The following is a 55,219-nucleotide window of genomic DNA, read 5'->3' as shown; positions in this document are numbered from 1 at the left end:
CGACGTGTCGTGCTCCTCGTCGACGAGGATGAGCGCGAGGTTGGGCAGCGACGCCAGCATTGCCAGCCGCGTGCCGAGCACGATGCGCGCTTCACCGCGATGCGCGGCCAGCCAGTTCAGCGCGCGCGGTTGTTCGGCCAGACCGCTGTGCAGCGCGGCCATCGGCACGCCAGGAAAACGCGCCGCAATGCGCGCCTCCAGCTGCGGCGTCAGGTTGATCTCGGGCACCAACATCAGGACCTGCGCGGCGGGGTCGCGCGCCAAGGCGTCGGCGATGGCGTGCAGGTAGACCTCGGTCTTGCCGCTGCCGGTCACGCCATACAGCAGGAACGGACTGAAGGTACCCGCCGCCCCGGCCTGGGCAATGGCCGCCACGGCGGCGGCCTGTTCGTCATTCAGGGCGGGCGCGACGGAAGGCGCCGGCAGTTCGAGCGGTTGCGGCAGCAGCGCCTTCGGCCGCAGTTCTGCACGCAGCCAGCCGACGGTCGTCCAGTCCCGCAGCTTGGCAACGGCCTGCCCGTGCAGCTCAACGGCGGCGCTGGTGGACAGCTCGCCGTCGCCGGTCAGTGCTTCGGCCAGGCGCATGGCGCCGGACGCACGTTTCGGAATGCTGTCGAGCAACGCGGCCCGCGCCGGTTCAAACATCACGTAGACGGTTTCGTTGGCCTGCCGGGCGAGGTTGTCCCAGCTGCCCGGCGTGCGCCACAACGGCGGCAGCGCGGGCAACGTCACCTCACCGAGCGCGCGGTGGTAGTAACCGGCAGCAAATTCGGCGAGCGCCCGCCATTCGGCGTCGAGCGGCTGCACCCAGTCCAGCACCCGCTCCACATCGCGCAGCTTTTCCTGCGGGACATCGGTGGTTGCGGCAGTTTCGACCACCAACGCCACCACGCGCCGGTTGCCGAACGGCACCACCACGAGCTGCCCAGGCAGCACGGGTTGCCCGCACCGGTAATCGAACACGGCATCGAGCGGTGTATCGATCACCACACGCGCAATGGCAGCCGACACCTTGGCATCAGAGAACGCGGCGTCGACGAGGGCGGTGGTCATGCTTGGCGCAAACGGTTGAATTGCAAAGAGATTGTTGCGATGCAGCGGCGCATCGTGCACCTGGGAAATGCGTCTTGCCCATCTCACCTTGCCTTCACAGCCATTGCCATGGTCGGTTCAATGTTCAAGTACTACTTGAGGTTTATGCCTTGGCGCCCTGATCGGCGACCGTTTTCCGGCCTATCCACACGGCCTGTGGATAACTTTGTTGAAAAGTCGGCCGCTGCGCCCGCGAAGGCCGGTAGACGCGCCGTTTTTCTAGCTTGCACGATTTACGCGCACGCGGCTTTCTTTCAGAAAAATCAAACACTTATGCGTTGCGTGCACAGAGCCGTCCCTGTTGCGCCGCGGAAAGAACCAGCCGCGACAGCTTTGTGCATAAGTCAAGTCTTGACAGCCGGCTTACGCACCAGAAAGCGCGAAATAAATCGCTTGACACCCCGTTGGGGCCAGATGGGGCCACCGGCACGCGAGTAGTCACTCACCCCTACTGCACCAAAGCGGCGAAGATTCCACCCGTGCCCCCGACTTCACGCACTACTGCGGCACGATTCAAACGCTATCGCACTGCAGCATTGATCTTGATCGTGTTACTTCGCTTTCGACCGCTGCGCGCGGCTGAAGCTGTGCACCTCGTCCACCAGCACCGATACGGCGTCGGGTGGCGTGAACTGCGAGATGCCGTGGCCGAGGTTGAAGATGTGGCCATCGCTGCCGCCGCCGGCTGCATAGTCTTCCAGCACGCGGCGCGCTTGCGCGCGAATCGCCTCCGGCTCGGCAAACAGCACGGTGGGGTCCAGGTTGCCTTGCAGGGCAACGCGGCCCGCCGTTCGCTGGCGGGCGCGCTGCAGGTTGACGGTCCAGTCCACACCGAGCGCGTCGGCACCGGTCTCGGCCATGGCTTCGAGCCACAGGCCACCGCCCTTGGTGAAGAGGATGACCGGCACACGCTGGCCGTCGGCGCCGGCGCGAATGCCTTGCACCACGCGCGCCATGTAGGCCAGCGAGAACTCATGGTAGATGCCGTCGGCCAGCGCCCCGCCCCACGTATCGAAGATCTGCACAGCCTGGGCACCGGCATCGATCTGCGCGTTCAGGTAGTCGATCACGGCCTGCGCGTTGATCTCCAGGATGCGGTGCATCAGGTCCGGGCGCGCGTAGAGCATCGACTTCACGGTGCGGAAGTCGTCCGAACCGCCGCCTTCCACCATGTAGCAGGCGAGCGTCCACGGGCTGCCCGAGAAGCCGATGAGCGGCACGCGCTGGCGGCCGTCCTGGACGAGCGCACGGCGGATTTCCGCCACGGCGTCAAACACGTATTGCAGCGACGACATGTCCGGCACGGACAGCGCCGCCACATCGGCTTCCGTGCGCACCGGCTTGGCAAAGCGCGGCCCCTCGCCTTGCGCGAACGACAGCCCCAGGCCCATGGCGTCGGGCACGGTCAGGATGTCGGAAAACAGGATTGCCGCGTCCAACGGGTAGCGATCCAGCGGCTGCAACGTCACCTCGGTGGCATACGCCGGCGACTTGGCCAGGCCGAGGAAGCTGCCGGCCCGCGCGCGCGTGGCGTTGTACTCGGGCAGATAGCGGCCCGCCTGGCGCATCAGCCACAGCGGCGTGTAATCGGTCGGCTGGCGGCGCAGGGCGCGCAGGAAGGTGTCGTTGGCGAGCGGGGCGGACATGGCGATGGACTCTTTGGGAGGGCGCCATTGTAAGGGATGGTGTTTTTATCCTGCCCTGACCCAGCCCAACATGCCGAAGATCACGGCGCGGAGATCACGGCACCTTGTGCGTATCGCCCGCACGCTGCGGCGGCAGCTTGATCGCCATCGACTTGAAGTCGGGGCTGGTGGTCAGCGTTCCGTGCACCACGCCGCGCGGAATCACGATCAGATCGCCCGCCCGGACCTCGCGCGGCGCGTTGTCGAGCCAGACGGTGGCCGTGCCCGACATCACGTACTGGATCTCGTCGGCGTACGTATGCGTGTGCTTGGCCACGGTGCCGACCTGGACGCCCACGGTGCCGTTGGCCGCCGTGACCAGCGTCTTGGTGCGCAACGTACCCATCTCAGCGATGACGGGGCCGATCTCGTCCGGCGTCATGCCGCCCATGTTGACGATCTGTGCCGCAAGCGGCGGTGCCGAGGCCGGAGCCGATGCCGCCGCCGGTTCCGGCACTTGCGCAAATGCGCCGACACCGCCGGCAAAGAGGGCGGCAGCGGAAACCGCTCGAATCACAGCAACAGGACGCTGGCGATGCATGATGGCTCCTCCTCATGACGCGGTCGCCGTCAATGCGCGGCGGTCCGTGGCGCGTTGGTTGGCGCGTTCGTCTGGCGCGCTCGCGGCGATTGTCGCATCGGCATGCGGCCGCGTAGACCTAGGGCGATTCCCGAGAAACCGGGCGCCGCTCCCAAACCGGCTCGCCTATAGTGGACGGCGCCAAGCCCACCACAAAACGACATCAGAGGAGACCGGCATGACGCATAAAGGAAGCTGCCACTGCGGCAACGTCGCATTCGAAGTTGATGGGCACCCCGAAAACGCGATGGCGTGCAACTGCTCGATCTGCCAGCGCAAGGGCTCGCTGCTGTGGTTCGTGGCGCGCGACAAGGTTCGGCTGCTGACGCCGGAAGACAACGCAAGCACCTACCTCTTCCGCAAGCACGTCATCAAGCACCGCTTCTGCCCGACCTGCGGCATCCATCCGTATGCCGAAGGCGTCATGCCCGACGGCACGCCGATGATTGCCGTCAACGTGCGCTGCCTGGAAGACATCGATCTGGCGAGCGTGCCGGTCACCCACTTCGACGGGCGGTCGATGTAACGGCGTGGTGCGCTACAGCCACATCTGCATCACGCGCTCGCCGGCCTCCACCGGCTTGCCGTTCGGCATCCACACCGCGTCCAGCATCGGCCGCACGAGATCGAGTTCGGTCGACATGCTGTCCTGCCGGCCAAAGCGTGCGCTGTTGGCGGCCTGCGCTTCCACGATGCGGCGGTCCTGCTCCGCCACGCGATACAGGAACGGCCAGACGAACCAGCGCACGGCCCAGGCCGGCGCCCAGCGGTTTTCCACATGCAGCGTGGCGAACAGACGCGTGCGCATCTCGTCTTCGGGCGTGAAGTGCAGTGTGAAATACAGCGCACTGCCGTTGGCGTAGCGGTATTCGAGCTGGGCGGTGGAAGGCGCGGCGATACCGAAATGCGCGCGCTCCATCGTGCGCGGCGATTCAAATAGGCGGAACAGCAGACCGCTTTGCTGCGGCTGGCCGGCGTAGTCGACCTGCAGGCCATCTGCCGATTGGGTGACGGTCACCGTCATCGGCTGGCGCGCGCCATGGCTGCGCACGAGGCCCGGATGCACGAGATGCGTGTGCAGCGGGTCAAGAAAATTCTCCAGCGCGTCGGCCGGGCGTGCCTGCCACAGCGTGCTCCACAGAAAGCGGCGGCTGCCGGCCGGCAAGCGCTGCAGGAACGCCGGCAAGGCAGCCGGGGCAGCTTCGCCCGCTGGCCGTGCGCTCATCCAGATCAACCCGTCGTGTTCGAACACCTGCCACGCATTCACTTGCGCGGCGGGCACGGCGGCGCCTGGGCACATGCCCGGCATGGCTGTGCAGCGGCCGTTGGCGCCGAACGTCCAGCCGTGGTACTTGCACTGCAGCGTCTCGCCAACGAGCTGGCCGTCGGACAACGGCACATGCCGATGCGGGCAGCGATCGTCCAGCGCAAGCAGGCCGCCGGAGGGCAAGCGCGCGAGCACCACGGCGCGGCCAAACAAGGTCACGCGCATCGGCTTGTCGCGCAGGCGGTGCGCCTCGGCGACGGGGTACCAACCGCGCAGCAGCGTGGCGTTCCAGGTTGTCATAACTGAAAGCGTTGCATGATCGGCACGCCGATCCGGGTGGTGAGGCTGCGCAGCACGGCGATGGCGCGGCGCATGGCGGGTGGCAGGTGCCGGCAGTAGACGGCGCTCATCTCGATGGCCGGCACGCCGCCGCGCAGGCGCTTGAAGTGCGCGGCGCCGGCGCTCAGGTTCAGCTCAGCATCGCGCGTGATGGTCAGGCGCAGCACGTGCGCCATCAGCAGACGATACAGCGCAGCCTGCTGCGGCCACGTCGTGTCGTAGCCGACGATGGGCGCGGTCAGCAACGGCCCCTGCCCAAACACGCCGACCACCGCCCGCAGCACGCCCTGCGCATCCTGAAAACCCGCGCATTCGAGCAGCCCCGCCGCATGCCACGCGCGAAGAAACGCTGCCGTGTAACGCGGGTTCAGCGCGGAATACTTGTCGAGATAGAGCTGCGCATAGAGCCGCTCGGCCTGGGCGAAGTCGGTGTCGGTGAAGGCGTCGTGCGGCACGAACGTCAGCGGCGTCGCGTCGAGCAGCTTGAGGTCGCGCCGCAGATCGCGACGCAGTTCCGATGCGCGCGACGCACGCTGCAACTGCTGGAACAGATAGACCTGCCGCGTGGGGATCAAATCGAAGCCGGCAGCCGTGGCGGCGCGCAGCCAGTCGGCGTGCTGGATCGTGTTGAGCGAACGCAGCCAGATCGCGCGGTCCGGCCAGCGCTCGCGGCATATTCGCGCCAGCGCTTCCAGATCGAAGGCCGCCGCCGATGGATAGAGGTTCGTACTGACCAGCCAGTTGTTGACGGCCACCGCGCGATCGAGCTGCGCATGCCGCATCCACATATCGGCAAGGCCGATTGCGCCGCGCAGCATCGGCCGCAGCACGCGCGGCATCAACCGTTCGGATTCTTCCGCCGCATAGCGGCCGTATGTGATGATGGGCGAGCAGACCCAGGCGTTCTCGGCATGGCCGGCAGGCTCCTCGCTGCCATTGACGGTCACAGGCAGCGGCAGACCGCCCGCCTCCACCACGTCGACCTGCGTCACCAAGTTGGCGACGAACGGCTGCGGCGCCTGCCCGCGATGCACGTGCAGGAACGCGCCGGCCTTGTCGGCAAAGCACGCATGCGGCACCGCACCGGGCGCGTTCATACCTCGGGCAGCGCCTGGCCGTCCCACTCGATGTCTTGCGTGGCGGCTTCGCGCATATTGCAACGTTGGGCGATGGCCATGCGCGCATAGGCGGCGAGATCGCGCACACCGCCCCACAGCGGGCCGCGATCGCCCGGCGTGGCGATGACGTCGGTGGCGGCGCGCCAGTCGTGGCGCCATTGGCGCAGCGTGCCGTGGCGCAACGCATCGAACAGCCCTGCCGATGCCATCACCGCCGCCGCCATGCGCGGCACACCGGGCGACGGTTCGATGCAGCCGTCGAGCGTGCCGGCCAGCGCGGCGGGCAACGCATCGTCAAGGCCGAACAGGTGGCAACCGCTGGTCGCGCGCGGGTTGCATTCGAGCGGGCTCACGCGGCCGTCGGCCTGCTGGATCCAGTCGAACGAGAGCTGCCCCGTGAAGTCGAGTTTGCGTGCGAAGTTGGCAACGAAGTGGCGCACCGCGCCGATGCGCGCAGGCGTGAAGTAGAAGCTCGCGCTGGTCGACATGCGCCAGTCCGGCCGATACAGCGCGTGCGCCACAAGCCGGCCGCGATCCGCGACGCTGTACGAGCAGAACTCCTGGCCTGCTACCAACGTCTGCACCACCCAGGCGCCGAGGTCGGCCAGCGGCGGCGCGTCGTCGGGGATGCCGTTGCGATACAGGCGCACATGCACGCCAAAGCGCGAGAACTCCGGCTTGAGCACGACCGCGCGCCCGGCCGCCCAGGCGCGCGCTTCGTCCAACGTACGCACCCGCGCCGAGACCGGCACATCGGCCCCGCAATCCTGCGCGAGTTCAAGGAACGTCCATTTGCTGTGCACCGCACGCAGCTTGTCGAAGTCTTCGGCCAGCACGCGCACGTGGTGCGGCAGGTGATGCCGATAGCGCGATACGAAAAAGACTTCCTCGCACGTCGGCACCAGCAGATCGATGGAACGTTCGCGCACGATGCGCGCGAGGTCGGCCGCAAACTGCGCCGGTGCATGGCGCGGCGATGCAATGCGAAAGGTTGCCGAAACCGCCCTGGAAGCGCCGCTGATCTGGCACGGAATGCTGTCGGCAATGCAGACCGTCCACCCCTGGTGGGCAAAGCGGCGGGCGTGGTCGAGCGCCACGGGCGCGCGGCCACCGAGGATCAGCACATTGGGCATACGGGCGGAGCGTTGAGGTCAGGCAACGTCCGCCGAAGGCAAGAGGCGCGGGGATGTTGCCGGGGCTCCATTCTAGGCAAAGGAGCACCCGGCCCGGGCGCGTTGAAGAGGGGTGCGGCGCGTCAGGCGTTGCGCAGCTTGAACAGCCCAACCGTGCGTGCCAAACCGTGCGCCTGTTCGTTGAGCATCGACGATGCGGCGGTCGACTGCTCCACCAGCGCCGCGTTCTGCTGCGTAGCCTGGTCCATCTCGGCGACGCTGCGATCGATCTGGCTGATCCCGGTGCTCTGCTCGTGCATCGCGCCGTCGATCTCGCCGATGATGCGCGCGACACGCTCGATGCCCTGCACGATTTCCTGCATCGTGGCGCCCGCGGCCTGCACGCGTTGCGCGCCGGTCTTCACGCTGGCTTCCGATGCCTGGATGAGGTCCTTGATTTCGCGGGCGGCCGTAGCGCTGCGTTGCGCCAGCGTGCGCACCTCGCCGGCCACCACGGCAAAGCCGCGGCCGTTCTCGCCGGCGCGGGCTGCTTCCACCGCGGCGTTCAGCGCGAGGATGTTGGTCTGGAACGCAATGCTGTCGATCACGCCGATGATCTCGGTAATGCGTGCCGACGACTTGGCGATCTCGTCCATGGTGCTGACGGCGCTGGAGACCACTTCGCCGCCGCGCGTGGCGGCATCGCTTGCGTCGCTCGCCAGGCGCGTGGCCTGCACGGCCGCATCGGCGGAGTTCTTCACGCTGGTCGTCAGCTCCGTCAACGCGGCAGAGGTTTCCTGCAGGTTGCTGGCCGAGACCTCGGTGCGGTTGGAAAGATCACGGTTGCCCGCTTCGATCTCGCCGGTGGCGGATTTCATGCTGTCGACGCTGGCGCGCACTTCCAGCAGCACTTCGCCGATCTTGTCGATGAAGGTGTTGAACGACGCGCTGATCTGCGCGACTTCATCGTTGCCGACCACGGGCAGACGGTGCGTCAGGTCGCCGCCGCCGGAGCCGATGGTGTCCATCGCATCGCGCACCTGCGACAGGCGGCGGAACGACTGCGACGTGAAGAACGCGGCGATGCCCACGGCAGCCAGCGTCAGGAGCACCATGGCCACGGCCAGCGCCTTGACGACGTTGCGCAAACCAGCGGTGGCTTCAGCCTTGTCCAGCGCAATCACGAGGTACCAATCGGTGCCCTGCACGGCTTGCGCCTTGAGCAGTTTCGGCGCACCGGCCAGCTCAACCTCCAGCGGCGACGTCGCCTTGGCCAGGTTGCCGAGCGTGTCGGCGGTGAGCGAGGCCGCCACGTCGGTGGCCGGCTTGAGCATCAATTTTGCGTCCGGGTGGGCGATCACCTGGCCATCCTTGGCGACCACGAAGGCGAGGCTCGACGGTGTCGGGTGAACCGCCGCGACCACCTCGCGCACGCCGTCCAGCGGCACGGCGCCGGACAACGCGCCGGTGGTTTCGCCGTTCTTGACGAGCGGGGCCGCAAACGAAACGTACGGCACGCCGGTCGACACATCGCCGTAGGGCTTGGTGACGAGCAGTTGGCCTGCCGCAGTGGCTTGCTTGTACCAGGGGCGGCCGGTCGGATCGTAATCCTTGGGCGTGGTGGCGCTGGTGGAGATGAAGCTCTTGTCGGTCCAGCCGATCGTGATGATGGGGAAGCCGTTGGCGTCGCCCATGTGCTTGCCGAAGCCTTGCGGATCGCCATGCTCGATCACGCCGGCGGTCGCCTTGACGGCCTGCGCCTTCGCCGCGACCCATTTGTCGATGGCGAGCGTGTTGCCGCTGGCAATGGCGGCGAGGTTCTGGTCGATCGACTCCATCGTGTTCGAGCGCACGATGGAATAGGTAGCCGCGCCGGACAGCGCGAGGGCACCGACCACGGTGGCCGATGAGATGAGGAGAATTCGGGTGCGGAGAGAGGAGATCATGTTTCTTCTAGGCCAAACGTTTTCCATGAATCTGACTGCGTACGGTATTTGCCGCAGCGCCCTCCAGAACCGACTGCTGGCTGTCGGGGGCCACCCAAGCTGCTACGGCAGTGCGCAGACGAACTTGAGGCGCCAAAACCCCGTCCCCACGAAGGGATGGCTGCTATAAAGGAAAACGTTTCGCATCATTGCCCAGGCAATTCACCCCTTGAAAACCCAACCCCATGCACGACGCGTTCCACATCGACCCGGCCACCGGCGACATCCGGCTCGCTGACATCCGCATCACCCCGCAAACACGCCCTGAAGACCTGCCCGCGCGGTTTGCCGTCGGGCCGGTGCGGCCGGTCAGCGTCGAGGGCAAAGAGGTCCCCTGCCAGTTCGCAACGGTGGCCTCGCTGGACGACACCACGCCCGTCACCGTCAGCCTGCGGTTTGAAGCCGATGCTCTCGTCAGCGTATTCGTCGAGCTGGCGCAGCCGGTTTCGTACGACGACATCGGCGTGGTGGAACAACGCCACCGCCGCTGGATCGCCAGCAAACTGGGCAAGGACCCCGGTGGCCTGACGGACTATCCGTGGGGCAGCGCCGGCGTGGCGCAAGACAAAAGCGGTGGGGTGCACATCTTTCTGCACAACCGCAACAACACCTGGGCGCGTTGAACGCGTCGAACGGGTTGTAAGACACCCCGGCATCGGCCCGAATTGCCGCCCCGGCACCGTTTGCAGTACCGTCGCTGGCATTCCCACCGGAGCCGGGAGCCAGCGCCATGGCCGTGCTGTTCACCATCCTGAAGATTGCCGTCGTGCTGGTGCTGGTGTCGTCACTGGCCGAGGCGATCGTGTTGTCGCTGCGGAACGGCTGGGCCAACTACGATTGGAAGGCCGCCGGCGTGTCGGTGGTCGATTTCCTGGTACGCGAGTACCCACTACGCTGGCTGCTGCCGCTGGCGTTCTGGGCGCAGGCGCTGGAATGGGTCTACCAGCATCGCCTCTGGACGCTGCCGATGGACCACTGGACGGGCTGGGCCGCGTGCTTTCTTGGCCAGGAGTTCTGCTACTACTGGTACCACCGCGCCGCGCACCGGGTGCGCTGGTTCTGGTGTACGCACGCCATCCACCATTCGCCAAATGATCTGAACCTCTCGGCCGCCTACCGCTTCGGCTGGACGGGCCGGTTGTCCGGTACCCTCGCCTTCTTTGCGCTGGCGCCGCTGCTGGGCATGCCGCCGCGCATCGTCTTGATGCTGCTGTCGCTCAATCTGCTGTACCAGTTCTGGATCCACGCCACGTGGATTCCCCGCCTGGGGCCTCTGGAATGGGTGCTGAATACGCCCTCGGCGCACCGCGTGCATCACGCATCCAACCTCGAATACCTGGACGGCAACTATGGCGGCGTGCTGATCGTGTTCGACCGGCTGTTCGGCACCTACATCCCCGAACGCACAGACGTGCCCTGCCGCTACGGCCTCGTGCACCCGATGCGCACCTACAACCTGCTGGTGATCGAATTCGCGCACTGGCGCGCACTCTGGCAAGACCTCAAGACGGCGCGCTCGGCCGGTGAAGTGTTTGGCTACCTGTTCCGCCCGCCAGGCTGGCGGCCCGACGGCCATGGCGAAACGACGGAGGATCTGCGTCGCCGCGCCGCGCTCATTCCAGACGAGCCAGCCGTCGGCCCGGCCGTTGCAGCCAACTGAACTAAGGCAAGCGCAACGTCTGCGCCAAGTGGCCATACACCACGGCAATCCGCCGTAAGTGGCGCGATTCCGGATGCGTCAGCAGCCACAGCTCCGATTGATTGGCATCTTGCAGATCCCGCAGCGGCACCAGATCGCTGCGCTCCTGTGCTATCAGCAGGGGCAGGATGCCGACGCCCACGCCCATCCCCACCATCTCGGCCGCAATCTGCAGGCTGTTGACGAAGTACGTGGGTATGACCTTAGGGAAATGGCGTTTGCGCCAAGCCACCGAAGGGTGATCGGGAATCGCGTCGTCAACCGCCAGCCACGGCGTGCGGCCCGCTTCGACATCGGCGTAGGTGATGCCGCTCGCGCGCCCGGCGTATAGCCCGACGCGAATCGATCCGATGTGTTTGCCCACCAGATGCTGCGGCGGACGACGCGTGGCCCGCACGGCAATGTCGGCATCGCGCCGGGTCAGGCTGGCCAGCTCGTTGCCCACGCGCAGGTCATAGCTCAGGTGCGGATGCTGAATCTGCAGCGCCTTCAAGGCGGGCGCCACCAGGCCGACGAGGATCGTGTCCGTGGTGGTGATGCGCACGGTGCCTGACACCTGATCCGGCACGGCATGTACCGCCGATCGCGCGGCCTCCAGTGCCGACTCCACCTGCTCGGCCTGCTCCGCCAGCGCGTGCGCCAGGTCGCCCGCCAGATAGCCCGTGCGCGAGCGCGCAAACAGCGTGGCGCCCAGCCCGCGCTCGATGCGCTGCAAGGACCGGAATACCGTGGAGGCATCCAAGCCAAGCCGTTCGCCGGCCGCCGCCAGCGTGCCCGTGCGCACCATTGCCAGCACGATCTCGAGGTCTGCCGCGCTCAATCTGTATTGCGTTGTTGCAAGCATGATTTGCTATTCCGCCTATTTCATTGGCACTGGCGCAATCCTACAGTGTCGTCACCGCCGCCGTTGGCGGCTTCCCAACCTGTTCACGAGACGATGATCATGAAACTCTATTACTCCGCCGGCGCCTGCTCGCTGGCCGTCCATATCGCCCTGCGCGAAGTGGGTGCGCAGTTTGACCTGACCGCTGTCGACCTGACCAAGCACCTCACCGCTGACGGCACGGATTTCTATACGATCTCGCCGCGCGGTTACGTGCCGCTGCTGGAACTGGCCGACGGCTCGCGCCATACCGAAGCCGCCGCGCTGCTGCAATACGTGGCCGACCTCGACCCGACGCAGGCGTTGATCGGCAAGCCAGGCACTGCGCACCGCCTGGCCGTGATCGAATGGCTCACCTTTGTCAGTTCGGAGCTGCACAGAAGCTTCGGCCCGCTGTGGCACAAGGAAACGCCGGAGGCCACCCGCCAGGGCGCCAAGGACAAGCTGGCCAAGCGCTTTGCCGAACTCGACGCGCGCTTCGCCAAACAGCCATACCTGGCCGACACCTACAGCGTGGCCGACGCCTATGCCTTTGCGGTGCTGAACTGGACGAACTTCCTGTCGCTGCCGATGGGCGCGTATCCGAACGTGCAGGCGTATATGGCCCGGGTGGCTGCACGGCCGCACGTGGTCCAAGCGTTGACCGCCGAAGGCTTGATCAAGGCTGACGCAGCCAGCGCCGTCGCCTGACCGGCAACCGGGGTCGGCAGGTCCTAAACAAAACCGCCGATCCCACCCCCTACTCCGCCCAACGTTTGCGGAACGTCTTACAACACATCCCCATGTTGTAGATAGGCTCTATCTGCCGGGCACGGCGCGTTGTCACACGGGCGTCGCTACAATCCCACGCTTTGCGTCTTCTGCAGTCCGCAGGTCTCCCATGTTCAAGCACGTTGTTTTCGCCCTGGCCGTTGCGGCTGCGGGCATGCCGGTTCTCGCGCGCGCGGAAGTGCACGGCGCGGGTTCGACCGCCGCTGCGCCGGTCTATCGCGTCTGGGCGGCGGGATACGCCGCATCGTCGGGCGTGACGCTGAGCTACGACGCGGTGGGCTCGGGGGAAGGCCTGAAGCGCATTCGCGCAGGCGCCGTGGATTTCGGTGCGTCCGACGTGCCGCTCTCCAGCGCGGAGGCCGCCAAGGCCGGCCTCGTCTGCGTGCCGTCGGTGGTGACGGGTGCGGTGCCGTTCGTGAACGTGCCGGGGGTGCCGCGCGGTCAGCTCAAATTGACGGGCGAACTGCTGGCGCAGATCTTCCTCGGCAAGGTCGAGAGCTGGGATGCGCCGGAGCTGCGCGCGCTGAACCCAGGCGTGACGCTGCCCAAGCTGAAGATCCATCCCGTCGTGCGCGCCGACGGTTCGGGCACAACGTACCACTTCACCGATTACCTGAGCGCCGTCAGCGCCGACTGGAAAAGCGCGTACGGCACCAAGTCGACGATCAATTGGCCGGCAGGCTTCACCGCAGCAAAGGGCAGCGGCGACGTGGTCAAAGCGGTGCAGGCCACGCCGGGCGCCATCGGCTATGTCGACTACAACTACATCCTCGACAACGATCTGAGCGGCGTGCAGCTGCGCAATGTTGCGGGGCGCTTTGTCAGCGCGCAGGTGAGCGGCTTCCGCGAGGCCGTGATGCAAAGCGCGTGGAACCGCAAAGGCGATTTCACGGCGCCGCTGGTCAACCTGCCGGGCGCGGAGACGTGGCCGATCACCATGGGCACCTTCATCGTCGTGCCGGCAGTCAGCGCGTCGGGCCCGCGCACGCTCGCTGCGCTGAAGTTTCTGACGTGGGGTTACTTCCACGGCGACGAGCTGGCCGCGCGCGCGAAGTTCGTGCCGCTGCCCGAGCGCGTGCAGGCCATTGCGTATCGTGAACTGGCGCGCGTGACCGATACGTCGGGCGCCGCCATCGGCCTGCAGAGCATGCCTGCCAACTGGGGCAAATGATCTTTGCCGGTGCAGTGTCTGCACGGGCAACAGCACCGTTTTGATGCCGCGCAGGTGGTCTGCTGAAAGCTTTGCAACAAGGCTGGATTGTTCCGACGCGTTTCCTATAGTGGTCACTCGCCGCGCAAGTCAGCCCCGCGCGTCACTGCCAAAGCCACGACGGGAAGCAAACATGGGTACCGCCATCGCAGACCAGGACGAGCAGATCCGCCAGATTGCACAGGACACCGGCGCACCGGCCGATCTCGTCCGCGAGCAGTACATGCAGACAATGCGCACATTGGCGGCCGACGCCCGCGTGCAGGATTACCTCTCGCTGTTTGTCACACGCCGCGTGCTTGCCGCGTTCCGCCCGCGCCGCACGCCGACGCGTTAGCCCTGCCCTCCGCTTATTCCTCGCTGATCATCCCGACGAATGCATGCGCCGCGCGGCGCATCCATTCACGTGCGCGCTCGGCTTCGAACTGCATACGCGCAAAGCCGTGCGTCATGCCCGACGCCTCGATGGTGATGACCTGCGCGCCGTGCTGCACGAGGTAGTCGGCGTATTGCAGGCCGTCGTCGCGCAGCACGTCGTGCGCCGCCACGATGACGACCGTATCGGGCGGCGTATAGGCCGGCGCGCGCGCCATCAGGAAGATGCGGGGGTCCTGTTCGGCGAACGGTTTGGCGAGGGCTTCGGCACCGATGTATTTCTCCCAGTACCAGCGCATTTCATCGCGCGTGAGGCCAGGGCCTTGTGCAAACGCGTTGTAGCTCTCGCTGCCGAAAGCCGGCGTGGTCACGGGGTACAGCAGAAACTGCGCATTGACGAGGCCAGGACGCATGCCCTGCGCAGCCTGCACCGCGAGATGGCCGCCCGCGCTGTCGCCGCCAACCGCCAGGAAGCCTGGATCGAAGCCGAGGTGCACGCGCTGCTCGGCCAGGTACGCCAGCGCGTCGCGGGCATCGTCGGCCGGCACGGGAAATGGATGCTCAGGCGCGAGGCGGTAATCGACACTCACCGCGGCGCAGCCCGTATCTTGCGCCACCAATGCGGCGAGCATGCGATGCGTTGTGCGCGGCGCGCCGACGACCCATCCGCCGCCGTGAAACCACACCAGCAAACGCGGCGTTGCCACACCCTTCGGACGAAAGACGATGGCGTCGAGCGTGCGCCCGGCAAGCGGCAGGCTCAGGTCTGCAACTTCAACGCCGTCGGGATCGGGACGATCGGACACAGCCGCAATCGCTTCGAAGCGCGCACGTTGCGCAGCTGCATCTTCAGGAGGCGGCAAGGCGCCGAACTGTTCGGCAAGGCGTTGGTAGAACTGCAGGATTTGCGGATCGACGGCCATGATGTAAGCGGGATGCGTTGACCGCCGGAGTGTAGCGCGTCGCGCTGGCTTGAAGCCTTCGATACTTCGGGAAGCCGTGCGGCCGCGTTTGTCACAGGGCCTTGGGGGCCGGTCTTTATTTTTGCTCGGCGATGCCGAGTCGCCAGTGCTCAATCTTTGTGCAGCGGTCCTGCACGGCCGGAATGCCGGCGTTGCGCGCGACGGCCATCGCCTCGTCATTCACGATGCCGAGCTGCACCCAGATGCCACCCACGCCCAGCGTCACGGCTTCCTGCACAACAGGCAGCACCTGTTCCGAGCGGCGAAAGATATCGACGAGGTCGATGCGCTGGCCGGCGGCGGCCAGCGTCGTTGCGGCTTCGGTGAGCGTGGCATAGCAGGGCTCGCCGAGCACGTCTTCGCCGGCGTGCTGCGGGTTGACCGGCACGATGCGATAACCGGCCTGCTGCAGATAGCGCGCCACGTCATAGCTGGGCCGGGTCGGACGCGGCGACAGCCCGACCACGGCAATGGTCTTGGCCGACAACAGCCGGCGCATGGTGGCTTGCTCATCGACGTAGGAAGGATTGGCGGACATGGTTGGCAATGCAGTGGCGATCAGGTTGTGGGCCGCTTGCATGCGGCGCCGAGGTCATCGATGCGCACCGCAGCACGGAACGCGCCCGACGAATACGGCCCCACTTCATACGGCCCGTAGTGCACGACGATGCGGTCTCCTTGCAGCGTAAACGGAAACGCGGCGTTACGCAGGTCCTTCTCCTTGAGGGCGCCGCGCGGTGCATCGGGCGCGCCTTCGCGCTTGAGCGCATCGACAATCTGCGTATTGAAGCTCTGCAGGCAGGCGGATGTGGGGTTCAGCACATCGGCCAGGGCGATCGGCTGAAAGCCTTGCGCGCCGCGTCGCCAGTTGCCAGCGGTGAAGCTGTAGTTGCCATGCGCGCCGCCGCTGTAAGCCCACACCATGCGCAAGAGGCTGATGGTGTCGCCAAGGCCGACGGCGCTGATGCGGATGACGCATTCGGTGTCGAACTGGTCGCACTTGCGCACGCGCAGCGATTGGATGAGCGCGTCGGTGGCCGCGTCGCCCGTCACCGGATAGCGCTCGGTCAGCTTGGCCTGGCCGGAGGCGGCCGTGGCCTCCTGATAGCGCGCCAGCCGCTTGAGCGTGAAAGGCTGACTGCGGCCACCGTCGCTCCAGGTGCCGGTGGCGGTGGCACCGTCGCTTGAGAGCGCACCGGAGAGCGTCCCGCCTTCGCGCACGACGGGCTGGCCAGCCGCATCGAGCGCTTCTGCGCGCTCGCGCCACACGAAGCGACGTTCGGGCGCGTTGCGGCCTTCGACAGTCCAGAAGGCGCGGCCCTGGGGACGATCATCGTAGGCTTCGCCGGTGAGCGTGTCGGCCACCGGGTCTTTGTCTTTGTCCTGCTCTTTGGGAGGTGCGTCGTACACGTTCAGCCAGACGTTCCAGCCGGGGCCGTCTGGGCCCTTGCCTACCGTGCCCTGCCAGAAACTGCCGGCCAGTCGCTCGTGCTGCTCTTTCGTTTTTGCAAGAGGGGCAGTTGGTGCAGAAGCAACAGGTGCGGAGGCTGGCGGCGCACTCGCAGAGGGGACAGGCGCAGCAGCGGCCGCTTCAGTGCCGCCCTGTGCGGCTCCGACCCCGCCAAGTGCCCCCATCAAGGTAACAAAAACGCCCGCGCTCACCGACTTCTGCAACACATGGTGCATCGCATGCCTGTGCATGCCTCCCTCCTATCAACCCGACACCCCAGACTAGGACACACACCGCTGGTTCGCCGTTTTCCAAGCCCAGTCTGCCTGAGCGGCAAACCGGTGGGACTGTGCAGGTGCAGCAGGCGTTCCCTGAAAACGTCTGTGAAGCGATTTTGGGCTCACACAGAGCGACCTTTACAGCGCTTGCATTCGATTGCAATCCGACACACTTTGTTACGCCTCAGGGCCACCCCCTCACCCACAATGCCTTCGCACCTCAGCGTTTGTGTCCAAATGTTGTGCGCCAGATCCGGTCCTGGATGACCCATCCGCCCAGCGCGCTCGTGACGACACAGCTCCCGGTGCAAAGTTACCCCCTCCTTTCGAATTGACCCCTCGAAGGGATTTCCCGTCCGCGCGGTGCTCCCCGGCCCGCGCGCTTTTTTTTGCCTGCGCAATTCGCGCGCCTGCCAGATCCATCCTCGGCCGCCTCCTCGAGAAACACGCTCTTACAAAGGCAAGTCGACCCCTCGGCGCCTGACGCGTTAAATGGAGACATCCACGCGGCGCAGGCCGCCATAAAAACGAGGGCTCATCATGTCCAAGGCTTCCCGTCGTTCCGCTCTCTCCGGTGTGCGGCTGCCGCATGTGTTGCGCGCCGTAGGCGTTGCCGCCGTATTGCTCGTCTGCGGTGCGCAAGCCGCGATGGCCGCTGATCCGGCTTCGCGGGTGGCGCGGCTCTCGGACTTTTCGGGCACGGTGAGCTTCGCGCCCGCGGGGTCCGACGACTGGGCCGGCGCCTCGCTCAACCGCCCGCTCACCACGGGCGACCGCCTGTGGTCCGACCAAGGCAGCCACAGCGAACTCCATGTCGGCTCAACCGCGCTGCGCCTGGGCCAAAACACCGGCGCCACGCTCGTCGACCTGGACGACCGCAATACGCAAGTGAAGCTCACACAAGGCGCGCTGTCGGTTCGCGTACGCTCGCTGCCGCCCGACCAGACCATCGAGATCGATACGCCGAACCTGGCGTTCACGCCCCAGGCGCCGGGCGAATACCGTCTCGACGTCGCACCCGACGGCTCAAGCACGACCGTGACCGTCTGGCGTGGTCAGGGCACGGCCTACGGCGATGACCGCTCCACGCCGCTGGACGCCGGGCAGCAAATCCGTTTTGGCGGCACGGACCTCGCCGAAGTGGGCGGCACCGACAACCCGGGCCGCGACGCCTTCGACCGCTGGGCCGAATCGCGCGACGCCCGCGAAGACGCTTCCGTGTCCGCCCGCTACGTCGGCCGCGAAATGACCGGTTACGAAGCCCTCGACGACAACGGCACGTGGCGTGAAGAAGACGGCTACGGCGCGGTGTGGGTACCGCGCGCGGTGCCCGCCGGCTGGGCACCGTATCGCACGGGTCACTGGGCCTGGGTGGCGCCGTGGGGCTGGACGTGGGTCGATGACGCGCCGTGGGGGTTCGCCCCCTTCCACTACGGCCGCTGGGCGTACGTCGGCACGACGTGGTGCTGGGTGCCGGGGCCGGTGGTGCCGCGGCCGGTGTATGCGCCGGCGCTGGTCGGTTTCGTGGGCGGCGGAGGCGGCGGCGGAGTGAGCTGGGGGATCAACATCTCGATCGGCTCGCCGGGTGTGGCGTGGTTCCCGCTCGCTCCGGGCGAAGCGTATCGCCCTGTGTATGCGGCCAGCCCGACCTACGTAACGAACATCAACCGCACGGTGGTGGTGAACAACGTCACGGTCAACAAGACGATCATCAACAACACCAACGTGACCAACATCCGAAACGTGAATCGGGTGACGTACGTCAACGCCAACAACCCCGCCGCGCTGACGGCCGTGCCTGCCAAGACGTTCGTCAACGGCCAGCCAGTCGGCCCCGCGATGACGCATCTGCGACCCGAGCAATTGCGCGCGCAGATGGCGCATGCGCAGTTTGTTTCGACACCGGCGCTGGCCCCGGTGCGCGCCAGCCTCGTGGGCGCTGCAGCCAACGGCGGGCCGCATCAGTTGCCGCCGCAGCAGGTGTTTGCGCGTCAGGCGATCGCGGTACGCGCACCCGCCGCACCGGCGGGCGGGCACGATGCGTTGGCAGAGCGGTTCCGCTCCCAAGGCGGTGCGCTGCCGGGCGCTGGCCCGGCCTGGACGGGCGGCAACGTGAGCCCCCGCATCGCGCCCGTGCGAGGTCAAGCCAGTGCCGGAATGCCGCCCGCTCCCATAGCTGCGCAGGCAGCGGGGCTCCGTTTGAGTCGCGCCGCGCAGAATGGGCAGAGTGGGCCTGCACGCGCCGGCGGCGAGTCTGGCCGACCGCCGGAGCAGCACGGTGCGAACGGGCCACAAGGTTTGATCGGCTCCCCGAACCCGCAAGGTGGGCAGCCACAGCACGGCGGCCAGCCGGGACCGGCTCCGCAGGCGCTGATGGCACCGGGCTCGATCAATCGTCCGCGCCCGCAGCCGGGCGCCGCTGCACCGCAGGAGCGCCCTGCCCAACCGCAGACCGCGCAGGCACCGCAAGGCCCGGCCGGCATGACGACACGCCCACCGCAGCGTGAGGGCGCACCGGGTGCGCCGCGTGACGAACGTCATGCCTTTGAGCCGCGCCCCCAACTGCCGCAAGCGCCGCAACCTCAGCCTCAGCTTCAACCGCAGCGCGGTGGCCAGGAGCCGAATCGTTTCAACGGCAACCCGGCGGCGACCCTGCAGGAGCGCCCGCACAACGAGCCGCCGCAGATGCGCGTGCCCCGCGAGCCGGAGCAGCGCCGACCGGAACCCCGCATGGAAGCACCGCGTCCTGCACCGCAACCGCACGTTGAGATGCGCCCGCCGCAACCGCAGCCCCAACCGCGTCCGCCTGAAGCGCGCCCGCCTCAACCTCAGACGCAGCCGCCTCGCCAGGAGCACCACGAAAGCCAACCGCATCCGCAAGGCAATCGCGGTGAAGAGAAGCGCGAAGGCGAGCACCGCTGAGCAGGCGCCTCGCCCGTTCATAGGCAAAAAAAAAGCAGCCCTTCGGGGCTGCTTTTTTCGTCTGCGCCGGCCAATGACACCCGCCGGCACATACTTGCCTTAGCGCTTGCGACGCAGGCGCGCGATCGCCGCCAACTGCGCAGCGGCCACGGCCAGTTCACTTTGCGCACGGGCCAGATCCAGGTCGCTGCTTTGGTTCTGCAGCGCCTCTTCGGCCGCACGCTTGGCTTCGTTCGCCTTGGCTTCGTCCAGATCGTGACCGCGGATTGCGGTATCGGCCAGCACGGTCACCTTCTTCGGCTGCACTTCGAGAATGCCACCGGCAACGAAGACGAACTCTTCGCCGCCATCTTCCTTCTCGATGCGCACGGCGCCCGGCTTGATGCGCGTGATCAGCGGCGTGTGGCCGGGCAGAATGCCCAGCTCGCCGGCTTCACCAGGCAGCGCCACGAACTTGGCATTGCCGGAGAAGATCTCGTGCTCGGCGCTGACGACGTCTACATGAATGGTTGCCATCTCGATTCCTTTGCTCAGAAAAGCGGCTTCCTGAAGGGGCTTCAGGAAGCCAGTACTGGCGCCGGCTTACGCACGGTGCCAGACGTTGCTCTTACTGGAGCTTCTTGGCCTTCTCGAAGGCTTCGTCGATCGAGCCGACCATGTAGAACGCCTGTTCCGGCAGGTGATCGCACTCGCCGTCCACCAGCATCTTGAAGCCGCGGATGGTTTCCTTCAGCGGCACGTACTTGCCCGGCGAACCCGTGAACACTTCCGCAACGTGGAACGGCTGCGACAGGAAACGCTGGATCTTACGGGCGCGGCCCACAGCCAGCTTGTCTTCCGGCGACAGTTCGTCCATGCCCAGAATCGCGATGATGTCGCGCAGTTCCTTGTAGCGCTGCAGCGTCTTCTTCACGCGGTCGGCGACTTCGTAGTGCTCCTGGCCGACCACTTGCGGGTCGAGCTGGCGCGACGTCGAGTCGAGCGGATCCACTGCGGGGTAGATACCCAGTGCAGCGATGTCACGCGACAGCACAACGGTCGAGTCCAGGTGCAGGAAGGTCGTTGCCGGCGACGGGTCGGTCAAGTCATCGGCAGGCACGTACACGGCCTGGATCGACGTGATCGAGCCGGTCTTGGTCGACGTAATACGTTCCTGCAGCTTGCCCATTTCTTCAGCCAGCGTCGGCTGATAGCCCACGGCGGAAGGCATACGGCCCAGCAGTGCCGACACTTCGGTACCGGCCAGCGTGTAGCGGTAGATGTTGTCGACGAAGAACAGGATGTCACGGCCTTCGTCGCGGAAGCGCTCGGCCATCGTCAGGCCGGTCAGCGCCACGCGCAGACGGTTGCCTGGCGGCTCGTTCATCTGGCCGAACACCATGGCCACCTTGTCGAGCACGTTGGAGTCCTTCATTTCGTGGTAGAAGTCGTTGCCCTCACGGGTACGCTCGCCCACGCCAGCAAACACCGACAAGCCCGAGTGCTGCTTGGCGATGTTGTTGATCAGCTCCATCATGTTCACGGTCTTGCCGACGCCGGCACCACCGAACAGACCCACCTTACCGCCCTTGGCGAACGGGCAGACCAGGTCGATCACCTTGATGCCGGTTTCCAGCAGGTCCACCGACGGCGACAGCTCGTCGAACTTCGGGGCCTTCTGGTGAATCGCGCGCTTTTCGTCGCAGGCGATCGGGCCAGCTTCGTCAATCGGACGACCCAGCACATCCATGATGCGGCCCAGCGTGCCGTGACCGACCGGCACCGAGATCGGCGCACCGGTGGTCGCCACGCGCATGCCGCGACGCAGGCCGTCGGACGAACCCAGCGCAATGGTACGCACCACGCCGTCGCCCAGCTGTTGTTGCACTTCGAAGGTCAGGCCCTTCTCGGCGAACGAAGCGTCGTTGCTGTCGTCCAGCACCAGCGCTTCGTAGACCTTCGGCATCGCGTCGCGCGGGAACTGAATGTCCACCACGGCGCCGATGCACTGCACGATATTTCCGTTTGCGATACTCATTTGTATCTCCAATAACTTGATTCTTTGCCGTGGCTATCAGACTGCAGCTGCGCCGCTGACGATCTCGGACAGTTCCTTCGTGATCGCTGCCTGACGGGTCTTGTTGTAGACCAGTTGCAGTTCGCCGATCACGTTCTTCGCGTTGTCCGAAGCCGCCTTCATCGCCACCATCCGGGCCGATTGCTCGGACGCCATGTTCTCGGCCACCGCCTGGTACACCAGCGCCTCGACGTAGCGGATCAGCAGCTCGTCGACCACCGTTTGCGCGTCCGGCTCGTAGATGTAGTCCCACGAGTAGGCCTGCTTCTCGGCGTCGGTCTGCGCGAGCTTGTCGGCGGTCAGCGGCAGCAGCTGCTCGACCACCGGCTCCTGCTTCATCGTGTTGATGAAGCGGGTGTACGCCAGGTACACGGCATCGATCTGGCCTGCGTTGAACGCGTCCAGCTGCACCTTGATCGCACCGATCAGCTTTTCCAGATGCGGCGTGTCGCCCAGATGCACGACGTTCGAGACGACCTTGGCACCGACGCGGCCCAGGAACTGCATGCCCTTGGTACCGATGGCGGTGGTTTGCGTCTCAACGCCCTTGTTCTGCAGATCGCGCAGTTGGGTGGTGACGGCACGCAGCACGTTGGTGTTCAAGCCACCGCACAGGCCCTTGTCCGTCGTCACCACGATCAGGCCGGCACGCTTGATGTCGCGCGCCACCATGAACGGGTGCTTGTACTCCGGATTGGCCAGTGCCATGTGCGCAGCCACGTTGCGGATCTTCTCGGCGTACGGGCGGGCAGCACGCATCCGTTCCTGCGCCTTGCGCATCTTGGATGCGGCGACCATTTCCATCGCCTTGGTGATCTTGCGCGTGTTCTGCACGCTCTTGATCTTGGTGCGGATTTCTTTTGTTCCGGCCATTTCTTCCTCTCCGTTCAAACCTGGTCACGCAGGCTACGCGTGACCAGTTTCGGGAATGACGCGGTTAGAACGCGGCGGACTTCTTGAAATCCTCGATCGCGGCACGCAGGGCGGCCTCATCTTCCTTCGACAGATCCTTCGTATCTTCGATGCGGTTGATGAGATCGGCGTACTTCGTCTTCAGCGTGTCGTGCAGGCCCTTTTCGAAAGCCAGGATGTCCTTCACGTCCACGTTGTCGAGGAAGCCGTTGTTGGCTGCGTACAGCGACGCGGCCAGCTGCCACACTTGCAGCGGCTGGTATTGCGGCTGCTTGAGCAGTTCGGTCACGCGGCGGCCGCGCTCGAGCTGCTTGCGGGTCGCTTCGTCCAGGTCGGAAGCAAACTGCGCGAACGCAGCCAGTTCACGATACTGAGCCAAGTCGGTACGGATACCGCCCGACAGCTTCTTGATGACCTTGGTCTGAGCAGCACCACCCACACGCGACACCGAAATACCGGCGTTGATTGCGGGGCGCACACCGGCGTTGAACAGGTCGGTTTCCAGGAAGATCTGGCCGTCGGTAATCGAGATCACGTTGGTCGGAACGAAGGCGGACACGTCGCCGGCCTGCGTTTCGATCACGGGCAGTGCGGTCAGCGAACCGGTCTTGCCCTTGACTTCACCGTTGGTGATCTTCTCGATGTGATCGGCGTTCACACGTGCAGCGCGCTCCAGCAGACGCGAGTGCAGGTAGAACACGTCACCCGGATAAGCTTCACGGCCAGGCGGGCGGCGCAGCAGCAGCGAAACCTGACGGTACGCCCAAGCTTGCTTGGTCAGATCGTCATACACGATCAGGGCGTCTTCGCCGCGGTCGCGGAAGTATTCGCCCATCGTGCAGCCGGCGTAGGCCGACAGGTACTGCATGGCAGCGGAGTCCGAAGCGGCAGCAGCCACCACGATCGTGTATTCCAGCGCGCCGTGCTCTTCGAGCTTGCGCACCACGTTGGCGATCGTCGAAGCCTTCTGGCCGATTGCCACGTACACGCAGAAGATGCCCTTGCCCTTCTGGTTGATGATGGCGTCGACTGCAACAGCGGTCTTGCCGGTCTGGCGGTCGCCGATGATCAGCTCACGCTGGCCACGGCCGATCGGCACCATTGCGTCGATCGACTTCAGGCCGGTCTGCACCGGCTGGCTCACCGATTGACGTGCGATCACGCCCGGAGCGACCTTTTCGATCACGTCCGTCTTCTTGGCGTTGATCGGGCCCTTGCCGTCGATCGGCTGGCCCAGTGCGTTGACCACGCGGCCCAGCAGTTCCGGGCCAACCGGCACTTCCAGAATGCGGCCCGTGCACTTGACTTCGTCGCCTTCGGAAATGTGCTCGTACTCACCCAGCACCACAGCGCCGACGGAGTCGCGCTCGAGGTTCAGCGCGAGGCCGAACGTGTTGCCCGGGAATTCCAGCATTTCGCCTTGCATCACGCCCGACAGGCCATGAATGCGGCAGATACCGTCCGTCACGGAGATGACCGTGCCGGTGTTCTTTGCGTCAGCGCCAGCCTTCAAGCCCTCGATACGGGTCTTGATCAGGTCGCTGATCTCGGAGGGGTTCAGTTGCATCGAATGCTCCTAATTCTTCAATCTGTCTGCGGGCGCGATATCGTCGATTGCATCGGCGCCTCGCGAAACAGCATTACGCGGCGGTCAGCGCAGACTGCATCTGCGTCAGGCGCGCGCGCACCGAGGTGTCGAGCACTTCGTCGCCAATCTGCACACGCACGCCGCCGATCAACGAAGGATCGACGCTCACGTGAGCCTGCAGCTTCTTGCCGAACTTGCGTTCGAGCGTGGCGACCAGTTCGGTCAGGGGCGCGCCCTCAAGCGGGAACGCACTGGTGATCTCGACGTCGGCGGCGCCTTCGCTGGCATTCCGCAGCACATGGAATTGCGCGGCAATTTCCGGCAGCAGCGACAGGCGCTTGTTGGCCACCAGCAGGCCAACCAGTTCCTTCGCCTCATGCGAAACCGGAGATTTCAGCGCCGACAGGAAGATCCCCGCCACATCGGCTTTGGAGAGCTTCGGATCATCGGCGATTGCCTTCATGTCAGGCACGGCGGCAATTTGCCCCATTTCCGACACAAGCTCAGACCATGCACCCAGATTGCCGGCCTTCGCCACGCGGAACAGCGCCTCTGCGTACGGACGGGCAACGGTTGCGAGTTCTGCCATGATTACAGCTCAGCCTTGAGTTGATTGAGCAGATCGGCGTGGACCTGCGCATTGACTTCACGCTTGAGGATCTGCTCGGCACCCTTGACGGCCAGCGTGGCAACCTGGTCACGCAGCGATTCACGCGCGCGCACGGTTTGCTGCTCGGCTTCGGCCTTGGCTTGCGCGATGATGCGCGCGGCTTCGGCTTGGGCGTTTTGCTTGATCTCTTCGGCGCTCATCTGGGCACGCTTTTCAGCGTCCGCGATGCGTTGCGCGCCTTCATTGCGCGCTTCGGTCAGTGCCTGCTCGACCCGCTTGTTGGCCAGCTCCAGCTCAGCCTTGCCCTTATCGGCAGCGGCCAGGCCATCGGCGATTTTCTTCGCGCGTTCGTCGAGCGCCTTCACCAGGGGCGGCCAAATGAATTTGGCAACAACCCACCACAGGATGAAGAACACGACCATCTGCGCGACGAGTGTGGCGTTCAGGTTCATGGTGTGTTCCTTTCGGTATTGAGACTACGGATCAATGCACGAAGCGGCGAGGGTCACGCGGAGCGTTCACCCAGGCCGCCTCCGGCATCATGCAGACCGAAAAGAATTACTTGATGACCGACAGCAGCGGGTTGGCGAACGCGAACAGCATGGCCACACCAACACCGATCAGGAATGCCGCGTCGATCAGGCCAGCCAGCAGGAACATCTTCGTTTGCAGCGGGTTCATCAGTTCAGGCTGACGTGCGCAGGCTTCGATGTACTTGCCGCCCATCAGTGCGATGCCGAGGCAGGCGCCGATAGCACCCAGGCCGATGATGATGCCGATACCGATGGCGGTCAGACCTTGGATGTTGGCGAGAAATGCTTGCATGATGACTCCCTTTTACGTGAAAGACTAAGAACTTGAGAACTTGGAAAAATCAAACGGAACCGGAGAACCTGAACCGCAACTACTTAGTGGTGCTCATGTGCTTGGCCGATATACACCAGCGTCAGCATCATGAAGATGAAGGCTTGCAGCAGCACGATCAGGATGTGGAAGATCGCCCACACTGCGCCAGCCACCACGTGACCCACGAAACCCAGCGCCGACGTGTCAGCACCGAACGTCCAGACCGAGCCAAGCAGCGCGATCAGCAGGAACACCAGTTCGCCCGCGTACATGTTGCCGAACAACCGCATGCCCAGCGACACAGCCTTGGCGAGGAATTCAATGATGTTGAGGATCAGGTTGAACGGCGCGAGATACCACTTGGCGCCGAACGGGGCCGACAGCAGCTCGTGCGCGAAGCCGCCCGTGCCCTTGATCTTGAAGCTGTAGTAAATCATCAGGATCAGCACGGCGAACGACATGCCGAACGTACCGTTCAGATCGGCCGTGGCCACCGCGCGGTGGTGCGGCACGTGCACACCGAAGGTACCGAGGAGGTGGTTGACGCCCGTGACCCAGTCCACCGGGATCAAGTCGACGGCGTTCATCAGCGTGACCCACACGAAGACCATCAGCGCCAGCGGAGCGATCCAGGAACGATCGCCGTGGATGATGCCCTTGGCTTGATCATCGACCATCTCGACGACGAGTTCAACGAAAGCCTGGAAGCGCCCCGGAACGCCGGCGGTAACGCGACGTGCAGCGATGCCCAGGAAGATGATGCCGATCAGGCCCATCAACACGGACCAGAACATCGTGTCCCAGTTGATGACGGAGAAGTCGACGACGGAGGCCTGTTTGCCGCCGATGCTATTGAAATTCTGCAAATGCTCCGCGATATACGCGGAAGGCGTGAGAGCGTGCTCGGCGGCGTGGCCGGCGGCTTCTGCGACTTCAGTTGCCATGATGATTCAGTCCAATATTGCGAAACATTCTTCGTGATCCGTTCCGACCCGCGCCCGATTCAGCCAGGTGTCTCCTGGAGATCGCGGACTGCACGCGGCTGAAACGCGCCACCTTATTCTTGCGGGGTGTCAGCGCAATGAACCGGGCTTCTCCTGCCTCAGGTCCTTGCGGTATGCCAACACACCAGTGTGCCCGCCATGTCGCGGTGGGCTGGAGCCGCCTCAACGCGCTATCGCAGCGCGAGACCGACCCAATACATCTTGAGCGCCAGGATCAGGGTGATCAGCAAGGGCGGCCAATGCAGGCCCTTGAACACCACCACCACAATCACCAGCAGCGCGACCGTGCCAAGCACCTTGATCGCTTCGCCCACCACGAGGCGGGCGATGGATTCGAACCCCTTGGCCGTCGACAGCCGCATCGCGAACCATGCCGAAGGCACCACGCATACGCCGCCGCCCAGCAGCGCCGACAATCCGGCCTCGGCAGCTGACGCAGCGCCCGTGCCCGCGAACCAACTGCCGACATACCAACCGAGCGCACACAACAGTGTGATGGCCAGCTGGCCGAGCACGATGGAAAAGGGCGTGATACGCGAGGCCTGCACAGCCTGCTCGCCAAACAGGGCGACCGCTTCGTCATGCGAGAGCACATGCACCGGCGGCTCCGCCTGCTCCTCATCGTCCCAACTGTCGTGCTTCGGATCCTGCACCGACTGAGGCCGGGCGGCTTTCAACGAAGCGTAAGAATCGGGCCGTTGCCGGTCAGCTGGCTGCATGGAAGAATGTGCTTTCATCATGCCGCACCGCTTTGGGTCAGGCGGATTTAAAACCGCACGATTTTACGGGACATGGCGTTCGCCAGTCAACGCACAAGCGAACGCTCGTGCGGGCGCCTTCGACAGCACTTCGCGCGATCCTGTTCCGTTCGGCGCGCGCAATGCGGTGCTGCTACCGGGGCACCGAATCCGCCTGATGGAGCGGCGCCCGGTTGATTCCATGATGGTGTCGGTAGCGCCTAGCGTCGATGACGTTCGAGGTAATCGCACCAATTCCGTGCGAGTCGGCGCCCGCAAATGGCGCAGCGGCGGGGACTCCGGCGCCTGCGTCAAACTGTCGCAGATCGCCTCAGGCAGCTTCTTCGCCGGCGTCAGGACGCAGGCGCGCCAGCAGCCCATCAAACTCATCAAGGCTGCTGAACTGCACGGTCAGCTGACCGCGTCCCTTGGCCGCCAGCTTGATCTGCACACCCAAGCCGAGCTGGTCGGCCAGTTCTTCTTCGAGGCGCGCCACGTCGCGGCCACCTTGGTGCCCGCCCTTCTGCTTCAGCGATTTCAGCTCGAACGGCTTGAGCGTCGACGCCACCAGCTTTTCCGTCTCGCGCACCGACAGGCGCTTGTTGACGATCTGGTTCGCCAATGTGATCTGCGTCGCACCGTCGACGGCGAGCAGCGCGCGGGCGTGGCCCATATCGAGGTCGCCGGCCATCAGCATGGTCTGCACGGGCTGAGCGAGATTTAACAGGCGCAGCAGGTTCGAGACCGCGCTGCGTGAACGCCCGACCGATTCCGCCGCCTGCTCGTGTGTGAACTGGAATTCCCGCACCAGGCGCGCGATGCCCTGCGCTTCTTCCAGCGGGTTGAGGTCTTCGCGCTGGATGTTTTCGATCAGCGCCATGGCGGCGGCCGATTCATCCGGCACGTCCTTCACGAGGACGGGCACTTCGGTCAGGCCGGCGAGGCGCGAGGCGCGGAAGCGGCGCTCGCCCGCGATGATTTCGTACTTCGGTTTCGCGCCGTCGGACTCGACCTTGCGCACCAGAATCGGCTGCATCAGACCTTGGGCGCGGATGCTCGCCGCAAGCTCCTGCAGCGCGCCTTCGTCCATGCGCGTGCGCGGCTGATATTTGCCGGGCTGCATCTGCTCCAGCTTCAGGACCGTCGGCGCGCCCTCCTGCTTGGCGGCTTCGACAATCTCGGCCGGGCTGCCGAGCAGCGCTTCGAGGCCGCGGCCCAGTCCCTTTTTCTTCATCGTGCTCATGTTGTTCCTCTTGCTGCTCAGGCCGGCATGTCGGCCATCTGCCGCACGCGCGCGATCATCTCGGCGCCGAAATCCAGATAGGCCTTTGCCCCCTTCGATGCCACGTCAAACGCCACGCCAGGCATGCCGTACGACGGCGCCTCGGCCAGACGCACGTTGCGCGGGATGACCGTCTTGAACACCTTGTCGCCGAAGTGCGATTCGAGCTGCGCCGAGACCTGCTGCTGCAGCGTCACGCGCGGGTCGAACATCACGCGCAACAGCCCGATCACCTTGAGGTCGCGGTTCAGGTTGGCGTGCACCTGCTTGATGGTGTTGACGAGATCCGACAAGCCTTCGAGCGCGAAGTACTCGCACTGCATCGGCACGACCACGCCATGCGCGGCGCACAGGCCGTTGAGCGTCAGCAGCGACAGCGACGGCGGGCAGTCGATGAGGACGAAGTCGTAGTCGGCTTCCACCTCGGCGAGCGCAAGCTTGAGGCGGTTTTCGCGATGTTCCAGATCGACCAGTTCGACTTCGGCGCCGGCAAGGTCGCGGTTGGCGGGCAGGACGTCGTAGCGCCCCGCCTCCGAGCGCTGGCGTGCCTGCGGAATCGTCGCAAGCCCGACAAGGACCTGGTAGACACTGAATTCCAGCGTGTGCTTATCGATGCCCGAGCCCATCGAGGCATTGCCCTGCGGGTCGAGGTCGACCAGCAGCACGCGCTGCCCTTGCGCGGCCAGCCCGGCCGCGAGATTCACCGTGGTGGTGGTCTTGCCGACCCCACCCTTCTGGTTGGCGATCACGAAAATATTCGACATGACTCCTCTGCGGTGAATGGCTCGCTACAACATTCGCTCACGCCGACGGCGCGAGGATGACCAAGTGACGCTCGGCCGGCAGCCCTGGCACGGTCAGGCGCTCGATGGACTCGACGGCCCAGCCGGCGGGCAGACGATCGATTTCGGCATCCGGGCGCACGCCCTTCATGGCGACCATGCGGCCACCCGGGGCCAGCAGATGCCCGGCCAGATTCACAAAATCGACCAGTTCGGCAAAGGCGCGCGAGGTGATGACGCCATAGCCGGTGGCATCGGTCAGCTTTTCCACGTGGCCCCAATGCGACTGAGCGTTGGTCAGGCCAAGCTCGGCGCGGCACTGCGTCAGGAAGGCGGTCTTTTTCTGCACGATGTCGACCATCGTGACGCTGACATCCGGAAAGGCGATGGCGAGCGGAATGCCCGGCAGGCCGCCGCCCGCACCGACGTCCAGCACGCGCGGTGCGTCGGGTTGCGCACGGCGGGCCAGCTCGGCGATGCGCGATACGGCCGACAGCGAATCCAGCAGGTGATGCGTCAGCATGTCGCCGGCATCACGAATGGCGGTCAGGTTATAGACGCGGTTCCATTTGGCCAGCAGGCCCTGGTACGCCAGTAAACGGTCGACTTGCGCTTCATCCAGCGACAACCCAAGCGCACGCGCGCCGGCCTCCAGCTCTGCCCGGGCGTCTGTCAGTGCATTCGCCATCAAGCGGCCTCACCTTCTGCACTGGCGCGCGGGCCGACTTGGCCACGCAGCACGCCCTTCTTCAAATGCACAAGCAGCAGTGACACGGCGGCCGGCGTGATGCCGGAGATACGCGAAGCCTGCCCGATGGTTTCCGGCTTGTGCTTGGCAAGCTTTTGCTGGACCTCGATCGACAGGCCGCGCACCTGCGAATAATCGAAATCGGCCGGCAGACGTGTGTTTTCGTTTGCACCGAGGCGCTCGACTTCATCGGCTTGCCGGGCGATGTATCCGTGGTATTTGATGCCGATCTCGACCTGCTCGCGGATCTGCTCGGCCAGCAACGGGTCTTCAGCCAAGGGCGATTCGAGCGCGTACTTGCCGCCCTGCATACCCATGAGCGTTTCGTACGTCACGTTCGGGCGGCGCAGCAAGTCGGCCAAGGCGTACTCACGCTCAATGCCCTTGCCCAGCACCGGCTCAGCATCTTCCAACGGAAGCGTGGCCGAATTCACCCAGGTCGACTTGAGACGCTCTGTTTCACGTGAAACAGCGTCACGCTTCCGGTTGAACGCATCCCAGCGCGCATCGTCGACGACGCCCAATGCGCGGCCGACTTCGGTCAGGCGCATGTCGGCGTTGTCTTCACGCAGGCTGAGGCGGAACTCGGCCCGGCTGGTGAACATACGATACGGCTCGGTCACGCCCCGGGTGATGAGATCGTCGACGAGCACGCCCAGATAAGCCTGATCGCGCCGAGGCGTCCAAGCATCCTTGCCCTGCACTTGCAGGCCGGCGTTGATACCCGCCAGCAGGCCTTGCGCCGCAGCCTCTTCGTAACCGGTTGTCCCGTTGATCTGGCCGGCGAAGAACAGACCGGAAATCGCCTTCGATTCCAGCGAAGCCTTGAGCCCGCGCGGATCGAAGTAGTCGTACTCGATGGCGTAACCGGGCCGCAGGATGTGGGCGTTTTCCAGCCCGCGCATCGAGTGGATCAGGTCCAGCTGCACATCAAACGGCAGGCTGGTCGACACGCCATTCGGGTAAAACTCGTTCGTCGTCAGACCTTCCGGCTCCAGGAAAATCTGGTGGCTGTCCTTGCTGGCAAAGCGGTGGATCTTGTCTTCGATGCTGGGGCAGTAGCGCGGTCCCACCCCTTCGATCACGCCCGTGTACATCGGGGAGCGGTCCAGCCCGGCGCGGATGATGTCGTGCGTGCGCTCGTTGGTGTGCGTCACCCAGCATGGCACTTGGCGCGGATGCATGTCCGCGCGGCCCATGAACGAGAACACCGGCACCGGGTCGAGATCGCCCGGTTGCTCTTGGAGCACCGAAAAATCGATGGACCGGCCATCGATGCGCGGCGGCGTACCGGTCTTGAGGCGCCCTTGCGGCAGCTTCAATTCCTTCAAACGCGCCGACAGCGATACCGCGGCGGGGTCGCCCGCACGCCCGCCCGTGTAGTTATTCAGTCCGACGTGGATCTTGCCATCCAGGAACGTCCCGGCCGTCAGCACGACAGCACGTGCGCGAAACTGCACGCCGACCTGCGTCACCGCCCCGACGACACGATCTCCTTCAACAAGCAGGTCTTCCACGGCCTGCTGGAACAACATCAGGTTCGGCTGGTTTTCGAGGCGATGACGGATCGCCGCCTTGTACAGCACGCGGTCTGCCTGGGCGCGCGTCGCCCGCACCGCCGGGCCCTTGCTGGAATTGAGGATACGGAACTGGATGCCGCCCTCGTCCGTCGCGATGGCCATGGCCCCGCCCAAGGCGTCCACTTCCTTGACCAGATGGCCCTTGCCGATGCCTCCGATGGACGGATTGCAGCTCATCTGCCCCAGCGTCTCGATGTTGTGCGTCAGCAGCAGGGTCTGACACCCCATGCGCGCTGCCGCCAGCGCGGCCTCGGTGCCGGCGTGTCCGCCGCCCACCACGATCACATCGAATTCAATTGGATACAGCATGGCTTCCTCCTCGCATGGAGGCATCAAAAATTGGAGAAGCGGAATTATAAGTCGCGCGGCTACACCGCAGTTCGGCCATGCGGCAATCGGGACGAAATTCCCCTGCTTTTCGTGTTTCACGTGAAACATGCACCGCTTGGTCGCGACGTTTGTGTTTCACGTGAAACACATTCCGCCGACGGTTACTCACCTTTAGCCGAGCGTGCCTGCAGAAAATCGATGAACACGCGCAGCTTGCCCGGCATCTGCGGCATGCGGGGGGAAATAGAGATGGAAGCGATACATCGGCGGGCACCAATCTTCGAGCACCCGAACCAAGCGGCCAGCCGCCACATCGTCGGCGACGAGGTCTTCCAGCACGTGCGCCAAGCCCACGCCCTGCTTCGCCGCCTCGACCATCGCCAGCACGTCATTGGCGATGAAGCCGCCCACCACATCCGCCGACTGGTTGGCGCCGCCGCCGGGTGCGGCAAACTCCCAGTCGTACAAGGCGCCGCTGCTTGGAAAACGGTATCGGATACACCGATGGCCGCGCAGGGCGTCGGGGGAGCCGGGCGTGCCATGCGTTTGCAGATACTCGGCGCTGGCCACCACCGCAATGCGGCGCGCCGGCCCGATTGGCACGCCCACCATGTCGCGCTCGACACGCTCGCCGAAGCGGATGCCGACATCAAAGCGGTCGGCGACGATGGCGGATAGGCCGTCGTCCACCGAGACCTCCAGATCGATGCGCGGATAGCGCGCGAGAAAATCGCCCAGCACCGGCTGCAGCACCGCCTGATAGGCGACGCGGGAGGCCGTCACGCGCAACGCGCCGCGCGGCTCTGTGGCGCGCTCCCCCACTTCGGCCATGGCGCCGTACAGTGCATCGAGGCTCGGCCGCACGACCGCGAGCAAGGCTTCGCCGGCTTCGGTTGCACTCACCTGCCGCGTGGTACGCGCCAACAATTGCGCGCCGAGCGCGGACTCCAAACGCCGGATGGTCTGCGACAGCGCAGACGTCGAAACATCCAGCGCTGCGGCCGCCTGCGTGAAGCTCCCCGCCTCCGCAACGCGGCGCAGTCCATCCAGCGCGGGCAGCAGGTCCGGATCGATTGTGAATTCTGTCTTCATAGTGCATCCGATTCTATCCACTTAATCGGCGCGACCGCGCTGCCTAGACTGGCGACTCCTCTCCCTGACCTGACAAGGACATCGCCATGCAGACACGACAACTCGGTCAATCCGACCTGCACATCTCTCCACTCGGCTTCGGCACGTGGGCCACGGGCGGCGGCAACTGGGAATATGGCTGGGGCGCGCAGGACGATCGCGATTCCATTGCCGCCATCGCCGCCGCTGCGGACGCCGGCATCAACTGGATCGATACCGCTGCCGCCTATGGGCTGGGCCACGCGGAAACGGTGGTCGGCCGCGCGCTGCGCACGTTGCCCGCAGACCGCCGCCCGTACGTGTTCACCAAGGGTTCGCTGGTGTGGGACGCGCAGGGGCGGATTTCGCATTCGCTCGACCCCGCATCGCTTTCACGTGAAATCGACGAGAGCCTGCGCCGCCTGAACGTGGACGCGATCGACCTATACCAGATCCACTGGCCGGCCTTCCCGCCCGGGGCGCCGGAGCAATCGATCGAAGCCGCCATTGGCGCGCTGGCGGAGGCACGCCGCGCTGGCAAGATCCGCCATATCGGCGTGTCGAATTTCGATGCGGCGCAAATGGAACGCGCCCGCTCCGTCGCGCCGATTGCCTCGCTGCAACCGCCCTACTCGCTGCTGATGCGGGGCATCGAGGAATCCATCCTGCCGTACACGGCGGCGCATGGCATCGGCAACATCGTCTATTCGCCGCTGCAATCGGGACTGCTGTCGGGGCGCATGACGCGCGAGCGCATCGCCGCGCTGCCGGCCAATGACTGGCGCGCGCAGCGCAGCCCCGAATTTCAGGAGCCGAATCTGACGCGCAACCTGGCGCTGGTGGAGGTGCTGCGTGGCGTCGGCGCCCGGCATGGACGCACGCCCGCCGAAGTCGCCATCGCGTGGACGCTGCGCAACCCGGTGGTGACGGGCGCGATCGTCGGCGTGCGACGGCCGGATCAGCTTGACGGCCTGCTCGGCGCGGCCAGCCTGAAACTGACGGATGCGGATCTCGCGGAAATCGACGCTGCGCTGCCGGAAACCACGGCGTCGCCAGTGCCGCAAAGCGTCGTCAACGCTTGAGCCCTCCGCCAGACAAAGCAAAACGCACGGCGCGAACCGTGCGTTTTGCGTGGGCCGATGACGTTGGCTACATCGTCAATTCTGCAGCTTCCACTTGCCGTCCTTGATTTCGACCATGACGCGCGAGCGCTGGTCCAGACCAAGGTGGTCCTTCGCGTTCATATTCATCACGCCGTGCGAGATCGCCAGATTGGTCGTCGTCTCCATCGCGTCGCGCAATCCCTTGCGGAACGCCGGCGTGCCCGGTTGGCCCTTTTTCAGCGCTTCCGGCATCGCGTTGGTGAGCAACAAACCGGCATCCCACATGTGGCCGCCGAAGGTGGAGACTTGTCCGCCGTACGTCTTCTCATATGCCGTCTTGTACGCCAGCGCCGGCTTCTTCACCGGGTTGCTGTCCGGCAGCTGCTCGGCCACCAGGATCGGGCCCGCCGGCAGGAACGTGCCTTCGCAGTCCTTGCCGCACACACGCAGGAAGTCGGCGTTCGCCACGCCGTGCGTCTGATACAGCTTGCCCTTGTAGCCCCGCTCCTTGAGCGCGCGTTCGGGCAGCGCGGCCGGCGTACCTGAGCCTGCGATCAGCACTGCATCCGGATTGGCCGCCATGATCTTCAGCACCTGGCCCGTCACCGACGTATCGGTGCGCGCAAACCGCTCGTTGGCGACAACCTTCAGCTTGCGCAGCCCCGCCACCTTGTCGAACTCCTGCGCCCACGAATCGCCATAGGCATCGGCAAAGCCGATCAGCGCGACGGTCTTTACGCCATGGTTTGCCATGTGCTCGGCAATGGCCGTTGCCATGTGGGAATCGTTCTGCGGCGTCTTGAAGACCCACGCGCGCTTGGCGTCCATCGGCTCGACGATCCGCGCGGAGGCGGCCAGGGTGATCATCGGCGTTTCGTTCTCGGCCACCACGTCGACCATCGCCAGCGAGTTGGGCGTGACAGTCGAACCGATCACCAGGTCGACCTTGTCTTCGGTGATGAGCTTGCGCGTGTTCTTGACGGCGGTGGTCGTGTCAGACGCATCGTCGAGCACGATGTACTCGACCTTCTTGCCGGCGATTTCCTTGGGCAGCAGCGCCACGGTGTTCTTCTCGGGAATCCCCAGCGACGCCGCCGGCCCGGTGGCCGACACCGTGATGCCGACCTTCACCTGGGCGAATGCCGTACCGGCCAACAGCGCCGTCGCGGCGAATGCAATGCGGGATGCGCGCGATACCTTCATGCCGTCTCCTGAGATAGGTCGAGCGGGTCTGCGCCCGCCCTGAATCTGCGATTGACCGACCGATGGGTCGGGGATGAACGAGTCTAGAAGGAGTCACGCCACGCGGGCAAGGGGGAGATACCCCGAAACTTAACGTGTTCACGACCTGGGCGGACTCAGCCCACGCGATACACCCGGCCGCTCTGCACGCCCTCCACGCTGCGCCGATACGCCAACGCCGCGCGTGCTGCCGAGACCGGCTCGAAGCCCGGGAAGAACGGGCCATATGCCTCCATGGATTCGGTCAGCACCGTCGGGCTCACAGCGTTGATGCGGATGCCGCGCGGCAGCTCGCACGCGGCGGCGCGCACAAAGCCCTCCACCCCCGCGTTCACCGCAGTGGCGTTGGCGCCTTGTGCGATCGGCTCCTGCCCCACGATGCCGGTCGTCAGCGTGATCGAGCCGCCGTCGTTCAGATAATGCTGACCGACCAGCGCCAGGCGCACCTGGCCGAGCAGCTTGTCCTGCAGGCCCACGTTGAAATCCGCGGCCGTCATCTTGGTCAACGGCCCGAAGAACAGATTGCCCGCGGTGGAGACGATGGCGTCGACCCGACCGAGCCTGTCGAACAGCGCTGCCACGCTGTCTGCGTTGGTGATGTCGACTTGATGTTCGCCCTGCGTGCGGCCGACGCGGATGATTTCGTGCGTACCGCCCTGCTCCAGTTCTGCCACCACGGCGCGGCCCAGTGTGCCGCTGGCGCCAATCACGACGATTTTCATGCTGTGCTCCTTCGCAAATCCGGTTGGAATGGCGCCTATTCTTGGCCGAACCCCTCATGCGATAAAGCCGTGATACCTTCGGGCATTCCAAATCAATGGTTCGGAATATGGACAAGCTGCGCAGCATGGAGACCTTCGTTGCCGTGGTCGAAGGCGGCAACTTCACCGAGGCGGCGGCGCGGCTCGAGATGTCCGCGGTGATGGTCGGCAAATATGTGAGCGCTCTGGAGACGCAACTGGGCGCACGCCTGCTCCAGCGCAGCACGCGCCGCCAAAGCCTGACCGACGCCGGCCGCGTGTTCTACGAAGATGCCAAGCGTGTGCTGGAACAGGTGCGCTGGGCGGAAACGTCCGTCGAACGGCTGCGCGCGTCGCCTTCGGGCACGCTGCGCGTGAGCGCGCCGACCACGTTCGGCGCGTGCGTGATCGCACCACTGGCCGCGACCTTCCAGCAGGCGCATCCGCAGGTGCGCGTGGAGTTGAACCTCAGCAACAGCATGGTCGATCTCGTCGACGAAGGGTTCGATCTCGCCGTCCGCATCGGGCCCCTGGGCGATGCCGATCTGGTGGCCAAGCCGCTGTGCGTGTATCGCATGGTCATCTGCGCGTCGCCGGAGTATCTGGCGCGGTACGGCCGACCGGAAACGCCGGCCGACCTGCCGCAGCATCGCTGCCTGTCGCACATGGTGTGGAACAACCGCAATGCGTGGCAGCTTGCCGGCTGGAGCGGCGCCACGCCCTGGCGCGACGACCCGGCCTTCACCTGCAACGACGGCCATGGCTTGCGCGCGGCAGCGGTTGCCGGTGCGGGCCTGCTGCTGCAGCCCGAAGTGCTCGTCGCCGAAGACCTGGCCAGCGGCCGACTCGTGCGCGTGCTGCAAGCGTATGCGCCCGAGCCGCGGCCGATTCATGTCGTGTATCGGCAGGATCGGCGGCCGCTGCCGAAGCTCTCCGGTTTTGTGGGGCATTTGTTGGAGCAGGTGCCCACGTTCGTCCCCGCATCGGCGGCACAATAGCGCCCATGAACCCCGAAGACCTCCAACGCCTCGTCACCACGCAAATGCCCTTCGGCAAGTACAAGGGCCGCCTGATTGCCGACCTGCCGGGCCATTACCTCAACTGGTTCGCGCGCGAGGGCTTTCCGCCGGGGCAGATCGGCCGCTTGCTGGCGCTGATGCAGGAGCTGGATCACAACGGCCTGAAGGGTCTGCTCGACCCACTGCGCCAGGGCCGCTGACAACGCGATCGATCAATCGCCGTTGATGTAACGCAGCAGCCCCGTCGCCAACGCATCAAACACGACGCGGCAGCGCGGGCTGTCACGCAGGTCTTCGTGCATGGCGAGCCAGGTGTCGAGCGTGATGGAGACCTGACTGCCGAACAGCCGAACCAGATCTGCGTTGTGCCGCACCAGGCCCACCTGGCAGAAGCCGATGCCAAAGCCGGCGCGCAGCGCAGCAATTGCAGCCAGGTCACTGTCGGTGCGCAGTGCGAAGCGGTTGCGTTGGATCCACGGGAACTGTGCTCGCACGCTGCGCAGGAATGCGTTCTCCTTGTCGTAGCCGATCAACGTGTGGCCAGCGAGTTCTTCCACCGTGGTTGGCGTGCCGCGCTGTGCCAGATAGCGCTGGTGCGCAAACAGCCCCAATTCAATCTCCCCCAAGTGCCGCGCGACGAGCACGCCCTGGCTCGGTGGCTGCATGCGCACGGCGATGTCCGCCTCGCGGCGCAACAGGTCTTCCATCCGGTTCGAAGGCACCAGCTCGAGCGTCAGCTCCGGATAGGCGGCGTGCAGATCGGCGAGGATGGGCGGCAGCACCTCCACCGCCACCACCTCGCTGGCGGTGATGCGCACGGTGCCGCGCACGCCTTCGCCCTGGCTGGACGCGGCGCGCAGCAAGGCGGCGCTCGTGGCTTCGAGCGATTCCGCAAACGGCCGCAGCGATAGCGCAGTTTCTGTGGGGCTCAGTCCCTGCTGCGTTCGGATGAAGAGCGACATGCCCAGCGCACGTTCGAGCGCATCGACATGCCGCCCTGCCGTGGGCTGCGTCAGCCCCAGTGCGCGGGCGGCGCCCGACAGCGATCCTTCTCGCACAACAGCAAGAAACGTCCGATACAGCTCCCAGCCGGGCTCAGTTCCGTTCATACAAATTCGTATAGCTGCACGCTTATCATCAACAATTCCATTGAAGCACAGTCGCGCCCAGAATGCGTCCATCGCAACGCTCTCCCACACTTCAGGAGCACGGTCATGGAACAGGCAAACCAACAGGCAAAACGCATCGCATTGGTACTGGGCGCCACCGGCGGCATCGGCGGTGAAGTGGCCCGTCGGCTGGTGGCACGCGGCTGGCATGTCCGGGCGCTGCAGCGCAATCCGGAGGCGCTGACGAACCGCAACACCGCGTTCGAATGGATTCGCGGCGACGCGATGGTGCGCGAAGACGTGGTCGGCGCGGCGCAAGGCGCGGAACTGATCATCCACGCCGTCAACCCGCCGGGCTACCAGAACTGGGCCGGGCTGGTGCTGCCGATGATCGACAACACCATCGCCGCCGCCCGTGCTTCAGGAGCGCGCATCGTGCTGCCGGGCACGGTGTACAACTTTGCGCCGGACACGTTTCCCCTGCTGCGCGAAACGACTGCGCAGGCACCGCTCACGCGCAAGGGCAAGATCCGCGCAGAGCTGGAGCGCCGCATGCAGGCCGCCAGCGCAGACGGCGTGCGCAGCCTGATCGTGCGCGCCGGCGATTTCTTCGGGCCGCAAACCGGCAACACGTGGTTTGCCGGCGCGCTGGTCAAGCCGGGCAAGCCCGTCCGCACCGTCACGCAGCCCGGCGCCGCGGGCATCGGCCATCAATGGGCATACCTGCCGGACGTGGCCGAAACGATGCTGCGTCTTGTCGAGCAAGGCGACCGTCTGCCGAACTTTGCCGTCTACCACATGCGCGGTCACTGGGATGCCGACGGCACGCAGATGGCCGCCGCGATTGGCCGCGCGGTGGGCCGCCCGGTCAAGACGCGCGCCTTCCCGTGGTGGCTGATGCCTGCGCTGGCGCCGTTCTCGGAGATGCTGCGCGAGATGCGCGAGATGCGATACCTGTGGCAATACCCGGTGCGCATGGACAACGCCAAGCTCGTGCAGGCACTCGGCGCCGAACCGCACACGCCGTGGGACGAAGCCGTGGGCGCGACGCTGCGCAGCCTAGGCTGCCGCTGAAACCCGCGCGGCCGTCGCCAGGAAGTGCGCAAGATCAGGCGTGCGCTGCCCGGCCACCTTGGCGAGGTCGTCCCACTGGCGCAGCTGCAGCGCATCGGCGGCGTACGGACGCTGCATGAAGGCCTCGGCTTCCTGCGCCGAAAACACGCCGCCCTGCAGCGCCAAGCTCCGTACGGAATCGGCTGAGAGGCGCGCGTAGTAATGCGCATCCATCGCGCACAGGCAGCGCTTGGCATCCACATGCAGGCGGATCGGCTCGAGCACGGCATCGGAAAACGTCGCACGCAGAAACGGCAGCGCAAAGTACTGGTGCTGATCGTCAATGCCGTGGGCGGTCGGCGTCTCGCCCTGCAGGTTCAGCAAATGACCGAGGTCGTGCAGCAGCGCCGCCGTGATCAGCGCATCCGACGCGCCGGCCGCCTCCGCCAACGCCGCCGTCTGCAGGGCATGTTCGCGTTGCGTGACGGGCTCGCCGCTGTAGGCAATGTTGCCGTGGCGGTCGAACAGCGTGCGGATGTCGTCGAGACTCAGGGCCATGATGCTGCGCGGGCAAATGCAGAACCTTGCAGCGTAGCCCGCTCGTGCGGCAACACGGTGACAACGCACCGCGCATTAGCCCGCGTGATCGGCGCGATTAGAAAGTTTGGTTGGGAATGCACGGCGCCCGCCCTTATCTTCAGTGCCTTCCCACACATCGGAGCGCATCATGCTCGCAGGACACGCCGTACAGGTCACGCAGGCGCTGGAACAGGTCACGGACTATTGGTCGCCGCGCGTCGTCGGCCAGGTCAACGACCAATACATCAAGGTCGCCAAGCTCAAAGGCGAGTTCGTCTGGCATGACCACCCGAATGAAGACGAGCTGTTCTTCGTGGTCTACGGCCACCTGAAAATCGCTTTCGAAGACCGCGCCGATGTGCACCTCGGCCCCGGCGAATTCTGCGTCGTGCCGCGCGGCGTGCGTCACTTTCCGGTGGCCGACGAAGAATGCGGAATCATGCTGATCGAAACCGTAACCACGCAGCACACGGGCGATGTCGTTACCGAGCGCAGCGTCGCGCTCGAGAAGCAACTCAACGGATGAAGGCGTCGTAAGCCGTCTTCAAAATCAACGCCAGCACCACCACGATGAACACCTTGCGCACGAAGCGGCTGCCGTGCCGCAGCGCGAGGTGGCTGCCGACCTGATTGCCGGCGACGTTGGCAACCGCCATCACCAGGCCGAGCTGCCACCAGACGTGCCCCTTGGCGGCCAGCAGCAACAGCGCAGCCACGTTGGTCGCCAGATTGACGATCTTGGTAGACGCCGACGCATGCAGGAAGTCGTACCCAAACACGCGCACGAACACGATCATCAGAAAGCTGCCGGTGCCCGGGCCAAACACGCCGTCGTAGAAACCGATGGCCGCGCCGGCAAGCAACGCCGCCGCGCGCTCGCGCCAGCCCTTGAGGCTCGGGGCGTGATCGGCGCCCAGATTCTTCTTGGCCACCGTGTAGACGAGCAGCACCGCCAGCACGAACGGCAGCGCACGGCGCAGCGGCTCGGCCGGAATATGCGTGAGCGCCCACGCGCCGAGCAGCGAAAACACAAACGCCGTGACCACCGCCGGCGCCGTCGCGCCCCAGTAGATGCGCACCGTGCGGCCGTAGCGCACCGCCGCCGTCGCCGTGCCCGACATCGACGCGACTTTGTTGGTGCCGATGAGCGTGGCGGGCGCGATGTTCGGATACGCCGAGAACAGCGCGGGAATCTGCACCAGGCCGCCGCCACCGGCCACGGCATCGATCAGGCCGGCCAGAAAACCGGCCACGGCGAGCAAAGCGAATTCCATCAGAGAAACGAAACGGGAAGGATTAGCCCAGCGACTTGGGCGACGGACGTGCGCTGCGCCGCCAGCAGCCCAATGCGTCGGGCGCAAAGCCGAGCGCTGCGGCGTCTTCAGCCGAGAGCGCCACGGGCGGCAACAGGACGTGGAGTATGCCATGTGCCCTGGCGTACTCATTGACGGCCGCCAGGGCCGCATCGCGCGCGGCCGCGTCGCCGGAAAGCACCATCACGCCGACCGGCAACCACGCCACCAAACCGCCCAGCGCCAGATGCGGCACGAGCGTGATCGGCGCCACGCCGGCCAGCTCTTCACCCATTTCAACAAGGAAGCACGGATGCACGCTCGGATGGGCGAGCAGCGTATCGATGGCATGCGCCAACTGCAGCGGCGGCGCGGTCGACGCGACGGCGGCCAGCAATCGCGGCCGGTCTTCGGGCGTGGCAAGGCGAGTGGACAAGGTCATGGGCGGCTCAGGCGAAGGCGCCATTGTCATGCAGTGCGCGCATAGGCGTCGACACCGAATGCATTTCTCTTGTGAATGGGCGCGAACCAGAATGGATGCGTCATCCCTTGGAGCCCGCCATGGCCGATCCGACCCGCGCCCTCACCCTGCAATTGCTGCAGTCGCTGGCCGAGCGGCCGCGGCCCTACGCTGAAGTGCTGGAAACGTGGCGGACGTCGTGCCCGCGTTTGTCGATCTGGGAGGATGCCTGCATCGACGGGCTGGTGGACTGCGTGCCCGACTCCGCGCCGGGGCTGCAGTTGGTGACGGTCAGCGCCCGGGGCCGTGCACTGCTGGCCGGCGCCCTGGCGGAAAGCGAGCGCACAAACTAAAAGGCCCTGCCGGGGATCGCCTGGCAGGGCCTTCATCTATTTTGCATCTCCACCGTACGTGCGGTGTGTGCTGTCGTCTCCTCGCTCCCGCCTCATTTATCTCGTGCGAAAACCGTAACGCGACTGTAAAAGATGCACCGCAATGCAGCAACTAGAGCAAACCCTTACGGTGCATCAGGCACCAAGATCAGCCGTTCGGGTGAAATTTGCCGGCATCTTCGGGCATTGTGGCGTCAACGTCGCAACCAAGGCACGCGCGCCGCAATTTCGCCCATGATGCCGCGGCGGAACGTCAGCACGCAGATCACGAAGATCGCGCCCGTCACCGTGGTGACCGATTCGCCGAGGATATTGAAGCCCTCGATGCCGGTGGCACCGGCCAGGAAGCTGCCGATGTCGCCGAGCTTGTTTTCCAGTGCAATCACCAGCGCGGCGCCCAGCAGCGGGCCGGACAGGATACCGAGGCCGCCGACCAGCGTCATCAGGATGACCGAGCCGGACATCGACCAGTGCACATCGGTGAGCGTCTCGAAGCCGAGCACCAGCGTCTTCAGCGCACCGGCCAGGCCCGTGAGCGCCGCCGACAGCACGAACGCCAGCAGCTTGAAGCGATCGGTGTCGTAGCCGAGGGACGTGGCGCGCGGCTCGTTCTCCTTGATCGCCTTGAGAATCTGCCCGAACGGCGAGTGGATCGTGCGCACGATCAGCAGGAACGCCGCGACCACGATCACAAGCACCACGTAGTACAGCGTCATGTCCGACGACAGGTCCAGCACGCCGAACAGCTTGCCGCGCGGCACGCCCTGCAGGCCATCTTCACCGCCGGTGAACGGCACCTGCAAGCAGAAGAAGTACAGCATCTGCGCCAGCGCCAGCGTGATCATGGCGAAGTAGATGCCTTGGCGGCGGATGGCCAGCAGGCCGACGACCAGACCGATGAACGCGCCCGCTGCGGTGCCGGCCAGCAAGCCAAGCTCAGGCGTGACGTGCAGGTCGCGCATCATGTAACCGGCCACGTAGCCCGCGCCGCCAAAGAACGCCGCATGCCCGAACGACAGCAGGCCGGTGTAGCCCAGCAGCAGGTTGAAGGCAGAAGCAAACAGCGCAAAGCACAGCAGCTTGGCGACGAACACCGGATACGCGCCCACCAGCGGCGCGGCAATCAGCGCCACCAGAAGCAGGCCGTACAGGACGTATTTGAGGGAAGAGGAATTGGTCATGTTGGCCGCGCCGCTCATTTCTCTTTACCGAACAGGCCCGCCGGACGCACCAGCAGCACCAGCACCATGATCACGAACACCACGGTCGCCGACGCCTGTGGATAAAACACCTTGGTCAGCCCTTCGATCACGCCCAGGCCGAGGCCGGTGACGATCGAGCCGAGAATCGACCCCATGCCGCCGATCACCACCACCGCAAAGACGGTGATGATCATGCTCTGCCCCATCAACGGCGAGATCTGGATGACCGGTGCCGCCAGCACGCCCGCAAACGCCGCCAGCGCCACGCCAAAACCGTAGGTGAGCGTGACCATCAGCGGCACGTTCACGCCAAAGGCTTCGACCAGCTTCGGGTTCTCGGTGCCGGCGCGCAGGTACGCGCCCAGCTTGGTCTTCTCGATCATGAACCACGTGGCGAAGCACACCGCCAGCGACGCCACCACCACCCACGCGCGATAGTTGGGCAGCATCATGAAGCCGAGGTCGGTGGCGCCCTGCAGCAGCTGGGGCGTGTCGTACGGCAGGCCCGAGACGCCGTAGATGGCGCGGAACACGCCTTCGATGACGAGCGTCACGCCCAGCGTGAGCAGCAGGCCATAGAGGTGATCGAGCTTGTAGATGAACCGCAGCAGCGTGCGTTCGATCACCACGCCCAGCAGGCCGATCACCAGGGGCGACAGCACCAGCATCGCCCAGTACGGCACGCCCAGGTACGAGAAGCCCATCCACGTGAGCACCGCGCCCAGCATGAACAGCGCCCCGTGCGCAAAATTGATGACGTTGAGCAGCCCGAAGATGACCGCAAGGCCCAGGCTCAACATCGCATAGAAGGAACCGTTGACCAGACCCAGCAGCAGCTGGCTGAGCATGGCCGGTAGCGGAACGCCGAAAATTTCCATCGCGGTCAGGAGAAGAACGCCAACACAACGTTGATGGCGCCGCCCTCCACACGGACGGCGGCGCCGGATTGCCTACGCTTTTATTTCTTCATCAGCGAGCACTTCGACTCGGCCGGCGTGGTGAAAGCCTGCTCGCCCGGGATCGTCGCCACGACCTTCAGGTAATCCCACGGCTTCTTCGATTCGGCCGGCGACTTCACCTGCAGCAGGTACATGTCGTGGATGGCACGGCCGTCCTGGCGGATGGTGCCCTTCGTGTAGAAGTCGTCGATCTTGGTCTTCTTGAGCTGCGCGATGACCTTGTCCGGATCGTCCGTGCCGGCAGCCGCCACGGCCTTGATGTAGTTCGACACCGCCGAGTAATCCGCCGCCTGCAGGCTGCTCGGCATCTTCTTCATCTTCATGAAGTAGCGGTTGGCGAACTTGCGCGTGGCGTCGTTCATGTCCCAGTACCAGCTGTCGGTCATCAACAGGCCTTCGGCCGTCTGCAGGCCCAGGCTATGCACGTCGTTGATGAACATCAGCAGGCCGGCGATCTTCATCGACTTGGTGATGCCGAATTCCTTGGCCGCCTTGATCGAGTTGATCGTATCGCCGCCGGCATTGGCCAGGCCCAGGATCTGCGCCTTGGACGACTGCGCCTGCAGCAGGTACGACGAGAAGTCCGACGCCGACAGCGGGTGCTTGACCGAACCCACCACCGTGCCGCCGTTGGCCTTGACCACGGCCGTGGTGTCGTTCTCCAGCGAATGGCCGAAGGCGTAGTCGGCAGTCAGGAAAAACCACGACTTGCCGCCCTGCTTGACCACCGCACTGCCCGTGCCCTTGGCCAGCGCCACGGTGTCGTATGCATAGTGGATCGTGTACGGCGTGCACTCTTCGTTGGTCAGGCGCGCCGTGCCCGCACCGATGTCGATGAACACGCGCTTCTTCTCAGAGGCCACCTTGTTCATCGCCAGGCCCGTGGCGGAGTTCGTGCCGCCCAGCAGCATGTCCAGGCCTTGCTGGTCCATCCATTCACGCGCCTTCGATGCGGCAATGTCGGCCTTGTTCTGGTGATCGGCCGTCACGAGTTCGATCGGCTTGCCCAGCACCTTGCCGCCCGCATCCTCGATCGCCATCTTGACCGCCTCGACACCGCCCTGCCCGTCGATGTCGGCATACAGACCCGAGAGATCGGTGATGTAGCCGATCTTCACCTTGTCGCCGCTCACCTGCGCATGCGCGCCGAATGCAGCCGCGCCCAGCCCTACCGCCATCAATGCACCAGCCAGCTTCTTGAGTGTCATGGTCTTGTCTCCTGTGTCGTGCGCGCCGCGGATCACGCTGGCGCATGGGTCTTGCAAGTCGATCGGGAAAACGTCTTACACGCCGAGCAGTTCGTGCAGCACCGGCATCTTGTCCTGCAGTTGCGCCGCCTCGAAACGCTCGACGATGCGGCCGTGTTCCATCACATAAAAGCGATCTGCCAGCGGCGCGGCAAAGCGGAAGTTCTGCTCCACCATCACGACCGTATAGCCGCGCTTCTTAAGCATCAGAATCATGCGGGCCAGCGCCTGCACGATCACCGGAGCAAGGCCCTCGGAAATCTCGTCGAGCAGCAACAGGTTCGCGCCCGTGCGCAGGATGCGCCCGACCGCCAGCATCTGCTGCTCGCCGCCCGACAGGCGCGTGCCCTGGCTCTGGCGGCGCTCGGCCAGGTTCGGGAACATCTCGTAGATTTCTTCGATGCTCATGCCGGCATTGCCGGTCTTGGCCACCTGCCCCTTCAACACCGGCGGCAGCATCAGGTTTTCTTCGCACGAGAGGCTCGAGAAGATGCCGCGCTCTTCGGGGCAATAACCGATGCCGCAGTGGGCGATCTTGTGCGTCGGCAGGTCGATCGTTTCGACGCCCTGGCCGCTTGCGTCGTGCACGACGATGGAGCCCTTGCGCGTGCCCACCAGGCCCATGATGGCGCGCAGCGTGGTGGTGCGGCCCGCGCCGTTGCGGCCGAGCAGCGTGACCACCTCGCCGCGGTTCACGGTCAGGTCGACACCATGCAGGATGTGCGATTCGCCGTACCAGGCGTGCAGGTCCTTGATCTGGAGCGCGGGCGTGCTCATGCAGTGTTCTCGTGTGTTCGGGTCTAGCGTTCGCTTACGTTTGATATGCGGCGTGCAGCGGCGTCGCGTGATCGATCAACGTCGATCAGTCGGCTCAATGGCCTTCCAGTGCCGCATCGGCGGTGCCCATATAGGCTTCCATCACCTGCGGGTTCTTCGAGACGTCTTCGTACGGGCCTTCGGCCAGGATCTGGCCGCGCTGCAGCACCGTGATCTTGTCGGCGATGGACGACACCACGTTCATGTTGTGTTCGACCATCAGAATCGTGCGGCCCTGCGCGACGCGCTTGATCAGCTCCGTCACGCGGTCCACGTCTTCGTGGCCCATGCCCTGCGTGGGCTCGTCGAGCAGCATCAGCTCCGGCTCCATCGCCAGCGTGGTGGCAATCTCCAGCGCGCGCTTGCGGCCGTAGGGCAACTCCACCGTCACGGTGTGCGCAAACTCCGTCAGGCCCACCTGTTCGAGCAGCTCCATCGCGCGCGCATTCAGCGTGTTGAGCGATTGCTCGCTGCGCCAGAACGCATACGCCGTACCGAGCTGCCGCTGCAGCCCGACGCGAACGTTTTCCATCACCGTCAGATGCGGAAACACAGCGGAGATCTGGAACGAGCGGATCACGCCGCGGCGCGCGATCTGCGCCGGTTTTTCCGAGGTGATATCGACACCGTTGAACAGAATCGTGCCGCGCGTGGGCACCAGGAATTTGGTCAGCAGGTTGAAACAGGTCGTCTTGCCGGCACCGTTCGGGCCGATGAGCGCATGGATGGACCCACGCTGCACGCGCAGGTTGACGTCGGACACGGCGGTAAAGCCCTTGAAGCCCTTGGTCAGTCCGCGCGTTTCGAGAATGATGTCCTGCACCATGATTCCCTGTTGTCTCCCGCCCTTTTTATGGTGCGGATGATTGTCAACGGCTGTTGCGTTGCAAAACATCGGGGTTTTTACCGAGACGATTACACCTCGCTTACGCCCCGGAAACCCGCACCGGCATTGGCTTTCCGCCTCAGACGGGTGCGTTACGTAGAGTTACCTATCGGGGCAATGCGGATTGCGTATTCATAGGACACGGGCGGTGTGTCACGCCCGTGTCATCGGTGCTGGAGCCGGCGTCAGGCTGGCACGGCCTCGCCGCGGGCACGGGCCTTGCGCGCGGCACGGATCATCTCGCTCGCCTTCTCCGCAATCATGATCGTCGGCGAGTTGGTATTGCCCGAGGTAATCGTCGGCATGACGGACGCATCAACCACCCGCAGCCCCTCGATCCCTCGCACGCGCAGTTGGGCGTCGACCACCGCGTTTGCATCATCGGCGCGCCCCATGCGGCACGTGCCGACCGGGTGGAAGATGGTCGTGCCGATCTCGCCGGCGGCGCGGGCAAGTTCCTCGTCGGTTTGGAACGCCGCGCCAGGCAGGTACTCCTCGGGCTTGTACTGCGCCAGGGCCGGCTGCGCGACGATGCGGCGCGTGAGGCGCAGCGAGTCGGCCGCGACCTTGCGGTCTTCCTCTGTGGACAAGTAGTTCGGCGCGATGGTCGGCGCCGCAAACGGATCGGCGGATGTGACATGCACCGTGCCGCGCGAGGTCGGCCGCAGATTGCACACGCTCGCGGTAAACGCATTGAACGCGTGCAGCGGATCGCCGAACTTGTCGAGCGACAGCGGCTGCACGTGGTATTCCACATCGGGCCGCGAAACATGCGGATTCGAGCGCGCGAACACGCCGAGTTGCGACGGCGCCATGCTCATCGGCCCGCTCTGGTTGAACGCGTATTGCATGCCGATGAGCGCCTTGCCCCACCAGTTGGAGGCACGCGTGTTGAGCGTGGGCACGCCGTTCACCTTCACCACACTGCGCAACTGCAGGTGGTCCTGCAGGTTCTCTCCGACGCCCGGCAACGCCTGGCGCACCGGAATGCCGAGCGCCTGCAGACGCTCCGGCTGGCCAATGCCGGCCAGCTCCAGCAATTGCGGCGAGTTGATCGCGCCCGCCGACAGGATCACCTCTTCGCGCGCGGCCACGGTGTAGTCCTGCCCTGCGCCGCGATACGTCACGCCAGTGCAGCGCTTGCCGTCAAACGTCAGCGCCCGCACCTGCGCGCCCGTCACGATGGTCAGGTTCGGCCGCTGCGATGCCGGGCGCAGAAAACCCTTGGCCGTATTCCAGCGGATGCCGCGCTTCTGGTTGACCTCGAAGTAGCCGACGCCGAAGTTGTCACCGCGGTTGAAGTCGCTCGTGCGCGGGATGCCCGCCTGCACAGCCGCTTCGATGAAGGTCTCGAGCACCTGCCAGTGCAGGCGTTGCGGCTCGACGCGCCATTCGCCGTTTGCACCGTGCCACGCGTTCGCGCCGCCGTGATGGTTTTCACTGGCCTTGAACAGCGGCAGCACCGCATCCCACTTCCATGAATCATCACCGGTGATGGCAGCCCAGCCGTCGTAGTCTTCGCGCTGGCCCCGCATGTAGATCATGCCGTTGATCGACGAGCAGCCCCCCAGCACGCGGCCGCGCGGATAGCCGAGCGAGCGACCGTTCAGCCCGGGCTCTTCGCGCGTGCGATACAGCCAATCGGTGCGCGGATTGCCGATGCAATACAGATAGCCGACGGGGATGTGGATCCAGTGGTAATCGTCCTTGCCACCCGCTTCGAGCAGCAGGACGGAAACGTCGGGGTCGCGGGTCAGCCGGTTCGCCAGGACGCAGCCTGCGGAGCCTGCGCCGATGATGATGTAGTCGTAGGTATCCATGTCTCCGTGCTTCTTTTCCTTGGTGTTATTGGTTTTTATTTTTTGTGGTGCAACCAATTCACTTCAAATCAAATCCGCGAAGCCAGCCACTCCGTCATCTTTCCAAACACCTCACTGCGCAGCGGCTCGGCTTCGTTGAAGATCTCGTGATACCCGTTGTCGAACCACGCCAAGGTCCGCAAGTCTTCCGGCGCATTCGCATAGAAATCGCGGCTGCCGGAGGGATCGACAATCGCATCTGCGCCGCCGGCCATCAGCAGCATCGGCGCTTCCAGGCGCGGCGCATCCTGTTGCGCCTGCGTGATCGCATTGAGCATGAACTCCAGCAATGATGCGCTGATCGTGCCCTGCACCAGCGGGTCTGCGCGATAGGCGGCGGCGATGCTCGGATCGTGCGAAAGCTTGGCCGGATCAACGGGATTGGGTACCGGCAACCGCGGCGCGATGGCGGAGAGAATCCCCCGCACGATGCCCGCCCCGGGCGGCAATTTCACGCGCAGCGCGGGCGATGACAGCAGCACGCCACGCACGGGCCGGATGCGCGCCGTGGTGAAGCGCGCGACGATCAATCCGCCCATGCTGTGGCCGAGCACGAACGGCATCTCGTGCCATTCGGCGACGGCGGCATCGACGATTTCTGCGAGATCGGTTAGGTAGTTGTCTTGCGCGTCGAGCGCCATGCGCGGGCCGCCGCTCTTGCCGTGGCCGCGCAGGTCGAAGGCCCGTACGCGCAGGCCAAGGTCGGTGAGCACCTTGGCCACATGGGGATAGCGGCCGCTGTGTTCGGCCATGCCGTGAACGAGGATGACGGTGCCGCGCGGCTCGCCGATGTCGGGCGCAGGCAACCAGATGCGGACCAGCAGTTCAGTGCCGTCCTTCATGCGCTGGCGGCTTTCCAGCGCTGGATGGGCGGTGACCTGTGCGGGGGCTTGCGTCATCGGCGTCTCCTCCTTGGGTTGCCAGATTGTGGCATAGACGCCGCCTGTCGCAATCTGCGTCGGTAGAGCGCTCCGTCAGTGGCAGCAGGTATCGGCGTCGCCGCCTTCACCGCCCTCGCCGGCCACGCTCTGGAGGATCGGACAATCGGGGCGGTCATCACCGTGGCAGGCGTTGGCAAGCGTCATGAGCGTGTCGCGCATGCTTTGCAACTCGCTGATGCGCGCATCGAGATCCGCCACGTGGCGCAGGGTGACGGCCTTCACATCGGCGCTGGCGCGTTCGCGATCGTTCCACAACGAAAGCAGCGTGCGGATTTCTTCCAGCGCGAAACCCAGCGAGCGGGACCTGTGGATAAACCGCAGCACATGCAACGCCCGCGCGTCGTACATGCGGTAGTTGCCTTCGGTGCGCGGGCTGGGCGGCAGCAGGCCGATGCTTTCGTAGTAACGGATCATCTTGGCCGATACGCCGCTGGCCTTCGCGGCCTCGCCAATGTTGACCGGTCCTTTGTCGATGAGAGGGGTGCGCGTCATGCGTTGTCTCCGGTGGCGCGCCAGCGGCGCAGCATCAGCGCATTGGTGACCACGCTGACGCTGGAGAACGCCATAGCCGCGCCGGCAAATGTCGGGTTCAGCAAGCCGAATGCCGCCAGCGGAATGCCCACCACGTTATAGATGAAGGCCCAGAACAGGTTCTGGCGGATCTTGGCCACGGTGCGGCGCGAGAGGTCCAGTGCGTCGCTCACCAGACGCGGCTCGCCGCGCATGAGCGTGATGCCGGCGGCCTGCATCGCCACATCGGTGCCGGTGGCCATGGCGATGCCGACATCGGCCGCAGCCAGCGCAGGCGCGTCGTTGATGCCATCGCCGACCATCGCCACCACATGGCCGCCCTGCTGCCATGCCGTCACACGCGCGGCCTTGTCTTGCGGCAGCACTTGCGCGGCCACCTCATCGATGCCGAGTGCCTGCGCCACGCTGCGTGCTGCGCCAGCGTTGTCGCCGGTCACGAGCGCGGTGCGCACGCCGCGCGCCTGCAGCGCGGACACGGCCTCCTTCGCGCCGGGCTTGAGCGCATCGCCAAAGCCAATCAAGCCGCGCAACTGCAGGCCGCCTTCATCACGCTGCGCAAGCCACGAGACGGTGTTGCCTTGCGCCTCCAGCGCATCGGCGCGCGCTTGCAATGCGCTGCGATCCAGCCCCAGTTCATCCATCCACCGCGCATTGCCGAGTTGCAGCGATACGCCATTCACGATGCCCCGCGTGCCGCGTCCGGCCAGCACTTCCGGCGATTGCGCGGGCGTGACAGCGCGACCGCGCTCCTTGGCATAGTCGCGCGTGGCCTGTGCCAGCGGGTGCGTGTTCTCGGCCTGCAGCGCGGCAAGCTGGTCGAGCAGCGTGTCGGCATCAATGCCGGATGCCGCTTCCACCGCCGTGACGCGCGGCTGGCCGACGGTAAGCGTGCCCGTCTTGTCGAAGACAACGAAATCGACTTGTTGGGCGCGTTCCAGCGCCTGCGCGTCCGCAATGAGAATGCCGCGCCGCGCGCCCGCACCCGTGCCAGCCATGATGGCGGACGGCGTGGCAAGGCCGAGCGCGCACGGGCAAGCGATCACCAGCACCGCCACGGCGTTGACGATGGCCGTCTCCCACCCTGCACCAGCGATGAACCAACCCGCCAGCGTCAGCAACGCCGCCACCAGGACCGCAGGCACAAAGATGGCGCTCACGCGGTCGACCAGTTGCTGGATCGGCGGCTTGGCGGCCTGCGCGTCTTCTACGAGGCGGATGATGCGCGAGAGCATCGTGTCTGCGCCGATGGCCGTGGTGCGCACGAGCAGCACGCCGTCGGTGGCGATGGCGCCGGCGGTCACGCGGTCGCCTTCACGCTTGGGCACGGGCAGGCTTTCGCCGGTCAGCATGGATTCATCGACGTGGCTCGCGCCTTCCAGCACCACCGCATCCACGGGGATGCGTTCACCGGCGCGCACGGACACCACGTCGCCCACGCGCACCTGCGCAACGGGGGTATCGCGCAGCGTACCGTCGGCACCGCGCACGCGAGCGGTGTCAGGGCGCAGCGCCTGCAGGGCGCGGATGGCCTGGGCAGTCTGGCGCTTGGCACGCACTTCCAGCCACTTGCCAAGCCGCACCAGCGTGATGACCACGGCGGCGCTCTCGAAGTACAGGTGCGGCGCATGGTGCATCCCGTCCGCCCCGGCGCGCCACCACAGCCACAGCGACAGCCCATACGCCGCCGACGTGCCAAGCGCCACCAGCAGATCCATATTGCCGGCGCCCGCACGCAGCGCCTTCCAGCCGGCTTTGTAGAAGCGCGCACCAATGACGAACTGCACCGGCGTCGCCAGCAGCCACTGCACCCAGGCCGGCAGCATCCAGTCGCGGCCGAACCAGCCCGCGATCATCGGCAACACCAGCGGCACAGACAGCGCGGCGGCAATCCACACGGGGCCGGCACCGCCCCAGAAATCGGGTTCGGCAGCAGCAGGCGCGGCGGTTTCGTCGGAAGCGACGCGCGCCTCATAGCCCGCCGCGGTGACGGCAGCGACCAGCGCATCGCGGGCCGCCCCACCCTGCACCCGGGCGCGCTCGGTCGCGAGATTCACGCTGGCCTCGGTCACGCCCGGCACGGCGCGCAAGGCGCGTTCGACGCGGCCCGCACAGGCGGCGCAGGTCATCCCACTGATATCCAGATCGGTGGAAGTCACGTCGGGAAGGCTGGCGGCAGTCATGGAAGCGTCCGTTTTGAAGGAGATGGCATCAGCCTAGACCTTCCCATCTTGGTAAGGTCAAGCTCCATTTTACGCTTGCGCTTCCCACGATGGGAAGGTTCATACTGCTGCCGTGATTCACCCTTCCCTCTTTCAGGAGCCAACCATGACGACGTCTTCCACGACCTTTTCCGTGACGGGCATGAGCTGCGGCCACTGCGTATCGGCCGTCACGCGGGCGGTGCAGCAGGTCGATGCCGGCGCCAATGTGCAGGTCGACCTCGACAAGCAGACTGTGGCCGTCACCAGCGGCGCCAGCGCCGATGCGGTCAAGGCTGCCATCGAGCAAGCCGGCTACCCGGTCAAAGCTTTTGCCTGAGCCGGGCGTCGACAACAAAAAAGGCGTGCCGCTGTGGCACGCCTTTTTGTTTGCGCGGAAGCCGCTTAGAAGCGGTAGCCGACGTTCAGGAAGGTCACGACCGGGTTGATCTTGATCTTCGCTTCGCTCTGAATGTGCACGCCGTTGATCAGCGTGGTGTCGATCTTGGCCGTGGTCTTCAGCGGCAGATAGGACACCGACAAGCCAACGAACCAATCCTTGGTGATGGCGTAGGTCGCGCCCACGTTCAGCACCGGATTCAGCGAGCTGTCGGTCGTCACATTGCTCTTGCTGCCCGGCGTGCCGCGGCCCAGGACTTGGTTCTGGAACGCGCTGCTGGTGATCTTCTCGTCGGAGAACCAGGTGTAGTTCAGGCCGGCGCCGACATACGGACGGAACTTGCTGTCCGCGCTGAAGAAGTACCACTTGGCCAGCACAGCCGGGCTCCATTGCTTGGCCGAACCGATTTCGCCATAGCCGGAGAACGAGCCGGTGCCTTCAATCTTGTGGCGCGGCGGAAGGCCGCCAACCAGTTCGACTGCGAGGTTGTCGGTGAAGAAGTGTGTAAAGGCGAGACCAACGGTGTCGGCTTCCTTGATCTTCGCGCCGGTGTTCGGCACCGATTGATTGACGGGTGCACCGCCAACGCTGTTGACGAACAGCGGGTCGCTCGAGCTATTCGGCATCACGCGGAACCAGCCGAGGCTGACGATGTTGCTGCCGGCAGCCTGTGCGTGTGCGGCGGTGGCGAGGATCATCCCGGCGGCGGCCGCCAGTGCTTTTTTATAGGCCATCTCTGTATGTGCTCCTGTGTCAGACGCATCCGTTACCAACGTGTTGACACGTTTGCGGTGCGTTCTAAGTCTCCTCCCAGGCGGAAGGGATGGCCATTATCCCGTGTGATTGCCTTGACTAGAACCCTTTTTCTAGAGGTTTCCTGTTACAACGTGTGCGCTCGATCGGCCTGCGACGGGCTTCTCCAGCACATGCCCAATTTTTAAACAGCTTTGGACTTGGACAGCGCGAGCACGCACGCGGCCAGATCCCACAGGGCACTGCCGACGCTTTTGAACACCACCGGCGACACCGGCGCGGGCTGCGTCAGTGTGTCCGGCGGCGCGTCGACGCACTGTTGTAACGGCCGCACACGCGACCACGGCACGCCAGCCTGCAGCAGGTCGCCGGCCTCCGCTTCCAGGTCGACGAGGGTGTCGGCATACAGCCGATCGACGGCGGCGGCATGCACGCACAAGCGCGGCGGCAGCTCGGCCATGTCGGGCCGAAAGGCGCCAACAGCCGCGATGAAGTGATGCGCGCCCCACGCATAGCCCCCAGGTTGACCTGCATCGCCCAAGTCAGGAAGCACCGGTTGCGATGACGGCGTGGCGGTAATCACCAGCGACGTCTGCGGCAATGCCGCGCGGGCCGCATCCGCCACGCCGGCCGCATCACCGCCCGCCAGCGCGGTGGCGTCCATGCCCAGGGCGCGTGCGTAGTACGCCAGCCCATCGGCGCTGCCAGCCGTGCGCGCGATGATGGTGACGCGTCGCGTGCCCAGCCCGAAGCGGAAGGCTTCCAGGTGCGCACGCGCCTGGGCTCCGGCCCCGATCAGCAGCAGATCCCCCGCCGGCTCAGGTGCCAGCAAGCGCGCCGCCAGCAACGACACGGCGGCGGTGCGGTGCGCGGTCACGGTCGGGCCATCCAGCATCAGCCGGCGCTCGCCGGTGCGGGCGTCCATCACCACGACCTCGCCGTGAATGGCTGGCAAGCCCTGGCCAGGGTTGTGCGGGTGCACGGTGATCATCTTGGTGATGGCGATGTCGGCATTGGCCGCCGGCATCAGGAGCAGACTGCCGCCGCCCGCCACGGGCATCACAAGACGCGCCGGTGCCTGGGCGCGGCCGGCGCGTGCGTCGCGCAACACCTGGGCGATGGCAT

The 55,219-nt window shown here is 65.3% G+C and carries 56 protein-coding genes (2 of these 56 only partly in view); 14 read left to right on the top strand and 42 right to left on the bottom strand.

From position 1 onward, the window contains the following. From N511_RS0108295 to N511_RS0108285, 3 genes are all read right to left on the bottom strand, one after another. Positions 1–1,053 carry the start of a primosomal protein N' gene (locus N511_RS0108295; RefSeq protein WP_027678867.1) on the bottom strand. The gene continues 1,245 nt to the left of window position 1, outside the view, so only the first 1,053 of its 2,298 coding nucleotides appear in the window; the start codon lies at positions 1,051–1,053; the stop codon falls past the left edge of the window. 590 nt (positions 1,054–1,643) lie between these two features. After that, a complete protein-coding gene (gene hemE, locus N511_RS0108290) occupies positions 1,644–2,738 on the bottom strand; it encodes a uroporphyrinogen decarboxylase (RefSeq protein WP_027678866.1) in 1,095 nt (364 codons plus the stop codon). Positions 2,739–2,832: 94 nt separating this feature from the next. After that, positions 2,833–3,318, bottom strand: a complete 486-nt coding sequence (locus N511_RS0108285; protein ID WP_027678865.1) for a cupin domain-containing protein — start codon at positions 3,316–3,318, stop codon at positions 2,833–2,835. A 217-nt stretch (positions 3,319–3,535) separates the two neighbouring features. Between N511_RS0108285 and N511_RS0108280 the strand changes: the two genes are divergently transcribed. Beyond that, positions 3,536–3,883, top strand: a complete 348-nt coding sequence (locus N511_RS0108280; RefSeq protein ID WP_027678864.1) for a GFA family protein — start codon at positions 3,536–3,538, stop codon at positions 3,881–3,883. Positions 3,884–3,895: 12 nt separating this feature from the next. Here N511_RS0108280 and N511_RS23845 read toward each other — a convergent pair whose 3' ends face one another. The 4 genes from N511_RS23845 to N511_RS0108260 form a co-directional block, all read right to left on the bottom strand. Next, a complete protein-coding gene (locus N511_RS23845) occupies positions 3,896–4,924 on the bottom strand; it encodes a Rieske 2Fe-2S domain-containing protein (RefSeq protein ID WP_027678863.1) in 1,029 nt (342 codons plus the stop codon). Continuing rightward, positions 4,921–6,060, bottom strand: a complete 1,140-nt coding sequence (locus N511_RS0108270; protein WP_027678862.1) for a GNAT family N-acetyltransferase — start codon at positions 6,058–6,060, stop codon at positions 4,921–4,923. The genes N511_RS23845 and N511_RS0108270 overlap by 4 nt, the downstream gene beginning before the upstream one ends. Continuing rightward, the gene (locus N511_RS0108265) at positions 6,057–7,214 is read right to left on the bottom strand and encodes a hypothetical protein (protein WP_037026376.1); all 1,158 of its coding nucleotides are present in this window, start codon (positions 7,212–7,214) and stop codon (positions 6,057–6,059) included. Before N511_RS0108265 ends, N511_RS0108270 begins: the two co-directional genes overlap by 4 nt. A 122-nt stretch (positions 7,215–7,336) precedes the next feature. Continuing rightward, entirely contained in the window at positions 7,337–9,139 is a 1,803-nt protein-coding gene (locus tag N511_RS0108260) for a methyl-accepting chemotaxis protein (protein ID WP_037026373.1), read from the bottom strand. Positions 9,140–9,363: 224 nt separating this feature from the next. On the opposite strand from N511_RS0108260, the gene N511_RS0108250 reads away from it, so the two are divergent. Together N511_RS0108250 and N511_RS0108245 are read left to right on the top strand one after the other, a co-directional pair. Then, positions 9,364–9,801, top strand: coding sequence for a hypothetical protein (locus tag N511_RS0108250; protein ID WP_027678859.1), 438 nt, complete (start codon positions 9,364–9,366; stop codon positions 9,799–9,801). A 107-nt stretch (positions 9,802–9,908) separates the two neighbouring features. Then, positions 9,909–10,838 (top strand): sterol desaturase family protein, encoded by a 930-nt coding sequence (locus N511_RS0108245; RefSeq protein WP_027678858.1) that lies wholly within the window; start codon positions 9,909–9,911, stop codon positions 10,836–10,838. Position 10,839: 1 nt separating this feature from the next. Here the strand turns inward: N511_RS0108245 and N511_RS0108240 are convergent, their stop codons facing one another. Next, complete coding sequence (locus tag N511_RS0108240; RefSeq protein WP_027678857.1) at positions 10,840–11,721, bottom strand: LysR family transcriptional regulator; 882 nt, start codon at positions 11,719–11,721, stop codon at positions 10,840–10,842. Between the two features lie 99 nt (positions 11,722–11,820). On the opposite strand from N511_RS0108240, the gene gstA reads away from it, so the two are divergent. From gstA to N511_RS0108225, 3 genes are all read left to right on the top strand, one after another. Continuing rightward, the gene (gene gstA, locus N511_RS0108235) at positions 11,821–12,450 is read left to right on the top strand and encodes a glutathione transferase GstA (RefSeq protein ID WP_027678856.1); all 630 of its coding nucleotides are present in this window, start codon (positions 11,821–11,823) and stop codon (positions 12,448–12,450) included. Between the two features lie 190 nt (positions 12,451–12,640). After that, positions 12,641–13,702: a phosphate ABC transporter substrate-binding protein PstS gene (gene pstS, locus N511_RS0108230; protein WP_027678855.1), complete on the top strand. Its 1,062-nt coding sequence runs from the start codon at positions 12,641–12,643 to the stop codon at positions 13,700–13,702. Positions 13,703–13,874: 172 nt separating this feature from the next. Continuing rightward, positions 13,875–14,078 carry a DUF3562 domain-containing protein gene (locus N511_RS0108225; RefSeq protein WP_027678854.1) on the top strand — a complete coding sequence of 68 codons (204 nt, stop codon included), beginning with the start codon at positions 13,875–13,877 and terminating at the stop codon, positions 14,076–14,078. Positions 14,079–14,091: 13 nt separating this feature from the next. Here the strand turns inward: N511_RS0108225 and N511_RS0108220 are convergent, their stop codons facing one another. From N511_RS0108220 to N511_RS0108210, 3 genes are all read right to left on the bottom strand, one after another. After that, positions 14,092–15,039: an alpha/beta hydrolase gene (locus N511_RS0108220; protein ID WP_027678853.1), complete on the bottom strand. Its 948-nt coding sequence runs from the start codon at positions 15,037–15,039 to the stop codon at positions 14,092–14,094. A 115-nt stretch (positions 15,040–15,154) separates the two neighbouring features. Continuing rightward, positions 15,155–15,616 (bottom strand): CoA-binding protein, encoded by a 462-nt coding sequence (locus tag N511_RS0108215; protein ID WP_027678852.1) that lies wholly within the window; start codon positions 15,614–15,616, stop codon positions 15,155–15,157. Positions 15,617–15,636: 20 nt separating this feature from the next. Next, positions 15,637–16,779, bottom strand: coding sequence for an RsiV family protein (locus N511_RS0108210; protein ID WP_027678851.1), 1,143 nt, complete (start codon positions 16,777–16,779; stop codon positions 15,637–15,639). Positions 16,780–17,346: 567 nt separating this feature from the next. Between N511_RS0108210 and N511_RS0108205 the strand changes: the two genes are divergently transcribed. Further along, entirely contained in the window at positions 17,347–19,728 is a 2,382-nt protein-coding gene (locus N511_RS0108205; protein ID WP_027678850.1) for a DUF6600 domain-containing protein, read from the top strand. A gap of 99 nt (positions 19,729–19,827) precedes the next feature. On the opposite strand, the gene N511_RS0108200 is transcribed toward N511_RS0108205, so the two are convergent. The 14 genes from N511_RS0108200 to N511_RS23840 form a co-directional block, all read right to left on the bottom strand. Next, positions 19,828–20,244, bottom strand: a complete 417-nt coding sequence (locus N511_RS0108200) for a F0F1 ATP synthase subunit epsilon (RefSeq protein WP_027678849.1) — start codon at positions 20,242–20,244, stop codon at positions 19,828–19,830. Positions 20,245–20,335: 91 nt separating this feature from the next. Further along, positions 20,336–21,739, bottom strand: a complete 1,404-nt coding sequence (gene atpD, locus N511_RS0108195; RefSeq protein WP_024977234.1) for a F0F1 ATP synthase subunit beta — start codon at positions 21,737–21,739, stop codon at positions 20,336–20,338. 42 nt (positions 21,740–21,781) lie between these two features. Then, complete coding sequence (gene atpG, locus N511_RS0108190) at positions 21,782–22,657, bottom strand: F0F1 ATP synthase subunit gamma (protein WP_027678848.1); 876 nt, start codon at positions 22,655–22,657, stop codon at positions 21,782–21,784. Between the two features lie 64 nt (positions 22,658–22,721). Then, the gene (atpA, locus tag N511_RS0108185; protein ID WP_009239556.1) at positions 22,722–24,263 is read right to left on the bottom strand and encodes a F0F1 ATP synthase subunit alpha; all 1,542 of its coding nucleotides are present in this window, start codon (positions 24,261–24,263) and stop codon (positions 22,722–22,724) included. A gap of 73 nt (positions 24,264–24,336) precedes the next feature. Further along, positions 24,337–24,873, bottom strand: coding sequence for a F0F1 ATP synthase subunit delta (locus N511_RS0108180; protein ID WP_027678847.1), 537 nt, complete (start codon positions 24,871–24,873; stop codon positions 24,337–24,339). Between the two features lie 2 nt (positions 24,874–24,875). After that, a complete protein-coding gene (locus N511_RS0108175) occupies positions 24,876–25,346 on the bottom strand; it encodes a F0F1 ATP synthase subunit B (RefSeq protein ID WP_009239554.1) in 471 nt (156 codons plus the stop codon). Positions 25,347–25,452: 106 nt separating this feature from the next. Continuing rightward, complete coding sequence (atpE, locus tag N511_RS0108170; protein WP_003262709.1) at positions 25,453–25,719, bottom strand: F0F1 ATP synthase subunit C; 267 nt, start codon at positions 25,717–25,719, stop codon at positions 25,453–25,455. Between the two features lie 83 nt (positions 25,720–25,802). After that, a complete protein-coding gene (gene atpB / locus N511_RS0108165) occupies positions 25,803–26,684 on the bottom strand; it encodes a F0F1 ATP synthase subunit A (protein WP_027678846.1) in 882 nt (293 codons plus the stop codon). Positions 26,685–26,914: 230 nt separating this feature from the next. Continuing rightward, complete coding sequence (locus N511_RS0108160) at positions 26,915–27,463, bottom strand: ATP synthase subunit I (protein ID WP_027678845.1); 549 nt, start codon at positions 27,461–27,463, stop codon at positions 26,915–26,917. Positions 27,464–27,812: 349 nt separating this feature from the next. Further along, positions 27,813–28,724 (bottom strand): ParB/RepB/Spo0J family partition protein, encoded by a 912-nt coding sequence (locus N511_RS0108155; RefSeq protein WP_027678844.1) that lies wholly within the window; start codon positions 28,722–28,724, stop codon positions 27,813–27,815. Positions 28,725–28,741: 17 nt separating this feature from the next. Beyond that, entirely contained in the window at positions 28,742–29,527 is a 786-nt protein-coding gene (locus tag N511_RS0108150; RefSeq protein ID WP_015855941.1) for a ParA family protein, read from the bottom strand. A 37-nt stretch (positions 29,528–29,564) separates the two neighbouring features. Then, complete coding sequence (rsmG, locus tag N511_RS0108145; RefSeq protein ID WP_027678843.1) at positions 29,565–30,233, bottom strand: 16S rRNA (guanine(527)-N(7))-methyltransferase RsmG; 669 nt, start codon at positions 30,231–30,233, stop codon at positions 29,565–29,567. Next, positions 30,233–32,182 carry a tRNA uridine-5-carboxymethylaminomethyl(34) synthesis enzyme MnmG gene (mnmG, locus tag N511_RS0108140; protein ID WP_027678842.1) on the bottom strand — a complete coding sequence of 650 codons (1,950 nt, stop codon included), beginning with the start codon at positions 32,180–32,182 and terminating at the stop codon, positions 30,233–30,235. Before mnmG ends, rsmG begins: the two co-directional genes overlap by 1 nt. Before the next feature lie 192 nt (positions 32,183–32,374). Then, a complete protein-coding gene (locus tag N511_RS23840; protein ID WP_051530844.1) occupies positions 32,375–33,295 on the bottom strand; it encodes a LysR family transcriptional regulator in 921 nt (306 codons plus the stop codon). An 86-nt stretch (positions 33,296–33,381) separates the two neighbouring features. On the opposite strand from N511_RS23840, the gene N511_RS0108130 reads away from it, so the two are divergent. Beyond that, entirely contained in the window at positions 33,382–34,395 is a 1,014-nt protein-coding gene (locus tag N511_RS0108130) for an aldo/keto reductase (protein WP_027678841.1), read from the top strand. A gap of 75 nt (positions 34,396–34,470) precedes the next feature. On the opposite strand, the gene N511_RS0108125 is transcribed toward N511_RS0108130, so the two are convergent. Next, positions 34,471–35,619, bottom strand: coding sequence for an ABC transporter substrate-binding protein (locus tag N511_RS0108125; RefSeq protein ID WP_027678840.1), 1,149 nt, complete (start codon positions 35,617–35,619; stop codon positions 34,471–34,473). Positions 35,620–35,774: 155 nt separating this feature from the next. Then, on the bottom strand, positions 35,775–36,380 hold the full coding sequence (locus N511_RS0108120; RefSeq protein WP_027678839.1) for a short chain dehydrogenase: 606 nt from the start codon (positions 36,378–36,380) through the stop codon (positions 35,775–35,777). Positions 36,381–36,487: 107 nt separating this feature from the next. Between N511_RS0108120 and crgA the strand changes: the two genes are divergently transcribed. Next, on the top strand, positions 36,488–37,396 hold the full coding sequence (crgA, locus tag N511_RS0108115) for a LysR family transcriptional regulator CrgA (RefSeq protein ID WP_027678838.1): 909 nt from the start codon (positions 36,488–36,490) through the stop codon (positions 37,394–37,396). A 5-nt stretch (positions 37,397–37,401) separates the two neighbouring features. Next, complete coding sequence (locus N511_RS0108110; RefSeq protein ID WP_027678837.1) at positions 37,402–37,617, top strand: DUF3820 family protein; 216 nt, start codon at positions 37,402–37,404, stop codon at positions 37,615–37,617. A 12-nt stretch (positions 37,618–37,629) separates the two neighbouring features. Here N511_RS0108110 and N511_RS0108105 read toward each other — a convergent pair whose 3' ends face one another. Then, complete coding sequence (locus N511_RS0108105) at positions 37,630–38,526, bottom strand: LysR family transcriptional regulator (protein ID WP_027678836.1); 897 nt, start codon at positions 38,524–38,526, stop codon at positions 37,630–37,632. 105 nt (positions 38,527–38,631) lie between these two features. Here N511_RS0108105 and N511_RS0108100 point away from each other — a divergent pair, with 105 nt between their 5' ends. After that, positions 38,632–39,600: an SDR family oxidoreductase gene (locus N511_RS0108100; protein ID WP_027678835.1), complete on the top strand. Its 969-nt coding sequence runs from the start codon at positions 38,632–38,634 to the stop codon at positions 39,598–39,600. Here the strand turns inward: N511_RS0108100 and N511_RS0108095 are convergent. After that, a complete protein-coding gene (locus N511_RS0108095; RefSeq protein WP_027678834.1) occupies positions 39,586–40,137 on the bottom strand; it encodes a phosphonate degradation HD-domain oxygenase in 552 nt (183 codons plus the stop codon). The two genes, N511_RS0108100 and N511_RS0108095, sit on opposite strands and share 15 nt — an antisense overlap. Positions 40,138–40,306: 169 nt before the next feature. Between N511_RS0108095 and N511_RS0108090 the strand changes: the two genes are divergently transcribed. Then, complete coding sequence (locus N511_RS0108090; protein WP_027678833.1) at positions 40,307–40,684, top strand: cupin domain-containing protein; 378 nt, start codon at positions 40,307–40,309, stop codon at positions 40,682–40,684. Here the strand turns inward: N511_RS0108090 and N511_RS0108085 are convergent. Further along, complete coding sequence (locus N511_RS0108085; RefSeq protein ID WP_027678832.1) at positions 40,674–41,432, bottom strand: sulfite exporter TauE/SafE family protein; 759 nt, start codon at positions 41,430–41,432, stop codon at positions 40,674–40,676. The genes N511_RS0108090 and N511_RS0108085 overlap by 11 nt on opposite strands. 22 nt (positions 41,433–41,454) lie before the next feature. Continuing rightward, on the bottom strand, positions 41,455–41,892 hold the full coding sequence (locus tag N511_RS0108080) for a hypothetical protein (RefSeq protein WP_027678831.1): 438 nt from the start codon (positions 41,890–41,892) through the stop codon (positions 41,455–41,457). 119 nt (positions 41,893–42,011) lie between these two features. On the opposite strand from N511_RS0108080, the gene N511_RS0108075 reads away from it, so the two are divergent. Beyond that, on the top strand, positions 42,012–42,263 hold the full coding sequence (locus N511_RS0108075) for a hypothetical protein (RefSeq protein WP_027678830.1): 252 nt from the start codon (positions 42,012–42,014) through the stop codon (positions 42,261–42,263). Positions 42,264–42,496: 233 nt separating this feature from the next. Here the strand turns inward: N511_RS0108075 and N511_RS0108070 are convergent, their stop codons facing one another. The 9 genes from N511_RS0108070 to N511_RS0108030 form a co-directional block, all read right to left on the bottom strand. After that, positions 42,497–43,483 carry a branched-chain amino acid ABC transporter permease gene (locus N511_RS0108070; protein WP_027678829.1) on the bottom strand — a complete coding sequence of 329 codons (987 nt, stop codon included), beginning with the start codon at positions 43,481–43,483 and terminating at the stop codon, positions 42,497–42,499. Positions 43,484–43,497: 14 nt separating this feature from the next. Beyond that, positions 43,498–44,382 (bottom strand): branched-chain amino acid ABC transporter permease, encoded by an 885-nt coding sequence (locus tag N511_RS0108065; protein ID WP_009239536.1) that lies wholly within the window; start codon positions 44,380–44,382, stop codon positions 43,498–43,500. An 80-nt stretch (positions 44,383–44,462) separates the two neighbouring features. Then, positions 44,463–45,671: an ABC transporter substrate-binding protein gene (locus N511_RS0108060; protein ID WP_027678828.1), complete on the bottom strand. Its 1,209-nt coding sequence runs from the start codon at positions 45,669–45,671 to the stop codon at positions 44,463–44,465. 75 nt (positions 45,672–45,746) lie between these two features. Beyond that, entirely contained in the window at positions 45,747–46,487 is a 741-nt protein-coding gene (locus tag N511_RS0108055) for an ABC transporter ATP-binding protein (protein ID WP_027678827.1), read from the bottom strand. 94 nt (positions 46,488–46,581) lie between these two features. Next, positions 46,582–47,352 (bottom strand): ABC transporter ATP-binding protein, encoded by a 771-nt coding sequence (locus N511_RS0108050; protein ID WP_027678826.1) that lies wholly within the window; start codon positions 47,350–47,352, stop codon positions 46,582–46,584. 245 nt (positions 47,353–47,597) lie between these two features. Further along, positions 47,598–49,232 (bottom strand): GMC family oxidoreductase, encoded by a 1,635-nt coding sequence (locus tag N511_RS0108045; protein ID WP_027678825.1) that lies wholly within the window; start codon positions 49,230–49,232, stop codon positions 47,598–47,600. Between the two features lie 68 nt (positions 49,233–49,300). Continuing rightward, positions 49,301–50,170 carry an alpha/beta hydrolase gene (locus N511_RS0108040; protein ID WP_027678824.1) on the bottom strand — a complete coding sequence of 290 codons (870 nt, stop codon included), beginning with the start codon at positions 50,168–50,170 and terminating at the stop codon, positions 49,301–49,303. Positions 50,171–50,245: 75 nt separating this feature from the next. Continuing rightward, on the bottom strand, positions 50,246–50,704 hold the full coding sequence (gene cueR, locus N511_RS0108035) for a Cu(I)-responsive transcriptional regulator (RefSeq protein WP_027678823.1): 459 nt from the start codon (positions 50,702–50,704) through the stop codon (positions 50,246–50,248). After that, positions 50,701–52,923 (bottom strand): heavy metal translocating P-type ATPase, encoded by a 2,223-nt coding sequence (locus N511_RS0108030; RefSeq protein WP_027678822.1) that lies wholly within the window; start codon positions 52,921–52,923, stop codon positions 50,701–50,703. Before N511_RS0108030 ends, cueR begins: the two co-directional genes overlap by 4 nt. A gap of 145 nt (positions 52,924–53,068) precedes the next feature. Between N511_RS0108030 and N511_RS0108025 the strand changes: the two genes are divergently transcribed. Continuing rightward, positions 53,069–53,281 carry a heavy-metal-associated domain-containing protein gene (locus N511_RS0108025; protein ID WP_027678821.1) on the top strand — a complete coding sequence of 71 codons (213 nt, stop codon included), beginning with the start codon at positions 53,069–53,071 and terminating at the stop codon, positions 53,279–53,281. Between the two features lie 65 nt (positions 53,282–53,346). On the opposite strand, the gene N511_RS0108020 is transcribed toward N511_RS0108025, so the two are convergent. Together N511_RS0108020 and N511_RS0108015 are read right to left on the bottom strand one after the other, a co-directional pair. After that, a complete protein-coding gene (locus N511_RS0108020; protein WP_027678820.1) occupies positions 53,347–54,075 on the bottom strand; it encodes an OmpW/AlkL family protein in 729 nt (242 codons plus the stop codon). A 203-nt stretch (positions 54,076–54,278) separates the two neighbouring features. Next, positions 54,279–55,219, bottom strand: partial view of a delta(1)-pyrroline-2-carboxylate reductase family protein gene (locus N511_RS0108015; protein WP_027678819.1) — the 3' portion only. It continues 61 nt past the right edge of the window; the window shows 941 of its 1,002 coding nt (coding positions 62–1,002); the start codon falls outside the window, past its right edge; it ends in the stop codon at positions 54,279–54,281.

The sequence above is a fragment of the Ralstonia sp. UNC404CL21Col genome (assembly GCF_000620465.1).
GTDB lineage: Bacteria > Pseudomonadota > Gammaproteobacteria > Burkholderiales > Burkholderiaceae > Ralstonia > Ralstonia flatus.
The sequence above is the reverse complement of the archived record's forward strand: the minus strand, read 5'-3'. Positions and strand labels throughout refer to the sequence as shown.

What these genes read in the sequence shown, in the direction of transcription:
- hemE (WP_027678866.1), bottom strand. Translation starts at nt 2,738, where the DNA reads ATGTCCGCCCCGCTCGCCAACGACACCTTCCTGCGCGCCCTGCGCCGC.
- N511_RS0108285 (WP_027678865.1), bottom strand. Translation starts at nt 3,318, where the DNA reads ATGCATCGCCAGCGTCCTGTTGCTGTGATTCGAGCGGTTTCCGCTGCC.
- N511_RS0108280 (WP_027678864.1), top strand. Translation starts at nt 3,536, where the DNA reads ATGACGCATAAAGGAAGCTGCCACTGCGGCAACGTCGCATTCGAAGTT.
- N511_RS23845 (WP_027678863.1), bottom strand. Translation starts at nt 4,924, where the DNA reads ATGACAACCTGGAACGCCACGCTGCTGCGCGGTTGGTACCCCGTCGCC.
- N511_RS0108270 (WP_027678862.1), bottom strand. Translation starts at nt 6,060, where the DNA reads ATGAACGCGCCCGGTGCGGTGCCGCATGCGTGCTTTGCCGACAAGGCC.
- N511_RS0108265 (WP_037026376.1), bottom strand. Translation starts at nt 7,214, where the DNA reads ATGCCCAATGTGCTGATCCTCGGTGGCCGCGCGCCCGTGGCGCTCGAC.
- N511_RS0108260 (WP_037026373.1), bottom strand. Translation starts at nt 9,139, where the DNA reads ATGATCTCCTCTCTCCGCACCCGAATTCTCCTCATCTCATCGGCCACC.
- N511_RS0108250 (WP_027678859.1), top strand. Translation starts at nt 9,364, where the DNA reads ATGCACGACGCGTTCCACATCGACCCGGCCACCGGCGACATCCGGCTC.
- N511_RS0108245 (WP_027678858.1), top strand. Translation starts at nt 9,909, where the DNA reads ATGGCCGTGCTGTTCACCATCCTGAAGATTGCCGTCGTGCTGGTGCTG.
- N511_RS0108240 (WP_027678857.1), bottom strand. Translation starts at nt 11,721, where the DNA reads ATGCTTGCAACAACGCAATACAGATTGAGCGCGGCAGACCTCGAGATC.
- gstA (WP_027678856.1), top strand. Translation starts at nt 11,821, where the DNA reads ATGAAACTCTATTACTCCGCCGGCGCCTGCTCGCTGGCCGTCCATATC.
- pstS (WP_027678855.1), top strand. Translation starts at nt 12,641, where the DNA reads ATGTTCAAGCACGTTGTTTTCGCCCTGGCCGTTGCGGCTGCGGGCATG.
- N511_RS0108225 (WP_027678854.1), top strand. Translation starts at nt 13,875, where the DNA reads ATGGGTACCGCCATCGCAGACCAGGACGAGCAGATCCGCCAGATTGCA.
- N511_RS0108220 (WP_027678853.1), bottom strand. Translation starts at nt 15,039, where the DNA reads ATGGCCGTCGATCCGCAAATCCTGCAGTTCTACCAACGCCTTGCCGAA.
- N511_RS0108215 (WP_027678852.1), bottom strand. Translation starts at nt 15,616, where the DNA reads ATGTCCGCCAATCCTTCCTACGTCGATGAGCAAGCCACCATGCGCCGG.
- N511_RS0108210 (WP_027678851.1), bottom strand. Translation starts at nt 16,779, where the DNA reads ATGCACAGGCATGCGATGCACCATGTGTTGCAGAAGTCGGTGAGCGCG.
- N511_RS0108205 (WP_027678850.1), top strand. Translation starts at nt 17,347, where the DNA reads ATGTCCAAGGCTTCCCGTCGTTCCGCTCTCTCCGGTGTGCGGCTGCCG.
- N511_RS0108200 (WP_027678849.1), bottom strand. Translation starts at nt 20,244, where the DNA reads ATGGCAACCATTCATGTAGACGTCGTCAGCGCCGAGCACGAGATCTTC.
- atpG (WP_027678848.1), bottom strand. Translation starts at nt 22,657, where the DNA reads ATGGCCGGAACAAAAGAAATCCGCACCAAGATCAAGAGCGTGCAGAAC.
- atpA (WP_009239556.1), bottom strand. Translation starts at nt 24,263, where the DNA reads ATGCAACTGAACCCCTCCGAGATCAGCGACCTGATCAAGACCCGTATC.
- N511_RS0108180 (WP_027678847.1), bottom strand. Translation starts at nt 24,873, where the DNA reads ATGGCAGAACTCGCAACCGTTGCCCGTCCGTACGCAGAGGCGCTGTTC.
- N511_RS0108175 (WP_009239554.1), bottom strand. Translation starts at nt 25,346, where the DNA reads ATGAACCTGAACGCCACACTCGTCGCGCAGATGGTCGTGTTCTTCATC.
- atpE (WP_003262709.1), bottom strand. Translation starts at nt 25,719, where the DNA reads ATGCAAGCATTTCTCGCCAACATCCAAGGTCTGACCGCCATCGGTATC.
- atpB (WP_027678846.1), bottom strand. Translation starts at nt 26,684, where the DNA reads ATGGCAACTGAAGTCGCAGAAGCCGCCGGCCACGCCGCCGAGCACGCT.
- N511_RS0108160 (WP_027678845.1), bottom strand. Translation starts at nt 27,463, where the DNA reads ATGCAGCCAGCTGACCGGCAACGGCCCGATTCTTACGCTTCGTTGAAA.
- N511_RS0108155 (WP_027678844.1), bottom strand. Translation starts at nt 28,724, where the DNA reads ATGAGCACGATGAAGAAAAAGGGACTGGGCCGCGGCCTCGAAGCGCTG.
- N511_RS0108150 (WP_015855941.1), bottom strand. Translation starts at nt 29,527, where the DNA reads ATGTCGAATATTTTCGTGATCGCCAACCAGAAGGGTGGGGTCGGCAAG.
- rsmG (WP_027678843.1), bottom strand. Translation starts at nt 30,233, where the DNA reads ATGGCGAATGCACTGACAGACGCCCGGGCAGAGCTGGAGGCCGGCGCG.
- mnmG (WP_027678842.1), bottom strand. Translation starts at nt 32,182, where the DNA reads ATGCTGTATCCAATTGAATTCGATGTGATCGTGGTGGGCGGCGGACAC.
- N511_RS23840 (WP_051530844.1), bottom strand. Translation starts at nt 33,295, where the DNA reads ATGAAGACAGAATTCACAATCGATCCGGACCTGCTGCCCGCGCTGGAT.
- N511_RS0108130 (WP_027678841.1), top strand. Translation starts at nt 33,382, where the DNA reads ATGCAGACACGACAACTCGGTCAATCCGACCTGCACATCTCTCCACTC.
- N511_RS0108125 (WP_027678840.1), bottom strand. Translation starts at nt 35,619, where the DNA reads ATGAAGGTATCGCGCGCATCCCGCATTGCATTCGCCGCGACGGCGCTG.
- N511_RS0108120 (WP_027678839.1), bottom strand. Translation starts at nt 36,380, where the DNA reads ATGAAAATCGTCGTGATTGGCGCCAGCGGCACACTGGGCCGCGCCGTG.
- crgA (WP_027678838.1), top strand. Translation starts at nt 36,488, where the DNA reads ATGGACAAGCTGCGCAGCATGGAGACCTTCGTTGCCGTGGTCGAAGGC.
- N511_RS0108110 (WP_027678837.1), top strand. Translation starts at nt 37,402, where the DNA reads ATGAACCCCGAAGACCTCCAACGCCTCGTCACCACGCAAATGCCCTTC.
- N511_RS0108105 (WP_027678836.1), bottom strand. Translation starts at nt 38,526, where the DNA reads ATGAACGGAACTGAGCCCGGCTGGGAGCTGTATCGGACGTTTCTTGCT.
- N511_RS0108100 (WP_027678835.1), top strand. Translation starts at nt 38,632, where the DNA reads ATGGAACAGGCAAACCAACAGGCAAAACGCATCGCATTGGTACTGGGC.
- N511_RS0108095 (WP_027678834.1), bottom strand. Translation starts at nt 40,137, where the DNA reads ATGGCCCTGAGTCTCGACGACATCCGCACGCTGTTCGACCGCCACGGC.
- N511_RS0108090 (WP_027678833.1), top strand. Translation starts at nt 40,307, where the DNA reads ATGCTCGCAGGACACGCCGTACAGGTCACGCAGGCGCTGGAACAGGTC.
- N511_RS0108085 (WP_027678832.1), bottom strand. Translation starts at nt 41,432, where the DNA reads ATGGAATTCGCTTTGCTCGCCGTGGCCGGTTTTCTGGCCGGCCTGATC.
- N511_RS0108080 (WP_027678831.1), bottom strand. Translation starts at nt 41,892, where the DNA reads ATGACCTTGTCCACTCGCCTTGCCACGCCCGAAGACCGGCCGCGATTG.
- N511_RS0108075 (WP_027678830.1), top strand. Translation starts at nt 42,012, where the DNA reads ATGGCCGATCCGACCCGCGCCCTCACCCTGCAATTGCTGCAGTCGCTG.
- N511_RS0108070 (WP_027678829.1), bottom strand. Translation starts at nt 43,483, where the DNA reads ATGACCAATTCCTCTTCCCTCAAATACGTCCTGTACGGCCTGCTTCTG.
- N511_RS0108065 (WP_009239536.1), bottom strand. Translation starts at nt 44,382, where the DNA reads ATGGAAATTTTCGGCGTTCCGCTACCGGCCATGCTCAGCCAGCTGCTG.
- N511_RS0108060 (WP_027678828.1), bottom strand. Translation starts at nt 45,671, where the DNA reads ATGACACTCAAGAAGCTGGCTGGTGCATTGATGGCGGTAGGGCTGGGC.
- N511_RS0108055 (WP_027678827.1), bottom strand. Translation starts at nt 46,487, where the DNA reads ATGAGCACGCCCGCGCTCCAGATCAAGGACCTGCACGCCTGGTACGGC.
- N511_RS0108050 (WP_027678826.1), bottom strand. Translation starts at nt 47,352, where the DNA reads ATGGTGCAGGACATCATTCTCGAAACGCGCGGACTGACCAAGGGCTTC.
- N511_RS0108045 (WP_027678825.1), bottom strand. Translation starts at nt 49,232, where the DNA reads ATGGATACCTACGACTACATCATCATCGGCGCAGGCTCCGCAGGCTGC.
- N511_RS0108040 (WP_027678824.1), bottom strand. Translation starts at nt 50,170, where the DNA reads ATGACGCAAGCCCCCGCACAGGTCACCGCCCATCCAGCGCTGGAAAGC.
- cueR (WP_027678823.1), bottom strand. Translation starts at nt 50,704, where the DNA reads ATGACGCGCACCCCTCTCATCGACAAAGGACCGGTCAACATTGGCGAG.
- N511_RS0108030 (WP_027678822.1), bottom strand. Translation starts at nt 52,923, where the DNA reads ATGACTGCCGCCAGCCTTCCCGACGTGACTTCCACCGATCTGGATATC.
- N511_RS0108025 (WP_027678821.1), top strand. Translation starts at nt 53,069, where the DNA reads ATGACGACGTCTTCCACGACCTTTTCCGTGACGGGCATGAGCTGCGGC.
- N511_RS0108020 (WP_027678820.1), bottom strand. Translation starts at nt 54,075, where the DNA reads ATGGCCTATAAAAAAGCACTGGCGGCCGCCGCCGGGATGATCCTCGCC.